Below are 56,036 nucleotides of genomic sequence, written 5' to 3'. Positions count from 1 at the left end.
CCGGCGACGGTTGACGGCACCCTGTACGCCGTTCCCGGCTTCGCCGGCAACCGTGCGGTGATCTACAACAAGACCATGTGGGCTGAAGCCGGTGTCACCGAGGCACCCACCAGCTGGGACGAGTTGACCAGCGCTCTGGACAAGGTCCAGGCCGCCAACGCCGCCAGCGACTTCTCGGCCCTCTACCTGCCGGGCCAGCACTTCTACGTCGGACTGCAGTTCGTCTGGGACCATGGCGGGGAGATCGCCACGCAGAACGACGACGGCACATGGACGTCGACCGCGAGCGACAACATCGAGGCGCTGGCAGAGTGGCAGAAGTTCCAGGACGCCTACTCGGTGGCCGCCGCAGACACAGTATTCACGGACAGCCCTGAGCAGGAGCAGATCCTGGCTGACGGCAAGGCTGGCGCGATCATCGCCACCAACGGCGCGATGGCAACGGTCCTTGCTGCCAACCCAGACCTCACCGAGGACGACCTCGGCACCTTCGCACTGCCGAGCCAGACCGGCACGGGCACACAGCCCGTCATGCTCGGCGGCTCGGACTGGGGCATCGCAGCCAAGAGCGACAACCAGCTGCTCGCCCTGATCTGGATTCAGATCGCGACCAGCGACGTGATCCAGAAGGACCACGTCTTCGGCGACCAGGGCCTGATGCCCAACTCTGTCGAGGTCGGCGAGCAGATCCTCGCTGATGTCCCCGAGGTCAAGAGCGGATTCTTCTCCGCAGCGCTGACCTCGCGCGCCACACCGGCCTCGCCCGGATGGACCGACGTCGAGAGCTCGGGAGTCCTGAAGGACATGTTCTCCACGATCGCCTCTGGTGCCGCGACACCGGAGGAGGCCGCGGCCACGTACGACGAGAAGGCCAACGCGTACCTGCAGTGACATATCGGGGTGGGCGCCAGAACGGCGCCCGCCCCGTTCGGCTGCACTCGACCCGGAGAACGAAGTGACCCAGAAGACACCAAGATCGGCCCGTGCTTTCGCGGACCGTCGACTGCCAGCATTCCTGCTGATGACGCCAGCGGGCCTCCTGCTGCTGGCGGTGACGATCATCCCGCTTGGCGTGATGATCTGGATGGCCTTCACCGACTACAACAGGAAATCGCTGTTCACCGGTGCATACTCGATCGTCGGGTTCGATAACTTCCTCGACATTCTCACGAACGACGAATTCTGGTGGTCGTTCATCCGCACGATCCTCTTCACCGCCGCCCTCGTCGTCGGCAGCCTCCTCATCGGCGTCGCGATCGCCCATCTCATGACGCGCCTGGGATCGAAGATGCGCGTCCTCGTCACGATCGTGCTCGTGTTCACCTGGGCGATGCCCAACGTCGCCGCCTCCCTGGTGTGGAACTGGCTGTTCCAGCCCGGTTACGGAGTGTTCAACTGGATGCTCACGCAGCTGCGTGTGTTCGGCGACATGACCAATACGGACTGGGGCTCGGACACCGGTCTCGCATTCACCTCCATCTGGTTGCTGGTTGTCTGGCAGGCTGTGCCCTTCCTCGCGATGACCGTCTACGCCGCTGAGACTCAGGTCTCGCCGGAGTATAAGGAGGCTGCGCGACTGGATGGCGCCTCCGAACGGCGGATCTACTTCAACGTGACCCTGCCCTTCCTGCAGCCCACGATCCTGCTTGTCACGATCCTCTCCGTGATCTGGGACTTCAACGTGTTCAACCAGATCTGGCTGGTCTCCCAGGGCGGCCCGGACGGCACCACCGCGACGCTCGGCGTCTTCACCTACATCACTGCCTTCGTCTCCTTCGACCTCGGCACCGGAGCGGCGCTCGCACTCATCACGGCCATCCTGCTTGCCGCGCTGACGAGCGTCTACATCCGCCATCTCATCCACTCCGGGGAGGACGACCTGTGAGCACCATCACTTCGACCAGGAGCCGACGCGCGGGGAAACTGAACCGCACGTCGCCGACGGCAAACGTCATCGCGTTCGTCTTCTGCGTGCTCTGGGCCTTCCCGATCTATTGGATGGTCAAAACCGCGTTCACGAAGCGTTCCGATGCGCTCAGCTCCACGCCGCAGTTCTTCCCCACCGACCCGACGCTCGCCAACTTCCACACCGCACTGTTTCAAGCAGGCTTCTTCGAGAACCTGCGCAGCTCGGTGATCGTGGTGGTCGGCGCCGTCGTGTTCGCGATCGTGGCCGGACTGTTCGCTTCTGCCGCACTGTCGCGTTTCCGCTTCAGTGGCCGCCGCACCATCTTGGTGACCATCCTGCTGATCCAGATGATCCCCGGGGGAGCGACGCTGATCCCGCAGTACTTCGTCTTCAACGCGACGGGGCTGCTGGGAACATACTTCGGGCTCATCCTCGCCTACGTGTCGGCAACGCTCCCGTTCTCGATCTGGATGATGCGCAGCTTCTTCCTCGCGCTGCCCAAGGAGCTCGAAGAGGCCGCGCAGCTGGACGGCGCGACGACGTGGCAGGTACTCACCCGCATCCTTTTCCCCCTCGTGTTGCCGGGCGTGCTCGCCACGAGCGTGTTCACCTTCATGAACGCTTGGAACGACTACCTCATCGCCTACACCTTCATGAAGGATCAGTCGATGTACACGCTCCCGGTGTGGCTGGCCTCATTCAGCTCTCCCATTACCGGAACAGACGTCAGTGGGCAGATGGCGGCATCCGTGCTGTTCTCGCTGCCTGTGGTCGTGCTGTTCGTCTTCCTGCAACGAAAACTCGTCACCGGCATGACCGGCGGGGCGGTGAAGGGCTGATGATGAAGCACACTGTGATTCCGCGTCCACGTCAGTTTGTCGAGGGCGTCGGAGAGTTCGTCATCACCGAGTCGGTCGAGGTGCTCAGGGTTCCGGATGCCGCGGATGCTGTCGCCCTGCTGACTGAGCGGCTGTGGGCCGGAGCGTGCATCCGCGTCGATAACGCTGAATTCGATTCGGCCGGGATCTGCTTCGTCGATGATGCCGCGCTGCAACCGGAGGCCTACCGGCTGGAGGTCGCACCACTGGTCATCACGATTCACGCGTCGGATGCGGCTGGCTTCCACCACGGCGTCATGACGCTGCTGCAGCTGATGGGCGAGCACGTCTGGCGCGCAGCATCCACTCATCCGCGCACCGTAACGATCCCCGCCTGCCGGGTCGAAGACGAGCCGGCGTTCGCCTGGCGCGGCATCATGATCGACGTCGCTCGGCACTTCCTGCCGGTGCGCGAGGTGCTGCGCATCGTCGATCTCATGGCGATGCACAAGTTCAACCGACTGCACCTGCACCTCACCGATGATCAGGGGTGGCGCATTGAGATCCGTGCCTTCCCACGGTTGACCGAGATCGGCGCCTGGCGAGACCGCACGCAGGAGGGGGCCGACGACGCGAACGCTCCCGAGGTGATTCGCCCGCACGGCGGCTTCTACACGCAGCAGGACATCCGCGAGATCGTGGCCTACTCCGCCGCCCGCGGCATCACCGTCGTTCCTGAGATCGACCTGCCCGGTCATTCCCAGGCGGCGATCTCCGCCTACCCAGAGCTGGGAGTTCCCGGCCCCGATGGCGCGCAGCCGCAGGTCGAGGTCTACCCGCGCTGGGGTGTGAGCGTGTATCCGCTGAACGCGGAGAACGCGACAGTGGACTTCTTCCGAACCGTGCTCGACGAGGTGCTTGAACTTTTCCCCGCTGTCGACATCGGGCTGGGCGGAGACGAGGTTCCTGCCGGCCCATGGGAGGCAGACCCGCGCTCGCAGCAGCTGGCCCGGGAACGCGGACTCGCCGGTCCTCGCGAACTGCAGTTCTGGTTCCTCGAGCAGCTGCGCGCGCATATCGAGCAGAGCGGTCGGCGCATGCTCGCCTGGGACGAAGTGCTCGAGCATGACGTCACCGCGGATGTGACGGTGCTCGGCTGGCGAGGGGATGCCGGCATCGGTGAAGCTCTGCGTCGCGGCATCCCGGTCATCGCGTGCCCCGACAATCAGCTCTACTTCGACTACCGGCAATCCGATGATCCCCGCGAGCCGATCCCGGTCGGCGTTGTGGTCGGGCTGCGAGAAGTTTACGACTTCGACCCGATCCCGGCATGGGCGAGCGAGCATCAGGCCACCTTCCTGCGCGGTGCCCAGGCGAACCTGTGGGCGGAGCACCTGGATTCCGGACGCGTCCGCGACTACATGCTGTGGCCGCGCGCTTGCGCGCTCGCTGAGGTGCTGTGGAGCGGGCCCGGTGGCGACTTCGACGAGTTCTCAGCACGGCTCGATACGCACCTCGGACGACTCGACGAGCGTGGCGTGGAGTACCGGCGCGGCTCGGGGCCGCTACCGTGGCAGGAACGACCCGGAGTCAGCGGGCGAATTCAGAATCAGGCGGAACGTCAGCAGCAGATCGACGAGCTGACCTCGATGATCGTGCGGTGACGGAGCCAGGAAAGCAGGACGACGTGGTGGTGGCACGAGAGCCCAACGACGCCGATGCGCGTGGCATCCTGTCGCTGACTCCCGATGAACTCAAGGCGCTTCGTCGCTCACGAAAGCACTCCGGCGGTGAGGCGATTCACGTCACGCGGCAACACAACCTGTCGGTGATCCGACGGCTGCTGTACGCGAACGGCCCGCAGACCAGGCCGGAGCTTGCTCGGCTGAGCGGGCTGTCGTTGCCGACGGTAGGCGGGCTCGTCTCCGAGCTCGTGGGGGCCGGCACCGTGCATGACCTGGGCGTGGTGGCCGAGGCGCGCGTCGGTAAGCCCGCTTCTCGTGTGGCGATCGACGCCGAAGGCAACTGCACCATTGTGCTCGATCTCACCCACGACGACACTTTCACCGGAGCGATCATCGACCTCGACGGCACCGTCGTAGATCGGGCACAGATCAGTATCGGCGGCGCGCACGGCGAGCCGGCGCTGGATTATGCCGTCGACCTGGCGAGACTGCTGATCAAGCGCGCCTCCAGTCAGGTGATCGGCATCGGCGTCGCATCCCCGGGGCTCGTGGACGACACCGGTCTCGTGCATGTTGCCGACCGGCTGCGCTGGCGAGACGTGCCGCTGGCAGACACGATCCAAACCCGCACCGGTCTTCCGACCGTCGTCGGCAACGACGTCAACCTGCTCGCGCTCGGCCTCAGCCGTTTCCGCAACCGATCCGGCCGCGACGCGATCGTCGTCGACATGGCGAACGGCGTCGGCGCGGCCGTGCTCGAGGGCGGTGAGCCGGTGCTGGGCGAGCAGTTCGCGGCGGGTGAGATCGCACACCTCACCGTCGACCCCGGCGGCGAGCTGTGCCCATGCGGTCGGCGTGGATGCCTCGACATGGTCGTGGGCGCACCACACCTTCAGCGACGGGTCGCAGCCGTTGGCGCGGAGGTGCTGGAGCCGGCCGGTCGCACGCTCGGCGAAGTGCTCGCACCGATCGTGATCATGCTGAACATCAACGTCGTCGTTGTGGTGGGCCCGGGAGGCCTTGTCGAAGGGGCGTTCGCGGACGGTGTGGTCGACGGCATCCATTCACGGCTGCGCCCGGCGATCATCGAGGGGCTGAAGATCGAAGTCGGCGCGAACGACCCGGACCTCGTGCTGCTCGGCGCCGCGGCCGCAGTCATGGAGTCTCAGCTCGGTGTGCGCTGAGCGCCCGCCACCCACCGCGCGTACCACCCACTGCGCGCGCTAACGGCCGATTATTGGGTCTCCGGCAGCGTCCTTGCGTGGAGGATGCCGGACGCCGCGCCGAGCGTCGCGCCGACCACGGTGTCGATGATGCGCTCGAGTGCCACGTCCATCGATCCGATCTGGCCCGTGGCGGCTCCTGTCAGCAGTAAAACGAGCGGTGTGATGATCATGAGCGCGAGGGCGTAGTGACGAACCACCACGAGTTCGACCGAGAACTGCATGATGCCCAGCAGGAGCGCAATCCACAGGCCGGACGGATGCAGCAGCGCCAGCAGCGCATAGACTCCGACGCCCAGCACCGTGCCCAGCATCCGGTGCAAGCCGCGCTGCAAGGCGGCCTTGCGCGCGGCGGCTGACCCGATCACCGCGATGGCGGCTCCGACGATCCAGTAGCTGCGACCGGGGTCGACGAAAGAACCGATCACGACCCCGAGTACGGAAACGATGGCCACGCGCAGAAGGAGTATCTTCGCATCGGCGTCCAGCGCCGGCCCGGGCAGCAGCTCGCTCAGCCGGCGCGCGCGTCGGGCGCGCACGCGGGAGATGAGCAGTGGAGATACGGCGACCAGATACGCGAACAGGCACCCGACGGCAACAGCAGCGGTGTACGCGAGCGGCGTGACCTGAGCGTGAGCCACGACCTGGGCTGACAGCCCGAACATCAGCACGAAGAAGAGTGGGCCGGGAGGACCCAGGCTGAATCCGAACGCGAGCCCGGCGCTGATAAGCGCGATGGCAACGACGCCGATGCTGACCAGCCATGGACCTGCGGCGGCGTACGCACCGGCCGTGGCGCTCAGGGTGAGCCCGATGCCGACCAGCGGCAGCACTTTGGCGCGCTCGACCACGGGGGAGGCGCCGGCGAACAGCACAGTGAACGCGCCGGATGCGGCGACATAACCCAGCGTCGGCATACCCAGCAACGTCATCACGACGATCGGCACGGTGAGTCCGATCGCTGCCTGCAGTCCCAGCTGCCATCGAGGGCCACGGGAGGGGGCGAAGGCGAACAGGCTCACGACTCCATTGTCCTCCTGGTGCGTAACGCCGAAGCCCCGCCGCTGGCGTTCCGGTCGCAGTTTATGTCGTCTGGAGGCCGTCATAACGACAGCAATTGCGACCGGAATCATGGCGGTGCACCGGATAGTCTGGCTCGATGACTGCAGTGACAGCGCGGCCGGGCATCGCTGACCGGCTCTCTCGGATGATTCAGCTGCCGACGGTGTCGGCCGAACTGGAGCAGCGCGGCGCGCAGCCGTTCGAGGATTTCGTCACGCTGATCGCAGAACTGTACCCGCTGACGCATGCACAGCTCGCGCTCGAGCGGCACACCGAGTTCGGATTGCTGTTTCATTGGGAAGGCCGCGCCGAGGCATCCGATGGTCCACTCGTGCTCATGGCGCACTACGACGTCGTCCCCGTCGATGAGAGTGACGATTGGACTTACCCGCCCTTCGACGGCGTCATCGCCGACGGTTTTGTATACGGGCGCGGAGCCCTCGACGACAAGGGGCCGCTGATCGTCGTGCTCGAGGCCGTTGAGAACCTCCTTGCCGCAGGCTTCGTGCCCGCGCGTGATGTCTACCTTTCCTTCGGCGGCAACGAAGAGACCTTCGGCGCGGCAGCCGTCGAAATCGCCCGGGTCCTGAAAGACCGCAGAGTCGTGCCATGGCTTGTGCTCGACGAGGGCGGAGCCGTCGTCGACGCCCCTCTCTCATTCGTGCAGGGCCGCGCCGCGATGGTCGGAGTCGGCGAGAAGGGCGTCCTCACCCTGAACCTCAGTACCCGGGGCGAGGGTGGCCATGCTTCTGCACCGCCCACGCTCACCGCGGTCCGGCGCATCGCCCGGGCAGTGAACAGGCTCGGTCCCGGTACCTTCCGCCCCCGCACTCCGAAAGCCATCTCTCGGATGCTGGCGCAATTCGCCGAGCAGGCTACTGGGCCCTCGAGACTGCTGCTGAAAGTGCTGAGTCGGGTGCCGTTTCTCACCGCCCGAGTCTTCGCGGCGCTCGGTGGCGAGCCCGCTGCGATGGTGCGCACCACGGTCGCTGCGACCATGCAGTCCGGCGGAACTGCGGCCAACGTCATCCCGTCGCAGGCATCCGCGACCGTCAATCTGCGCATTGCGCTGGGGGAGAGCGTCGCGGGCGCCGTCGCGCGCGTGCGCAAACGCATCAATGACCCGCTCGTGACCGTGGAGGTTCTCGAGGGCAGCGAACCGTCTCCGGAATCTCCCACGGACAATGCTCAGTTTGCACTGCTCAGCACAGCTCTGGAAGCGTCATTCCCCGGAGTGCGGCCCATTCCGTACGTGATGATGGCGGCGACAGACTCGCGGCACTTTCACCGATACTCGCCCGCCGTTTACCGCTTTGCGCCGCTGGAGATGTCTAACGCCCAGCGTGCGTCGATCCACGGTGTCGATGAGAGCGTCGAGATCGCAACGTTGGAGCGCGGCGAGATCTTCCACCGCGCACTGCTTCAGAACCTGAACTGAACGGACCGCAGATGTCTCGTACTGTCACCCTGGGCGCGCTCGCCTCGATCGTCGGGTTCCTCGCGTTCGTCGAGTTCACCAGCGGCGTCCTGCAGGGCTATTACACGCCGATGCTCACCGACATCGCGCGCCACCTCGGAATTCACGACGCCGACGTGAACTGGTTCGAAGGCACGCAGCTCATGCTTTCCGCGCTCGTCGTGCCGGCCTTCGCGAAACTGGGCGACATGGTCGGGCACAAACGGATGCTGTTGATCTCGACGGCTCTCACAGCAGCTGCCGCGCTGGCACTGCCCTTCACGGAATCGTTCTGGGTGTTCCTTGTCGCATGGACGCTGATGGGCTTCTACGTCGTCTGGCTGCCGCTGGAGATCGCACTCATCTGGTCGCGGGCGCGCCGCAGGGAGGGGCGGTCGATCATCACGGCGCGTGCAGCCGGACTGCTCGTGGCCGCGCTCGAAACCGGAGCCATCACCGGAGCGCTCATCGGCGGTGCGCTCATCGACGTGCTGCCCCTGACGATCGTGCTGCTGATTCCCGCCCTGCTCGTCGTGGTCTGCTTCTTCGTGATCCTGTTCGGGGTGAAGGAATCACCGGAATCCACCGGCGGGGTGCTCGACACCGTCGGGCTCGTGCTGATCTCGATTGCCCTGATCTGCTTCACCGGCGGGCTCAGCCTGCTGCGCCTCGATGGCGGTCTCGTCAACGTCTGGTCGTGGGCCGTAGTCGTGCTCGGGCTGCTGCTCATCGTGCCGTTCGTGCTGTGGGAACTGCGCCACGATGACCCGCTGATCGATGTGCGGATGTTCCGCTCGCCCGCGCTCGGTCCGGTATTCCTCACCGCCGGTCTGTTCGGCGTCAGCGTGCTCGGAGCGCAGGCACCGCTGTCGACCTTTGCGCGGACCGATCCCACTGTCTACGGCTACGGACTGGGAACGTCGGGCTTTGCGACCTCGCTCATCATTGGCATCTACCTGATCGGCATGATCGCCGGTGCGTTGCTGTTCCCTGTGGTTGCGCGGCTTGCGACACCGCGCAACGCTCTCATCGGAGCATCCGTTCTGGTGGGCATCGGGTTCATGTTGTTCCTGCCGTTCCACGACACCTATGCGCAGGTGATCACGAACATGGTGATTGTCGGCCTCGGCTCCGGAGCGCTCGTGGCGGCGTTGCCGGCGGCTGCGGCATCCGCTGCACCGGCGACGCAGACCGGCGTCGCCACGGGGCTGACCAATTCGGTCAAAACCGTGGGCGGGGCGATCGCCTCGTGCGTGTTCGGTATCGCGTTGCTCGGCGGAGTCGCTGGGACGGCTGCAGGAGCCGAAGGTACGGCGGGCTCGCTGGTTGGCTACTTCACGGTGTGGGCAGTGTGCGGTGCCACCGCACTCGCCGCGGCGGTGCTGCTGCTATTCGTGCCCAAGCAGGCCTTCACCGACCGTGTCGTAGAGGCTGCATCGCCCGCGCCCTGAGGCGGGTTCCCTTCCGCCGGCTCACGGGCCCGCAGCGTCAGGCCTGCAGCGTCAGTGCGGAGCGTGATACTCCGGCTCGTCACGCTTCCAATAGCCCTTCACAACAGCCTGCTTCGGGTCGACGCCCCAGCGCCCGAGCAGAGCGCGTCCGGGCTTCACGATTTGCTGCTCGGCGGCGATGAAGACGAACGGGTTTTCGCCCGGAGCATCCATCACACCATCGATGAAGGAGATGAGCGAAGACCCGGCCGGCGCATCTCCACGATGCACCCACTCGACCGTGACGGGAGCATCGAGCGGGATCTCGTCCTCTGAGCCGCGCACCTCGATGACGATGCGTGCCGGCTGATTCTCGATCAGCGCCGCGAATCGGCGGATTGCCGGGATCGCCGTCTCGTCGCCGGCGAGGAACCATGAGCCGGGTGTGCCGGTGATGACCGCTGATCCGCGGGGGCCGCCCACGCCGATCTTCGAGCCGATGGGGGCATTGGCTGCCCAGACCGAGGCCACGCCTTCGCCTCCGTGAACGGCGAATTCGACTTCGAGCCAGTTCTCGGCCCACACCAGCGGGGTGTATTCGCGGCTGGGGGCAGCGCGCAGCTCCTCGACGGTGTCCGGCATTTCATCCGGGAAGAACAGGCGCATGTGATCATCGCTGCCGGGGGAGGCAAAGCCATACAGATCATCGCCCTCCAACCGCACGCGTACGTAGTTCGGCGCGACCTCTTCCCGTGCCGTGAGCGTGACGACCCGGAAGTGCAGATCGAGCGGATGACGCTCCAGAGAAAAGGAAGATTTCGATTCGGCCATAAAGTTAGGCTAGCCTACATAACGAGCAGTTGAGGTAAGCCTTACCTAGCCGTCAGATCCCTCTCTTCCATACAAGGAGCTTCATGTCTTCACGCCCGCTGGCCGCAGCGTCCCTCGTCCTCGTGTCCGCACTCACACTCGCAGCCTGTGCAGCGAGCCCTGCCGCAGAAGCCGAAGCGCCCAGCTCCGCAGACGAGCCGACCACGGTGACGGTTGAAGACAACAACGGTGAGCACACGATCGACCTTCCGCTCGCGTCGATCGTCGCAACCGACAACCGCACCTTCGAGACGCTCGAATCATGGGGCGTCGAACTGACCGCGGCTGCCGTCTCGCTCATGCCGAACACGAACTCCTACACGGAGGACGAGACGATCATCGACCTCGGCAGCCACCGCGAGCCGAACCTCGAAGCGGTCGTCGCGGTCGAGCCCGACCTCATCATCAATGGCCAGCGCTTCGCGCAGTTCCACGACGACTTCGTCTCGTACGCGCCGGATGCCGTCGTGCTCGAACTCGACCCGCGCGAGGGCGAGCCGTTCGAGGAAGAGCTCAAGCGTCAGACCACCATCCTGGGCGAAGTGTTCGGCAAGCAGGCCGAAGCGAAGGCCCTCAACGACGCCCTGGACGCGGCCATCGAGCGGGTCGCGGCGGCATACGACGACGCGGAAACCGTCATGGCCGTCACAACCTCGGGCGGAGAGATCGGCTACATCGCCCCGCATGTCGGACGCGCGCTCGGCCCGGTCTTCGATTTCGCCGGACTCACTCCTGCGCTTGAGGTTGCTGAAGCCACTGACGACCACCAGGGTGACGACATCGCCGTCGAGGCGATCGCCGATTCCAACCCGGACTGGATCCTCGTGATGGACCGGGATGCCGCAGTCGGCGCTGACGACCCGAACTTCTCGCCCGCCGCTGACGTCCTCGAGAACTCGGAGGCACTGGCCAAGGTCACCGCCGTCGTCGAGGGAAACATCATCTACATGCCCGCTGACACCTACACGAACGAGGGCATCCAGACCTACACCGAGTTCCTGGAATCCTTCGCGGACGCACTCGAAGGAAACTGATCTCAGCGCAAGTGTGGGGCCGGTGCGTGCACGACCGCCCCCACACCTGCGAGACAATAAGAGAAACACCATGATGCGAACGACTCTGAGCCCGACGCCGCGAACGCGCGGTCGGCTCTTCGACCCCAAGCTCGTGATCGGGATCGTCGTTGTCGCTCTGCTGCTGGTCGTGTCGTTGTTCGTCGGGGTCTACGACATCTTCGGCGCGGATGACGGCGCCGAGATGTTCGCCATCACTCGCATCCCGCGCACCGCGGCCCTCATGCTCGCCGGAGCGGCGATGGCCATGTCCGGTCTGGTGATGCAGCTACTGACGCAGAACCGTTTCGTCGAACCGACCACCACCGGCACCACCGAATGGGCGGGCCTCGGACTGCTCGCCGTGATGATCATCTTCCCGACGGCCGGCATCGTGCCCAAGATGACCGGCGCGATCATCGCCGCATTCATCGGCACGATGGTCTTCTTCCTGTTCCTGCGGCGGGTGTCGCTGCGCTCGTCTCTGATCGTGCCGATCGTAGGGATCATGCTCGGCGCGGTCGTCGGCTCGATATCCACCTTCATCGCCCTGCAGACCGACATGCTGCAGAGTCTCGGCGTCTGGTTCGCCGGCAGCTTCACCTCGGTGCTGCGCGGACAATACGAGGCATTGTGGATCGTGGCCATCGTCGGCGTCGTCATCTTCATCGTCGCCGACCGCTTCACTGTCGCTGGCCTGGGCGAGGAGATCTCCACCAACGTCGGCCTCAATTACAACCGCGTCGTGCTGCTGGGCACCGCCCTGATCGCGGTTGCCACCGGTGTCGTCACCGTCATCGTAGGCAACCTTCCGTTCCTCGGACTGATCGTGCCGAACATCATCTCGATGATCCGCGGAGACGATCTGCGCAGCAACCTGCCCTGGGTCTGCCTGCTCGGCATCGCCATCGTCACAGTGTGCGACATCATCGGTCGCACGATCATCATGCCGTTCGAGGTCCCTGTCTCACTGATCCTCGGTGTCGTCGGATCGCTCGTGTTCATCGCCCTTCTGCTGAAACAGCGCCGTCGTGCTTAGGGCCGTCGATTCCGCACGCGCCCCGCGGCTGGCCGAGCGCCGTTCAGGCCCGCTGCCGAGCGGACGCGCCAGGCGCAGATACTTCACGATCCTCGGCATCCTGATCGCGCTCGCGGCATTCTTCGCCATCGGGATCCTGGTGTGGGACAACCCGGTGCCCTTCGGCACCGACGGATTCTGGCGCATCACGCAGATGCGCACCACGAGCATCATCGTGATGCTGGTCGTCGCGTTCTGCCAGGCGATCGCGACGGTCAGCTTCCAAACTGCCACCGAGAACCGCATCATCACCCCGTCGATCATGGGATTCGAGGCGCTGTACGTCGCCGTGCAGACAGCCGCGGTCTACTTCCTCGGGGTCACCGGACTCGTGATGCTGCAGGGTAACGCCCAGTTCGTGTTGCAGATCGTGGTGATGGTCGCGCTGTCAGTGCTGCTCTACGGGTGGTTGCTCTCGGGTCGCTACGCCAACCTGCAGGTGATGCTGCTGATCGGCATCATCATCGGCGGCGGGCTCGGATCGGTGTCGGCGTTCATGCAGCGCCTGCTCACACCCAGCGAGTTCGACGTGCTCACCGCCCAGATGTTCGGCAGCATCTCCAACGCCGACCCTGAGCAGTTGCCCATTGCGATCCCGCTGTGCCTGGTGGCCGGCATCCTGCTCTGGATGAACGCCAAGCGACTCAACCTGCTCGCGCTCGGCAAGGACATCACGACAAACCTCGGGCTGAACCATCGGCGTGAGCTCATTCGCGTGCTGCTGCTGGTGTCGATTCTGATGGCGGTGTCGACGGCGCTGGTGGGACCGATGACGTTCCTCGGATTCCTCGTGGCGACGTTGGCTTACCAGTTCGCCGACACATACGACCACCGGTATATCTTCCCGATCTCCGTGCTGACCGGCTTCGTCGTGCTCGCCGGAGCATCGTTCGTGATGAAGCACCTCTTCTACGCGCAGGGCGTCGTCTCGATCATCATCGAGCTCGTCGGGGGCGCGCTCTTCCTCATCGTGATCCTCAGAAAGGGTCGACTGTGATCACTCTTACCGACGTCCGCAAGCAGTACAGCGACACCGTCTCGATCGGTCCCGTCGACCTGCAGATTCCGGCCGGGGGAGTCACTGCCCTGGTCGGGCCGAACGGCGCCGGCAAGTCGACACTGCTGACCATGATCGGTCGATTGCTGGGCCTGGACGAGGGGACGATCGAGATCGGCGGGTACGACGTCGTCAGCACGCCCTCGAAGGATCTCGCCAAGATCGTGTCGGTGCTGCGCCAGGAGAACCACTTCATCACCCGACTCACGGTTCGCCAGCTCGTCGGTTTCGGCAGATTCCCACACTCGAAGGGGCGGCTCAACGTCGAGGACGAGCGGGTGATCAGCGAGGCGATCGAGTTCCTCGGTTTATCTGATCTTGAGACCCGGTACCTCGACGAACTCTCCGGCGGACAGCGCCAGCGAGCGTATGTCGCGATGGTGCTCGCCCAGGACACTGATTACGTGCTGCTGGATGAGCCGCTGAACAACCTCGACATGCGCCACTCGGTGCAGATGATGCAGCACCTGCGGCGCGCGGCTGCTGAGCTCGGACGCACGATCGTGATCGTGCTGCACGACATCAATTTCGCGGGACACTATGCCGATCACATCTGTGCGGTCAAGGACGGCAAGGTCGTGCAGTTCGGTGCACCGGACGAGATCATGACGGATGCTGTGCTCAGCGACGTCTTCGACACCCCAGTACAGGTGATCGACGGTCCGCGCGGGCGGCTTGCGGTCTACTACTGAGGGCTGCGCTTAGAGTTCGATGCCGCGAGACTCGTCGTTCACGCCGCTGTTTCCGCCCTTGCGGGACTCCGCGGCGATCAGCCAGATCAGCGACACGATCAGCGCGAGCAGCAGCCCGAGCCAGACGTTCTGCAGGACCAGCCCGATCACCAACCCGAGGATGAACAGCGCGATGGTGCCGCCGAGCCAGGTCCAGCGTTGCTTCTTCGTTGCCGCCATGGCCCCAGCATAGGGGGAAGCGCGTTTCCGTGCCGTGGTGCGGCGTGGCGTTGGCGCGAGGGATTCGTCTAGCGCCGGCGATGGTCCTCGGGTGCGAGGCGCGGTCCACGGCGTGCTTCGCGTACGCCGCTGGCGAGGATGAGGCGGATGACCCGGTGGCGGTGGCCTGCCCACGGCTCAAGGAGCGCCAGCATCCCGTCATCGTCGGCGCGTGCGCCGGTCAGTGCGAAGCCGACCTCGTGGGCGAGGTGGTAGTCACCGACGCTCACGGCGTCCGGATCGCCGAGGGCGCGCACGCGGGTTTCGGATGCGGTCCAGGGGCCGATTCCCGGCAGGCTGGTGAGAACACGGTCGCGATCGGCGCCGGTGGGAGCTGCGAGCACGGCATCGGCGATGCGCTGCCCTCGTTCGGCCGCGCGCACCAGCGCACGTGACTGCGGCGGCTCGACGCCGGCTTGATGCCAGTCCCATGACGGGATGCCGTGCCAGCCGGCGACGGTCGGCGGTGCGAACATCGCGCGCGGCGTCGGGCCGGGGGCCTGCTCACCGAAGCGGGTGACGAGCACACGCCAGGCTCCGAACGCCTGGAACGACGTCACCTTCTGCTCGATGACGGCGCTCGCGAAGGCGTCGAAGACGAGGTCGGTGCGGGTGAGGCGGAGCCCGGCGTGACGGCGCGCAGCCTCGGCGATGAGCGGATGCAGCGATGCGTCGAAGCCGGCCGGATCGTCGTCGGCACCGCACAGCGCCGGAAGCTGTGTCAGGGCCCACTCAGCACCAGGACCCCAGGCGGTGGCATGCACGCCCTCCGTGCTCTGCCGCAGTGCCAACGTCGCGATGCCCTGCGGGGTGCGCGAGGCACGCCACAGCGTGGTGCCGTGGACGAGCATCGTCGGATCTTTCGGTCCGCGCATGAGAGCGCGGACCGTGCGGAACATGTTCAGCGGGTGCGGGGGCCGATACTCCGCCGTCAACGGCGGGGCCGACGCGGCAGCGGGGGCCGTGGCATCCGCTGTCGTGGTCATGCAGATACCCTACGTCCGGTCTCTGACAGTGCTCGTTGCCGTCGCACCGTCTCCGGTTGCCGTGGCCCCGGTGCACAACTCCTGAACTTTGGGCTGGAACGGTCCGGATCCGGCCGGTTTTCGCTCCGAGCGGCCCAATCTTCAGGAGTTATGGTCGAGGAGGCGGGCTGGCCGATCAGGCCGACTGCCGGGTCGAACTGCCCGCCGACAGCCTCAGAAGCGGTCGGGCGAAGGCGTGCCGTGTCCGTAGCGGATGGCAACATCGGCGTGACGGTCGAACCGGTAGCCGACACCGCGGACGGTGCGCACGATGTCCTCGTAACGGCCGAGCTTCGCGCGCAGGCGCCGCACGTGCACGTCGATGGTGCGCTCGCCAGGGGTCTCGTCATCCGGCGACTGCCAGAGCGCAGAAACCAGCTCCGTGCGCTCGATCGTGCGGCCTTCGCGCAGAACGAGATACTGCAGCAGCTCGAACTCTTTGTAGGTGAACGCAGCGGAATCGCCGTCGATCAGAACGCGCTTGCGGGAGATGTCGACGGTAACGCCGTAGTTCTCGTCCTGCTCCTCATCCTCGGCCGCCTTGGAACGGGCGATCGCGCCCGGTTCCTGCAGGGCGAGGCGGACGACATCGAGGTCGCGTCCACCGGCACCGTGCGGTGCGAGGGCGACGGTGGCGTGCGTCTCAGCTCCAGGAGCGAGCTCGGCGAGCGTGCGGCGCAGTGCGTCGACAAGCACCGGCAGGCTCACACCGGCTTCGGCGGCCTTGATCTCGTCGAGACCGACGTAGAGGGCGAAGCCGCGCGGCGAACGGGTGGCGGGAAGATCAGCGGCAGTCGGCGCAACGGCGGCAGGCACTGCCGGCGGCTGGACGACACGAAGGTGCGCGGCGGAAGTAACGGGACGCTCGAGGAGTGCAGTATTCGACATGATGATGAAGTCCTTGTGAGGGTGAGCTGATACAGCTCTGATGTGTTGCATGAATGACCGGAAAGGCCGGGAACGAGCACAAGGGGTGGATGCTCGGGGGCTCAGAATTCGCAGATGGCGATTCCGTCGAGCCAGACGGGTTGGCTGGGGTCAGCTACACATTCGGCAACACATGCCAACGCAGCCGGGCATCATCATCCCGGCAGTCCTGTTCGCCTCCTGGGCGGACAAAGGGCGCGCGTTGGTGGTCATGGGGGGATTATTACTGACGATGTCGTCTCGTGTCAAAACGAGTCCCTGCGTGTCGGTGTGGCCTACCGTGTAGAGATGAGTGAATCCACGATGATTGACGGTTTCCTTCTCACCGACGAAAAGGATGCTTCGCGCTACACGCTCACCCGAGACGGAGTGCTCGTCAGCGCTCTTGATTATCGCGACGACGGGGCGACGATCGCGCTCACCAGAGCCTTCACCATCCCGACTTTCCGCGGAAATGGGCATGCTGCCCGTGTGGTCGCCGGTGCCGTCGCCGATATCGAGAACCGCGGCGATCGCAAGGTCGACCCGGTCTGTTGGTACGTCGCCGAGTGGTTCGAACAGCACCCCGCACACGCCGGGCTGCTGCGCCGGCGCTGAGCGCTCAGGTGTGTGACCTTCTATTACGCATCGTGTGGCGTCTGCAAAGATGAGGGCATGAAACTCGCTGAGGCACTGACGGCCAGAGCAGACCTGCAGCGCCGCTTCGAACAGCTGCGCGCACGCATCACCGCGAACGCCCGCTACCAGGAGGGCGAGGAGCCTGCAGAGGATGCCGCAGCACTGCTGGGTGAAGCCGAAGCCGACCTCGGTCAGTTGCGCGATCTCATCCGGCGGATCAACGCGACCAACTCCCGGCTCTCCCTCGGCGCGGACGGGACAATGACCGATGCGCTCGCCGCGCGCGATGTGCTGCGCCTGCAGCATTCTTTATTGGCGGATGCTGCGGCCGCAGCATCCGGAACCAACTCCGTCGGCATGCGCCAGATGCGATCAGAACTGCGGCAGATCGCAGCGCTCCCTGTCTCAGAAGTGCGCGCGGCGGCCGACGGCGTCGCGCAGGAACTGCGCGAGCTGGACAATCGGATTCAGCAGGCCAACTGGACGCACGACCTGGAGGAATAGAGCGGAAGTCGGTAGCCACGACGAAGCGGGCACAAGCCCTGCCGGAGGGTCAATTCCGGCTCCTGTAGGGCGGAGGGCAGTCCAGATCTCGCATCGCGCAGCCCCGCACGCCGCACAGGTGAAAGTGCAACGCGCACACTGTATGACCACGTGTCGATCGTCGCGGTGAGGGTGGGTCAGGGGACCTTCCGGCTCGAATCCACAGCTTGGCCTCAGATACAATGGAACTCTGCTCAGCACCGTTAGCTGAGGCGGTCAGCCTCTGAACGGAAGCTGGTCCGAGGCTTGAAACCTCCGGCATCCTCACCAGACACCGGAGGTATTTTCATGTCTCAGACCCTGCGCGCCCGCCCCAAAGCCAAATGGTGGGCCCTGTTCGTCATCTCGTTGACCCAGCTCGTCGTCGTCCTCGATGGCACCATCGTCAACATCGCTCTGCCGCAGGCGCAGATCGCTTTGAACATGGATGATCATCTGCGGCAGTGGGTCGTCACCGCCTACGCCCTCGCCTTTGGGGCGCTGCTGCTGCTCGGCGGACGCATCGCCGACTACTGGGGCCGCAAGCGCACGTTCATGGTCGGCATGATCGGCTTCGGCCTGGCGTCGCTGTATGCAGGCTTGGCGACCGCCGGGTGGGAACTCATCCTCGGTCGCGGGCTGCAGGGCGTCTTCGCCGCGATGCTGGCGCCGGCCGCGCTCGCACTGCTGACCACGCTGTTCCCCTCCGGCAAGGAGCGCAACGTCGCCTTCGCCGTGTTCGGAACGGTCGCCGGCACCGGCGCGGCCGTCGGCATGGTGCTCGGTGGATTCCTCACCGAGTTCTTCGACTGGCGCTGGTGTCTGCTGGTGAACCTGTTCTTCTGCGCTGTCGGTATCATCGGCGGCGCGCTGTTCCTCACCGAGAGTAAAGCGGCGGGCGACAAGCGCTACGACCTGTGGGGTGCGCTGCTGGTCACGGCTGGCCTGGCATCCTTCGCGTACGGTTTCAGCCTCGCGGAAACGGGCTGGACCAACCCGTTCACGATCGGCTTCATCGTGCTGGGGCTCATCATCCTCGCGGCGTTCGTGTGGGTTCAGGCGAAGGTCTCGAACCCGCTGCTGCCGCTGCGCGTTGTCGCCAATAAGGTGCGCGGCGGGGCGTTTCTCATTCAGGCCGTCGCCGGCAGCGTCATGATCGGCGCGACGCTGTACCTGACCTTCCACCTGCAGATCGTGCTCGGTATGGGAGCGCTCGAGGCCGGAGTGGCCAGCTTGCCGCTGCCACTGGGAACGATGGTGCTGGCTGGATTCGCGACGAAGATGCTCGGTCAGGTCGGCCCGCGTCCGATGCTCATCGGCGGTCCTCTCGTCGTCGCGGCGGCGCTCGTCTACCTGTCGTTCATCACTGCCGACGGCAACTACTTCGTGCAGGTCGCCCCGGCGCTGCTGGTCATGGGCCTCGGAATGGCGTTCGTCTTCATCCCGTTGCAGAATGTCGCCCTCACAGGGGTAGCGCCGCACGATGCGGGTGTCGCATCCGCCGTCACCAACTCGGCCATGCAGATCGGCGGCTCGGTAGGCCTGTCGATCTTCACGGCGGTCTACGCCGCGATCATCGGCGGTCACGCCCAGGGTGAGGTGGGCCGAGACGTCCTCACGAACGGCTACGGCGGAGTTTTCCTCGCCGCCGCGGTCGGTATGGTGCTGGCATCCGTCGTCGCGTTCACCATGGTGCGCGGGCGCAAGGAGGATCTCCTGCCGCGCGAGCCGATGACGCAGGACGAATCCGTCTCCGAGGACGGTCCCGTTTCCGAGGACACCGGCACCCTCGCACTGGCCAACTGATCGGGATGCCACGGCACGCCTCTGAGGGAATGTCCGCGGCCCTCCGTACGGTGTGAATATGCGAATCCTGCACACCTCCGACTGGCACATCGGCCGCACGTTCCATGGCAACTCGACCATGGATGCGCTGGCTGATGTGCTGTCGGCGCTGGTGCGGCAGGTGGCTGAGCTCTCGACCTCTGAAAACCCAGTGGATGTCGTGATCATCGCCGGCGACGTTTTCGACTCCGCGACTCCGGCAGGCCCCGCGTACACACTGCTCGGGAACACGCTCGTCGCGCTGCATGAGACGGGCGCTCGCGTCATCGTCACCAGCGGGAACCACGATTCTGCTGCACGGCTGGGATTCCAGGCGCAGCTGCTGCGTGACGGCATCCATGTGATGACCGATCCGCTCGCGATCGGTCGGCCGGTGACGATCGACGATGCAGATGGTCCCGTGCACTTCTACGGCATCCCGTACCTCGAGCCAGCGATCGTGCGACAGCACTGGCCCGAGGCCACCCTGCGCACGCAGGCGCAGACCATGGCGCACGCCATGGGTCTGGTGCGAGCCGATTTGGCGTCGCGTGCGGGGCGTTCGGTCGCGATCGCACACTGCTTCGCGGCTGGCGTCGAGGCGACAGACGGCCTCGAACGCGAGGTTCGTCAGGGCGGGCTCGACGTTGTACCGCTGAACGTGTTCGACGGACCTGACTATGTCGCACTCGGCCACATCCACGGGCGACAGACCCTCAGCGAACGCGTGCGATATGCCGGGGCTCCGCTGCACTACAGCTTCGGCGAGCAGCATAAGGAGCGCGGTTCCTGGCTCGTCGACATCGACCGCGTGGGGGCTGTGTCCGCGCAGTGGCTCGCTCTGCCAGTACCGCGCAGGCTCGTGACGCTGACCGGAGCGCTCGACGAAATCCTCTCCGCCGAGAACGTCGCAGCCCACGCCGACGACTGGGTCTGCGCCGTCTACACCGACACTCTCCCACAGGCCGAACCGATGCGGCGCCTGAAAGAGCGATTCCCTTACTGTGCCATGGTGCAGCACGCGCCCGTCGGGGCAGCTGAAACCGAAGAGCGCTCGTACTCGGACCGGCTGAAGACGGCCGTCACCGATACCGAGCGCATCGAGGCCTTCCTCGAGCACGTACGCGCAGGTCACGGGGCCAGCGAGCGCGAAAGCGAGCTGATCGACGAGATCCTCGATGAACGCGTTGCCGCAGAGGCGCTCGTCTAGTGCGTCTGCATCGGCTGGAGATCGAGGGGTTCGGGCCGTTCCTCGACCGGCAGATCGTCGACTTCGACCGCTTCGCTGACGATGGCATCTTCCTCATCGCGGGGCGCACGGGCGCGGGTAAGTCCAGCATTCTGGATGCTGTCTGCTTCGGCCTGTACGGGGGCGTTCCGCGGTACGAAAGCGGTGACAAGCGCCTGCGCAGCGACCACTGCGCTCCGGACGACATCAGCGAGGTCGTCATCGAATTCAGCACCACTGCCGGACGATTCCGGGTGACGCGCTCGCCGGAGTATCTGCGTCCGGCCAAACGCGGTGGCGGCATGACCAAGCAGGTGTCGGCCGTCGCCCTCGAAGAGTGGGTCGACGAGACCTGGGTCGGTATCGCGGCGCGGGCTGTGGACGTGGCAGGCGAGCTCGACATGATCTTGCAGCTCAGTCGCGAACAGTTCCTGCAGGTCATCCTGCTCGCACAGAACCGTTTCGCACGGTTCCTGCTCGCCGACAGTAAGGAGCGCCAGTCGCTGCTGCGCCGGTTGTTCGCGACGGAACGCTTCGAAGACGTGCAGGCGCGATTCGACGAGCGGCGCCGCTCAGCCGAGTATCTCCTGGAGGGGCGTCTGGCGGCTGTCAACGCTGGCCTCCAACAGGCCGAGCGCATGGTGACCAGCACTCAGCTGTGGGGCGAGCATGAGCTCGATCAGGTTTCCAGCGGAACCACCGAGGAGCGCCTCGAGAAGCTTCGGGCTGCGCTCGAGCGCGCCCAGTACCATCTCGAACGCCGAGATGCCGAAGGTGCAGAAGCCGAGACGCGACTCACCGCGGCCGACGCGGCACTGACAACCGCGCGCGAGGAGCAGAACGCGCAACAGAACAGGGACGCGGCCAGGGTTGCGATGCAGCAGCTGGACGCCCAACAGCCCGAGATCGCGGCGGCCCGCACCACCCTGCAGCGTGCCCGGGCAGCAGAAGCGCTGCGCGGCACGATCAGCGCCGCCGATCGTGCCGCGAGCGACCGTGAGAAGGCTGAGGTCGCCGCATGCGCGGCCCGCGAGGCGTGGGCTGCGGCAGAGGTCGAACTCGAGGAGGTCACCGCAGAGACGCTGGAAGTATGGGCGGAACAGCGGACCAGTCAGAGCGGCGAGTGGAAGCGCGCAGCCGAGCTCGAGCAGAACGCCCCGAACCTCGCTGCGCAGAAGACGGATGCTGAGACGCAGGCGGTAGCGGCATCCGAGCTCGTCGATGCGCGCGACGCGGAACGGGCAGAGCTTCCGGCCCGGATCGCCGAGCTGACCGCACAGCGAGACACCGCGAGGCGCAGCGCCGACAGAGCCGACGACCTGGACAGGGCGATGAGCGCCGCGGTGGCACGCCGAGACGCAGCGGTAAAAGCCGAGCGGCTTCGGGCAGATCTCAAGCAGGCGGAGCGGTCGCTCGTGGACGCGAGCAGTGCCCTCGATGATGCACAGCTTGCGCTCACACAGCTGCGCCGCCGCCGTCTGGACGGCTTCGCTGGAGAGCTCGCGACCGCACTGGTGCCGGGGGAAGCATGCTCCGTGTGCGGGGCGACGGAGCATCCCGCGCCGGCCGAGCACAGCGATCCCATTTCGTTGGACGACGTCGCCACCGCCGAAGCCGCGCGTGATGTCGCCGCCAAGGGCGATCGTGAGGCGCTCGATCGCGCAACAGATCTTAAGCGCGAGCTGGCCGTCGTAGACGCGGTGACGGAAGGCCGCACCGCCGTCATCGCCGAAGATGAGCTCACCGCTGCGGCAGCGCTGTGTGCCGAGGCACAGGCAGCCGTCGGCGCACTCGCTGACGCCGAGAAGGCGCTGCGTGAGACGACAGCACGATCGGCGCAGCTTGAGAAGGACCGTGCCGAAGCGGCAGCAGCGTTGTCGCAGGCGCGCGAGGCACTTGCCCTGATCGCGCAGCGCAGCACTGAGGCTGAGGCAGCTGTCGCCGACGCACGCGGCCCCTTCGGATCGGTCGCTGAGCGCATCGCCGCGGTCACCGCGCACGTCGGAACCGCTCGTGCTCTTGCCGATGCGCTGGAGGAAAGCGCCCGGCGGACGACGACACACGCCGAGGCTGTGGCCGAGCAGGAGCTGGCGCTCGATGCATCCGACTTCGACGACGTCACGGCCGCACGTCAGGCGCTGCTACCGGCGGCCGAGCAGCAGGAGCTCGACTCGCGCATCACATCGCACACCGTGCAGCGCGAGAAGCAGCGAGAGCTGCTGCTGGCATTGGAGATGCGCGCGCTTCCCGAGGAACCGATCGACCTCGGCGGGCCCGAGGACGCAGCACGTGCGGCGCGCACGGCATGGACGGCCGCGCTCGACGCCGCAGCGAGAGCGAAGACCACCGTCGAACAGCTCGGCGAACTCATCGAATCAGCCGCAGTGGAATATGCCGCCAGCGCCGAGCAGCAGGCCGATTTCGCGGTGCTCAAGAGCCTCGCTGACACGATCGCCGGGCGCTCCGGAAACACGCACAAGATGACGCTTGAGACGTTCGTCCTCGCCGCGGAACTCGAAGAGATTGTGGCGGCTGCCAACCGACGGCTCAGTGACATGTCGACCGGTCGGTATCAGCTGCAACATTCCGATGCACTCGCAGCCCGTGGCGCGGCATCCGGTCTCGGAATCGTCGTCTTCGATGCCTTCACCGGCCAGACCCGGCCCGCGCAGTCACTGTCCGGCGGCGAGACATTCCTCAGCTCGCTTGCGCTCGCACTCGGACTGGCCGAGGTTGTGACCGCGCGCGCCGGGGGCATCCAACTCGACACGCTCTTCATCGACGAGGGCTTCGGGTCACTGGACGGCGACACTCTCGACGTGGCCATGCGCACGCTCGACGAACTACGCTCCGGGGGACGCACTGTCGGCATCATCAGCCATGTCGAGTCGATGCAAGAGCAGATTCCCGCTCAGCTTCTCGTCGAGCAGACCGACAGCGGCGCCAGCCGGATCAGAGTCTGAGTCTGAGTCTGAGTCTGCAGGATCGCACTCCGGCTGTCTCAGACGTTCGCCGGGCTCCACTCCGATACCGAATCCACCGCACCCAGTTCATCTGCGGTCAGCTCAAGCGCGGTGCTGGCCAGCAGATCTGCCACCTGCTCCACACGTGACGCGCTGGCGATGGGAGCGGCAACCGTCGGCTGTTCGCGCAACCACGCGAGAGCGACGGCGGCAACTGACGCGCCGTGCGCCGCAGCCACGTTCTCCAACTCGGCGATCACCCGCAGTCCGTGCTCCGTCGCGTATTTCGATGCTCCGCCGGCGCGCGGTGAGTTCACGCTCGTAGCATCCGTCGAACGGTACTTGCCGGTGAGGAAACCGCTGGCCAAGGCGTAGTAGGGCACCAGGCTCAGCCCGAACTCCTCGGCGACCGGGATGATGTGCTCCTCGACGTCGTTTCGGTGCACGATGTTGTAATGCGGCTGCACGGCGACCGGTAGCGCGATGCCGGCATCCTGCGCGATCTCGATCCACGAGCGGATGCGGTCGGCCGAATAGTTTGACACGGCGATGTGACGGACGAGGCCATCGTCGACGAGCTGACCGAATGCGGCGACCGTGTCCTCGAGAGGGGTCGCGGCATCGTCGAAGTGCGCGTAGTAGAGATCGATCGACTCGACGCCCAGACGATTCAGCGATGCCTCCGCGGCCGCGCGGATGTTCTTCGCTGACAGACCCCTGAATTCCGGATGGCTGCTGACCTTCGTCGCGATCGTCAATCCGCGGGGCTTGCGGGAAGCGAGCCACTCGCCGATGATCGTCTCACTCTCGCCGCCGCTGTTGCCCGGTACCCAGGCGCTGTACCCATCGGCGGTGTCGATGAAATTCCCGCCACCGGCGACGAAAGCATCGAGGATCTCGAAGGAGGCGTCGCGGTCGGCGGTCCAGCCGAACACATTGCCGCCTAGCGCGAGGGGCAGCACATCGAGGTCGCTGTGGCCGAGAACAGTCATGAGGAGCTCACCTTCTTCGCCGCTGGTGAGGCAACCAGCGCCGTACGCCACCCTATTGCCGGCTTCGCGGGATCGCGTCATTGCTTCGTAACAACCAACGACGATACTGGAGACATGACGCTTCAGAAGGAGATCGCACAGGCCCTCGGCGTGCAGGCAGACATCGACCCGCGCCAAGAGATCGAGCGCCGGGTTCAGTTCCTCGTTGACTACCTCACGACAACAGGCGCTGCCGGGTACGTGCTCGGCATCTCCGGTGGTCAGGACTCGACCCTCGCCGGGCGCCTCGCGCAGTTGGCGGTCGAACGTGTGCGTGAGTCGGGCCGTACAGCATCATTCATCGGCGTGCGTCTGCCCTACCGGGTCCAATATGACGCGGATGATGCCATCGCGGCTGTCGCGTTCGTCGCTGCCGACCGCGCCGTGGATGTCAATATCCAGCACGGCGTCGACGGTGTCGAAAGAGATATCGAGCAGGCGGCCGGCGCAGAACTGACGGACTTCAATCGCGGGAACATCAAGGCACGCATCCGAATGGTGACGCAGTATGCGTTGGCCGGACACGACGGGCATCTGGTGCTCGGTACCGATCACGCGGCCGAAGCGGTGACAGGTTTCTACACGAAGTTCGGTGACGGCGCAGCCGACATCCTGCCCCTTGCCGGGCTCACCAAACGGCAGGGCAAGGCGCTGCTTCGTGAGCTGGGTGCCCCGGACCGCCTCTGGATGAAGGTGCCCACCGCCGACCTGCTCGACGGGCAGCCGGGACGAGCCGACGAGGACGAACTCGGGCTGACCTACGAGCAGATCGATGACTACCTCGAGGGCAAGCCAGTGGATGCTGCCACCGCCGCGCTAGTGGAAGCCAAGTATCTGGGCAGCCGGCACAAGAGACACCTTCCGGTCACCCCAGACGACACCTGGTGGCGCAGCGCTCGTTGAGCCGCGCGCCCGCGGTGATGTCGGATGCCGCGGCTAGTGTCGAAGCATGCGAATCGACACCCACGCTCAGCGCGTTATCTGGAGCGCCAGCGACCTGAAGGCCGCCGCCGAGTGCGAGTTCGCCTGGGCACGCGCAATCGATGCGAAGCTCGGCCGTGTGCCCCGGGTGGAAGAGCCCGAAGACGCTACGCTCGCCCGGGCCGCTCGGCTCGGAGACGTGCACGAACTGAATGTGCTCGAGGCATATCGCCAGCGTTTCGGCGTCGACTCCGTGTACGAGGTTTCCCCGGTCTCATCGGCCGAACCAACGGCGCTCGCGGCGGCTGTGGCACAGAGTACGGTGGCGCTTCGCTCCGATGCGCGGGTGGTGTTCCAAGCCGCCTTCTCCACCGACGAGTTCGTCGGCTTCGCGGACTTTCTGCTGAAGGATGACGACGGCCGCTGGCGGGTGCAAGACTCCAAACTCGCCCGCACTGCGCGAGTCACTGCCCTCATGCAGCTTGCGGCATATGTCGACCAACTCGATCGCCTCGGCATCCCGCGTGCCGACGAAGTCGACCTCATTCTCGGCGACGGCACCATCAGCACGCACGCCGTCGATGATCTGTTGCCGCTGTTCCACGTCCGTCGAACACGTCTGCGCGCAATCATCACCGATCGTCGAGTTTCTGACGGTCCAGCGGGTGAGGCACTGGCCTGGGGCGATGGGCGCGATGAGCTCGATATCACCGCGTGCGGGCGCTGCGCCACCTGCACCGAGCAGGTCGATGCCGCCAGAGACCTGCTGATGGTGGCGCGCATGCGTCCGGCACAGCGTGCACGACTGCGTGCCGCCGGCATCCACACGATCGATGAGCTCGCCGCCGCGGTACAGGCCCCGACGGGCATGAACGTCGATTCTTTCGAGTCTCTCCGTGATCAGGCGCGACTGCAATTGCGGGCAGACGCCGATGACGCGCCGGTGTTCGATGTCTACCATCCGCAGGCCATCAACACGCTTCCGCGTCCGAGCCGCGGTGACATCTTCTTCGATTTCGAAGGAGATCCGCTCTATACCGAGCCTGCACCTGACGGGCACACCCAGTGGGGGATCGACTACCTCTTCGGCTGGGTCGATAACGACGACCAGTACACGCCGCTGTGGGCGCATACCTTCGCCGATGAGAAGCGTGCGCTCGAGCAGTTCCTCGATTTTGTGAACGCTCGCCGCGCCGCCCACCCCGACATGCACATTTACCACTACGCGCCGTACGAGACGTCGCACCTGGTGGCGATGGCTGCGCGTCACGGGACCGGTGAAGCGGCCGTCGACAAGCTCCTGCGTGACGGAGTGTTCGTCGACCTGTACCCGCTGGTGCTGCGCACGGTACGTGTCGGTTCGCGTTCCTACTCCATCAAGAAGCTCGAACCGCTTTATATGGGCGAGGACGTGCGCACGAGCGACGTGCAGAAGGGGGATGACTCGATCGTGCAGTACGTCGCCGCACGGGAGCTCTCCGCTGCTGGCGAGGCTGCGCAGGCGCAGGCGGTGTTCGACGACCTGGCCGATTACAACCGTTACGACTGCGTCTCCACCCGCCGGCTGCGTAACTGGTTGATCGAGATCGCCAAGCAGAAGGGGGTCAACCCGGCCCCGCCTGATATCCCCGAAGAGCTCGTCTATGAGCCATCGCACCGCTCCGTCGCGCTGCTGGCCGACGCCGCTCGTGACGTCGAAGCCGGGGGAGACGGCGAAGCGCACCGGGTCGCTGCGGCAGCGATCGACTATTTCCCGCGCGAGGCCAAGAGCTTCTGGGTCGGCCACTTCCAACGTCTGCGTGAGCCGGTATCGATGTGGGACCAGACCCGCGACGTCGTTCGGGTCGATGCTGCGCAGAGCACACTCCGGCGCGATTGGAGTGTCGAAGAGGGACGACGCGTCTCCTCGCGTGAAATAGAGATCCGCGGCGAGGTCTCACCAGGCACGACACTGGGCGAAGGGTCGAACCCGTTCGCTCTGTACCCGTATCCGGCTCCCTTCGATGCGGAAGCACCGTCGCGCGCGGTACATGTTGCCCGCACTCTTACAGTGCTCGAAGTGCTGGACGACGGCTACGTGGTCGTTGAGACGGCAATCGGCGGTCAGACCTGGGATGAGTTGCCTCTCGCTCTCACCCCGGCGTCCCCGCCACGTGTCGCATCTCTCCAGGGCGCGATCGATGAGTGGGCGGATGCGGTGCATGCCGAGGCACCCGCGTTCCCGCAGGACGCCGCGACCGACATCCTGCGTCGCATCCCGCCGCGTACTGTTTCCGGAAATGCGTTGCCGGCAGCGGACGACGACCGAATCGATGCGATCGTCCGGGGCATTCTTGATCTGGACCGCAGCTATCTCGCCGTACAGGGCCCGCCCGGCACCGGGAAGACCTACACCGGCTCGAAGGTGATCGCCCGCCTCGTGAACGAGCACGGGTTCCGGGTCGGAGTCGTGGCGCAGTCGCACGCGATCGTGGAAACGCTGCTCGAACGAGTCATCGTCGATGGTGTGCCACCGGGCCAGGTCGCAAAGGCCCCGAAGGACAAGCACAGCAACCCGACGTACACCCCGATCCCGAAGCCCGGGATGGCAGCGTTCCTCGCTGAACGTGGTGAACAGGGTGTGGTCGTCGGGGGCACCGCTTGGGACTTCAGCCACACCGGCCGTGTCGAACGTCACGGGCTCGACCTGCTGGTCATCGATGAAGCCGGACAGTTCTCCATCGCCTCGACGATCGCGGTGGCGGCCGGTGCGAAGCGGCTGCTCCTCCTCGGCGACCCGCAACAACTGCCGCAGGTCAGTCAAGGAGCGCACCCGGAGCCCGTGAACACCTCGGCGCTGGGATGGGTGATGGACGGCGACGCCGTCGTCCGAGCAGAGTACGGGTATTTCCTCGACCGCAGCTGGCGGATGCATCCGGCAGTCGCCGCTCCCGTCTCCCGGCTCTCCTATGCCGGCAAGCTCGCTTCCGCGCCCGGCACCGAACGACGCTCCATCGCCAGTATTGAACCCGGCGTGCACATCGTCCCGGTGCGTCACCGGGGCAACGCCACGCAGTCTCCACAAGAGGCCGCCGAGGTCGTGCGAATCATCGGTGAATTGCTCGGCCGCGAGTTCACCGATATGGATCAGGACTCTTCTCCTAGGCCCCTGGGCGAGTCCGACTTCATCGTCGTGGCACCGTACAACGCGCAGAAGCAGCTGGTCTCCGACGCTCTTGCCGCTGCCGGGTATCCCGGGGTCCCGGTGGGCACCGTCGATAACTTCCAAGGCAAGGAAGCGGCTGTCTCGATCGTCACGCTCGCGGCATCCAGCGGCCGTGATGCGCCGCGTGGTCCCGAGTTCCTGCTGCTGCAGAACCGGCTGAATGTCGCAATCTCACGAGCGCAGGTGGCTTCGTTCGTCATCCACTCGCCCGCCCTCCTCGATGACCTGCCGTACACGCCGGAGGGTGTGGCGCGGCTGAGCGCATTCGCGCGGTTGGTGGGTGCAGACCGCGACGAGAGTGCGAAGGATGACCGCGCGGACTCGATGTCGCCGGCCGGTGCTAGCGTCGCGCCATGACAAGAAGTGGGCGGTCTGCTCGTCGCATCCGAGTCTCGGGCGAGCGGCGGACCGTTCGTGCTCTTGTATTCAGACGACCTCGATGCCACGGCGCGCGCGATCGCTCAGGCGGGCGGTCGCATCGTGCAAGAACCGTACGAGTTCCCCGGCGGGCGACGGCTGCACTTCGCTGACCCGAGCGGCAATGAACTCGGAGTATGGGCGCTGCGCTGATCGCCGGAGCGCTGTCGCCCGGTCGTGCTTAGGTCGTGCTTAGGTCGCGCTTAGGTCGTGTTCCCGGTCGCGCTCAGGCCGTGCCGTACAGGCGGTCGCCGGCGTCGCCGAGGCCCGGCACGATGTAGCCCTTTTCGTTGAGGCCCTCGTCGAGTGCTCCCAGCACGAGCGTCACGTCGCGGTCGCCGACGATCTTCTCGATCGCGGCAACGCCCTCGGGCGTGCCCAGCAGGCAGATCGCCGTGACATCCTGCGCACCGCGCTGGAAGAGGAACTCAATGGCGGCCCCCAGCGAACCGCCGGTGGCGAGCATCGGATCGATAGCGAAGCACTGCCGATCGCTGAGGTCATCGGGAAGGCGCTCGGTGTAGGTCGTCGGCTCGAACGTCGTCTCGTCGCGGATCATCCCGAGGAAGCCGACCTCCGCGGTGGGCAGCAGCTTCACTAGGCCCTCCAGCATCCCGAGCCCGGCGCGCAGAATCGGCACGACGATCGGGCGCGGCTCCGAGATCTTCACACCCATCGTGGTGGTGACGGGCGTGGTGATCTCGACAGGACTCACCTTGACATTGCGCGTCGCCTCATAGGCGAGCAACGTCACAAGCTCCTCCGTCAGCTGCCGAAAAACAGGCGACGGGGTGCGCACATCGCGCAGCACCGAGATCTTGTGGGTGATGAGAGGGTGGTCGGCGACGTGAACACGCATGGTTACAGGGTAATGCGCTGTACGCCTGCGACACGACTCTGAATGCACAGATCAGGCTTTGGACGCTGCACGAGCGGCGATACGGGCCTTACGGCGCTCACGCCACATAGCGTTTGTCTTCTTAGCGTTCAGAGTGGTGATCACGGCGACGAGCAGCGGACCGGCGGAGATGGTGGCGATGTATGCGAAGTTTTCCATGTCTTCAATCTTGCCGACGCCAGCGGATGAGCGGATCAGCCCGGTGGCTGATCTTCGGCATCCGCCCTGAGGGGGATGCCGACACGACCGAGAACTAAACTCGACGCATGACCCGCTCCGATGACCGTGCGATGCAGCGTGCCCTCGCGCTCGCCGCTGAGGCTGCTGCAGCCGGCGAAGTCCCGGTTGGTGCGGTGGTGTTGAATGCCGAAGGTCAGGTGGTTGGTGAAGGGCGCAACAACCGCGAAGAAACGCACGACCCCACCGGGCACGCTGAGATCGTGGCGCTGCGGCAGGCCGCGGCATCCACCGGATCATGGAACCTCGAAGCGCACACCCTCGTCGTCACGCTGGAGCCGTGTGTGATGTGTGCTGGCGCGATCCTGCAGTCCCGGATCGGGCGGGTGGTGTTCGGGGCGTGGGACGACAAAGCAGGGGCCGCCGGGTCGATGTACGACGTTCTGCGTGATCGCCGCCTGCCCTACCGTGCGGAGGTTGTCGCCGGTATGCAGACGGATGCCGCAACCGCACTGCTGCGCGAATTCTTCGAGCAGCGCCGCTGAGTCTGTCGTCGCGGGCGTCGTGCTCGACGCGCTCGTCGCGGACGTCAGTCCGCGGACTTCAGAACGAACACGTCTGTCGACGGCTCGGGGTCGATCGCTGGACGGTAGATGTCGGGCTGGATGTAGATGGCGCGTGCCGTGGGAACGGTGTCGCGGATCTGCTGCTCGATCACTTCGATGTGATCGGCCAACTCCCGCACGGTCTTCTCCGCCGGGAAAGCGATCTTCGCGGCGACAAGCAACTCACCGGGCGCAACGATGAATGTCTTCAGGCTGATGAGCTTCTCGATGTCGGGGCATCCGATGATGGCATCGATGATCAGGTCCACGTCGTGTTTGCTCGCAGATGCACTCATGACGGTGATTCTAGTTCCCGCCGCTCAGGATGCCCAGGACCTGGCGGCGGATGCCGCTAATAGGATGGCCGCATGGCTGAATCGCTCCCGTCTCTCGCGTTCCTCGGTGCCGGATCGATGGGAGGCGCCATCCTGCACGGCGTCGTCGCCTCCGGCCTCGGTGTCGACGGCGGGATCATCGCCACCAACCGCACGGCTGAGAAGGCCGCGGCTCTCGCCGAGCTCGAGAATGTCACGGCGGTCGCGTTGGAGGAGCACCCGACCGGCAACGTGGATGCCGTGGCGTCGGCCCGCATCATCCTTGTGGGTGTGAAGCCTGCGATGGTGCCCGATCTGCTGCGCGAGATCGCGCCGGCTCTGCGCGAGGATGCCATTGTCGTGAGCCTTGCCGCCGGCGTCACCCTGGCGACCTTCGCCGAGTACCTCGGGCCGGACGTCAGCGTGATCCGGTCGATGCCGAACACGCCCTCGACCGTGGGCAAGGGTGTGACCGGCCTCGCGGCCAGCGCGGCTGCATCCGCTGATGATCTCGCGGTGGTGCGCCGCCTGTTCGAGCTTGTGGGCGCGGTCATCGAGGTGCCAGAAGAGCGCATCGATGCGCTCTCCACGATCTCCGGTTCTGGGCCGGCGTATGTGTTCCTCCTGATCGAAGAGCTGACGAAGGCAGCGATCGGAAAGGGCTTCGAAGAGGCAGATGCGCGTCTGATGGCCGAGCAGACATTCATCGGAGCGACCGCGCTGCTGGCGGCATCCGGTGAGAACCCCGCCGAGCTGCGGCGTCGTGTGACTAGCCCGAAGGGCACCACGGAGCGGGCCATCGCCGTGCTTCAGGACGCGCACCTCGACGAGCTTTTCGCCAGCGCGACCGATGCTGCGCTGGCCCGTGCGCGGGAGATGGCCGCCGGGAACTGAGCGCGCTCAGCCGCGGGGATGCCGCATGACGCGCAGCAGCGCCGCGCGGAAATTCTCTGGACGCTCGAGGTGCGGAGAGTGTCCGACACCTTCCCAGACGACCTCATCGACCTCGCCGCCCGCGGCGGCGTAGGCGTCGAGCACCGCTCTCGTCTGCGACACCATCTGCTGGGCGGGAGCAACATCTGCTCCGGGCCAGCCCGGGATCGCGCCGATGGCGCCGAGGTGGTTCAGATCGAACAATGACGCATCCGACACGATGGCGTCAGCGGTTCCGTGCACCCAGAGGATCGGCGGCTTCTCGGCCAGCTCGATCAGGCGCGAGACGTTGAAGTTCCCTGGCGCCATCGTGTTCAGCACACCGGTGCCGCCCGCGCCGAAACCGGGCCAACTCGTGCTTGTGACGCTGTTGCCTGGGTAGTTTCCGGGTTCCGTCGAGGTCGAATTCATTGCGGCCACCCAGATGTCCTCGTGTTCGGCGATGTGCCCGGGGGCGACGTAGCTAGCGCGGAACACGTTGCGCGGCGATGTTGGCGCATCAGCAGAGGTGTCGCCAGCGCGCAGACGGTCGATGAAGTCCGGATTGCCGCCGCCACCTCCGCAACCGGCATCATCATCAGTCAGTCGCGATCCATCCAGGCGCGTTCCGCCGAAGCCATAGGGCGAGACCGGAGCCTGAAGCGTCAGACTGAGCACCGGGTAGTCGAGTGCGTACTGCATCACGACGCCGCCGCCCATCGACCATCCGACCAGGTGTGCCGAGGGCACGCCGATCTCCTGCAACGTGGCATACACGTCATCGCTGAAATCGCTGAGGCCGCGCGTCGCATCCACCGGCAGCGCCTCGCTGCCACCGAAACCGCGCAGATCCACGGCGATCGACCGCACATCCGCAGGAAGGCTCAGCATCGTCTCCTGCCAGAACAGGGCCGATGAAACGTTTCCGTGCACGAAGACGACCGTGCGCAGCGGGGGAGTGGAGGGGGCATCGGCCGTGCGCTCGAGGATGTTCACGCGCAGTCGTGACGTCTCGATCACCCGCGCGGAGATACCGTCAAGAAGGAGATTTTTGGTGGTCGACATGGCCAGTTGCTCAGCGGTCGAGAGCGGCGAAGCGTTCGATATCGCTGTTGGTGCCGGAAACGATGATGAGGTCGTGGTTGGTGACCACGGTCGTCGCCTCCGCGTAGCGGAAAGGCTTGCCCGGGCTCTTGACTCCGACGACGGTGACGCGGTACTTGGACCGGACGCCGGACTCGTTCAGTCCCACGCCGCGGATGAACTTCGGCGGGTACATCTTGGCGAGCACGAAGTCATCGTCGAAGCGGATGAAGTCCAGCATCCGTCCGCTGACCAGGTGCGCCACGCGTTCGCCGGCCTCGCGTTCCGGGTAGATGACGTGGTTGGCGCCGACACGGGCGAGGATCTTGCCGTGCGACTGCGAGACGGCCTTGGCCCAGATCTGCGGCACCTTGAGATCGACAAGGTTGGCTGTGATGAGGACGGATGCCTCGATGAGCGAACCGACCGCGACGACGGCGACCTGGAAGTCCTGGGCGCCGATCTGCTTGAGCGCATCGAGGTTGCGGGCATCGCCCTGCACCGTGTGCGTGACTCGGTCGGACCATTTCTGAACGAGCTCGAGGCTTTCGTCCATCGCTAGCACGTCGCGGTCCAGACGGTCGAGCTCGCCAGCACATGCGGCGCCGAACCGACCGAGGCCGATCACGAGTACGGGGGCGTCGCCCCGGAGGACTTCAACCAACGATCGGCCTTTCCACGGGCAGCGAATAAAGCTGCGAACGCGATGTCGCGGCGACTGCCGCGGCGAGAGTCACTGTACCAATGCGCCCCATGAAGATCGTGGCTGCCATGACGTATGACGCCGAATCCGGCAGCTGTGCGGTCAGCCCCGTGGAGAGCCCGACGGTTCCGAACGCAGAGATCACATCGAAGAGCACCTCGGCGATGGGTGCTTTGGTTATCTGGGCGATCACGATCGTCGACAGGGCGACGATCGTGGCGCCCCACGCGACGACGCTGAGTGCGACACGCTGCACATCGCTCGGGATGCGGCGGCCGAATGCCTCGACGGACTGGCGTCCGCGCGCCTCTGACCACACCGCAATGGCGAGGACTGCGAGCGTGGTCACCTTGATGCCGCCTGCGGTGGATGCTGAGCCGCCGCCGACGAACATCAACATGGATCCCGCAACCAGTGAAGAGCCGTTGAGATCGCCGATGTCGATGACGCTGAAGCCGCCAGAACGGGTCATAGCCGAGAGGAAGAACGCCTGGAATGTGGTGTTTCCGGCATCCATTGATCCGAATGTCAGCGCGTTGTCGTATTCCAGCACGAGGAAGACCCCGGCGCCCGCGACGAACAGGATTGTGGTGGTGATGAGGGTGAGTTTCGCGTGCAGTGACCAGCGCTTGACGTGCCAGTGGTGCTTGGCGAGCGTGTAGATCACAGGGAAGCCGATGCTGCCGAGGAAGACGCTCACCATGAGCACGGAGAGCACGAAGTAGTCGTCGGCAAACTCCAGCACGCCGCCCGTATTTGGGGTGAAACCGGTGTTTGTGAACGACATCGCCGCGTAGTAGGGGGCCTCCCACAGCGCCGCGAGCGGGGGGATTCCGGCCATCACCAGCCCGGGGTAGAGCAGAACAGCCACGACGAGCTCGATGATGAGCAGCGACAAGGCGACTGTCTTCAGTAGCTGTCCGACTTCACCGAGGCGCACAGTCTGGCCCTCATTGACCGGACCACCATGTGCACGTAGCGGGTTGCTGTCACCTGCGGCGAGAAGCTTGGCCCGCAGGCCGAGCTTCTTGGAGATCACCAAGCCCAGCACGGAAGCCAGCGTGAGCACACCCATTCCGCCGATGTTCACGCCCAGGAAGACCAGCACGTGTCCGAATGGTGACCAGTGTGTCGCCATGTCGACTGTCGCGAGTCCGGTGACGCAGATCGTGGATACCGCGGTGAACAGAGCATCGCTGAGCGGCGTGACCGTTCCGGATGCCGAAGCGATCGGCAGTGAGAACAGTGCGGTGAACACGAGGATCAGCGTGGCGAAGATGGCGATCGCGAAACGCGAAGGGGATGACGTCACGATTCGTCGCATGAAGTGCCACGCGTCGCGGATCTTCCCCTGCGACGACGGAGATGCCCAGGCGCTCGACATCGGTGTCCCTCCCTGCGCTTCATCTCAGGCTTCTACGAGGATCGCTGAAGCGCCTTCGACATGGTACTCCGGGCCCGGGACGGCTAGCCTGATCTCATGACCGACATCTTCGACGTGATCGCAGACGGCACAAGGCGCGACATCCTTCAGCTGCTTCTGCGTCGCTCGACCGAGGAAGATGCCGGCACGAGCGTCTCGCAGATCGTTAGCGAGCTGGGCATCAGTCAGCCGACCGTGTCGAAGCACCTCAAGGTGCTGCGCGAGGCGCAGCTGGTGAGTGTCCGCGAAGACGGGCAGCGTCGGTTCTACAGCATCGATGTCGGTCCGCTCGAAGTCGTCGACGACTGGCTCGTGCCCTTTTTGATGGATGCCTTCGGCGATGACGCGCCAGACATCGATTTTTCGTTCACTCCGCTTCCGGACGGCGCATCGCACGCGGCCGAGGTTGTCGGCCGCGCCGCAGCATCAGCGAGGCACGTGGTGACCACGGCGTTGAAGCGGCTCGGGGCCTGATCACTCCGGCAGTCCCGAACGGGGCCTGCATCCACGACGGTGCGTCCTCGGTGATTGCACAGTGGTCACATAGGTCACAATCACCACATGGGTTTACATGCGTCCCGCATTCCCCATAGGATCGGGGCAGAGAAAGGGGTAATGGGGATGCCCGAAGTTCCAGATGTCCGATTCTTGACCGTCGCAGAGGTCGCAGAGCTCATGCGTGTGTCGAAGATGACCGTCTATCGACTGGTGCACTCCGGCGAGTTGCCGGCGATTCGATTTGGTCGCAGCTATCGCGTGCCCGAATCGGCTGTTGCCGACGCTCTCCAGCGCCCGATCTCTGAGGTTGGCTGACCGCTTCGGATCAAGTCTCGACAATGTGCACTTTGCACCGGTCGTGGTTTGCTAGAATGATCCGAGGCATTTACCGTGCCCGTACTCGGGCGTCCGAATTTTTTGACGCCCAGCCACTGACTTAGTGAGGTTTCCGTGGGTTCTGTCATCAAGAAGCGCCGCAAGCGCATGGCGAAGAAGAAGCACCGCAAGCTGCTTCGTAAGACTCGCCACCAGCGCCGCAACAAGAAGTAAACGCGGCAAGACACGAGCGCCTGTCTTCGGACGGGCGTTTTGTGTATGCAACCGCGTTCTGAGGAGAGTCATGAAATCGATCACCATCGCCGAACTTGCTGCACGCGAGAACACTCCGCTTATCGATGTGCGCGAGGAAGATGAGTTCGCGGCCGGGCACGTGCCCGGAGCGGTGAACATCCCGATGTCGCAGATTGGCGACCGGCTCGACGAGCTGCCTGCCGAGGCGTTCGACGTCATCTGCCAGGCCGGTGGTCGCTCCGGTCGCGTGGTGGAAGCGCTCGAGCCACGCGGTTACGACGCCACCAACGTCGATGGCGGCACCGGTGAGTGGATTGCTGCCGGCCACCCGGTCGAAGTACCCTCGGCGTGACCACCGTCACCATCATCGGCAGGCCCGGCTGTCATCTGTGCCCCACAGCACGAGAGATCGTTGAGACCGTCGTGGCGGATCTTCCCGATGAAGTCGGCGACCGCATCGAGATCGTCGAGAAATCAATCGATGAGGATGCTGCGCTGTATGAGCTGTGGTGGGAAAAGATCCCCGTCGTTCTCATCAACGATGAATTTCATGCGCAGTGGCGGGTCTCGCCCGAGCTGCTGCGCCAAAGACTGGAGACGCAATGATTCGCCACGTGGTCACTTGGAAGCTTGCCAGCGAGGATGCTGCTGAGCGCGGTGCTCAGGCAGCCGAAGTCGCGCGGCGGCTGAACGCTCTGGGCGGCGTCGTTCCGCAGTTGCGGTCGATTTCGGCTGGAGCGAACTCGATCTATCCAGAAGCGAACTGGGACGTCACCCTGGTTGCAGATTTCGATTCTGTTGAGGCGCTGGAGCAGTACGTTGTGCACCCGGCCCACGAAGAGGCCGCGGTTTACATTCGCTCGGTCGTCTCCTCTCGCGTGGCCGTCGATTTCGAGGTTTGAGCAGCCGACACCGCCCGCGTGTGCAGGAGTGCAACGCAAACGTAACCGTCTGAACGGGATTTCTTCGTCGCTGCGTGTCAGGATGATCTGCATACCCGTCCGAGGGCATCGTTGCCCCGTCACTCTGGAGCGGTAATGTCCCGACGCCGTAATCTCATCTTCGGTCTCGCCCTCGCGGCGACCGCCACTCTTGCCCTTTCTGGGTGCGCCGGTGGTTCCGACACCCCGGGAGGAGAAGCGGCTCCCGAATCCAGCGGAGACGACTACGGCCTCATCTCTGCCGGCGAGCTCACTGTCTGCTCAGACATCCCGTACCCGCCGTTCGAGTTCGAGGACTCCAGCACTGAGACGGGCTACTCGGGCTTTGACATCGATCTGCTCGGCGCTGTCGCTGAGAAGCTCGACCTGAAGCTGGCCGTCCAGGATGTCGGCTTCGACGCGTTGCAGTCGGGTACGACCCTCGCCGCCGGACAGTGTGACGTCGGCGCATCGGCAATGACGATCACCGAGGAACGCAAGGCGAACATTGATTTCGCGGACCCGTACTATGACTCACTGCAGTCGTTGCTGGTGCGCGCTGACTCCAGTATTAAGAGCATCGCTGATCTGGACGGCAAGACCGTCGGTGTCCAGCAGGGCACCACAGGTGAGGCCTACACGAACGAGAACGCCACCGGAGCCGAAGTCGTCTCCTACCCCTCCGACGGTGAGCTGTGGCCGGCGTTGCAGGCCGGCAATATCGACGCGATTCTGCAGGACCAGCCGGTGAACATCGAGCATGAGAAGGCCGACTCGACGTACACGATCGTCGAAGAGTATGACACTCAGGAGCAGTACGGCTGGGCGTTCGCCAAGGGGGAGCGCGACGCATTGATCGAGGCCGTCAACACTGCGTTGCAGGAGTTGAAGGACGACGGAACCTACCAGACGATCTACGACTCTTACTTCGCGGCGAACTGACCCGCGGCGCCCGCGAACAATGGCAATGAGGCGCACGACTCGCGCGAAGCTTTATCGGTTCACGATGTACGCGATTTTCATCGCGGCCGTCGTCGCTGTCGCCTTGGCGACCGACTGGGTGAAGATCGGCACGGTCTTCTTTAACGTCGAAGTCGCGATCAAGCAGTTCCCGAACATCATCGTGATCGCCCTGCGAAACACGGTGCTGTTCACCCTGATCGCATTCGTCGGAGGAACTCTTCTCGGCGTGGCTTTCGCCGTGATGAAGCTGTCGAGCGTCGCCCCCTATCGCTGGTTCGCTACGGCGTGGATTGAGCTCTTCCGCGGGATGCCAGCGATCCTGACGCTGTTCATCATCGCCTACGGCCTGCCGATCGGTCTGGGATTCAAAATGCCAGGAGGCGCGATCGTCTCGGGTCTTCTGGGCCTGATTCTGGTGTCGTCCGCGTATATCGCAGAGGTCGTGCGCGCGGGGATCCAGGCAGTTCCGAAGGGCCAGATGGAGGCCTCGCGGTCGCTGGGAATGTCACCGCTGAAGACGATGTTCTGGATCATCCTTCCGCAGGGCTTCCGCATCATCATCCCGCCGATGACGAACGAGTTCGTGCTGTTGCTGAAAGACACGTCTCTCCTGTTCGTCGTGGGCTCGACCCTAGCGACGAGGGAACTCACCACGTTCGCTCGTGACGGGCTGTCCTCGGAGGCGAACTCAACGCCGTTGATCATGGCAGCGCTGTTGTACCTGGCGGTGACCATTCCGCTGACCCGGGCGGTTGCGTGGCTCGAGCGAAGGATGGCGAAGCAGCGATGAGCACAGATTTGATTGATATTCACGCGCCGGCGATCGAAGTGCAGCAGCTGCGCAAGAGTTTTGGTGACAACGAGGTTCTCAAAGGCATCGACCTGACGGTCTCTGCTGGGGAGGTTGTCTGTGTGATCGGGCCCTCGGGGTCGGGTAAATCAACGCTGCTGCGCTCGGTGAACCTTCTCGAAGAGCCCACGGAGGGGAAGATCTTCATCGAGGGCATCGATATCATCGACCCCGAAACTGACATCGATCGGGTGCGCACGCGCATCGGCATGGTGTTTCAGAGCTTCAACCTGTTCCCGCACCTGAGCGTGCTCGGAAATCTCACCATCACCCAGCGGCGCGTTCTTCGGCGATCTAAGGTCGAGGCTGAGAAAGTCGCTCACGCGATGCTCGAACGGGTGGGACTGTCTGAGAAGGCGGACGCATACCCTGGCCATCTCTCGGGCGGTCAGCAGCAACGCGTCGCGATTGCGCGGGCGCTGTGCATGAACCCCGACATGATGCTCTTCGACGAGCCGACCTCGGCACTTGATCCTGAACTCGTCGGCGAGGTGCTGCAGGTGATGCGCACGCTGGCTGATGAGGGGATGACGATGCTCGTCGTCACTCATGAGATGGGCTTTGCACGAGAAGTCGGCTCACGCCTGATCTTCATGGACGGCGGAGTGATCCTCGAAGAGGGCGATCCGCACGAGGTGCTCGCGAATCCGCAGCATCCGCGCACACAGGACTTCCTGTCGCGGGTTCTGTAAGTCTTTCAGCGAGCGACGGTGTACAAGTCGCTCAGTGAGTGACGGGGTACTTGAAGCCGATGTGCGAGCCGGCGTATCCGAGCCGCTCATAGAACCGGTGCGCATCGGTCCGGGCAGCGTCCGAGGTGAGTTGAACCATCGCAGCCCCCAGGGCAGGGGCGGCGGCATCCGATACCCAGCGCATGACGGCGGATCCGATGCCCGATGAGCGAAGCGTGCTGCGCACCCGCACAGCCTCGACCAGCAGCCGGCGCGATCCGCGGCGTGTCATCCCGGGAATCGACGTGAGCTGCAGTGTGCCGACCACGCTCCCGTCCACGTCGACGACGAGAAGGTCATTCGAGGGGTCCGCGAGGATCTCCGCGAGCGCGCTCGTATAGGCGAGGCGGTCAGCGTCGGATGCGACATCTCCACGCGAAGCGCTGATCGCATCGTCTGCGAGCAACTCGATCAGAGCGTCGGCGTCCTGCGGCGATGCGCGTCGCAGAGTCGCCCGGCCTGCGGCGCAGTCGAATGCGTGCGGTAGGGGAAGAGCATCGAGCATGCCGCCAGTCTGCCACCACCCGTGCGTCGCCGCGTGCGGCAGCACGTGCGTGCGGACGTATTCTGATCTGATGGAGATCGGTGAGCTGCTCGGGCTGGAACAGCTCACCTGGGGGATGCTGGTGTTCGTCGTCTTCGCGGCGTTCGCGGCCGGCTGGATCGATGCGGTGGTCGGCGGTGGCGGGCTGCTGCAACTGCCCGCGTTGCTACTCATCCCCGGCATCGCGCCGGTGCAGGCGCTTGCGACGAACAAGCTCGCGTCTGTCTTCGGCACCGCCACCAGCAGTGTTACGTATTATCGGCGTGCGAAACCAGACATCCGCACCGCTCTGCCCATGGCCGGGATTGCGCTGGCGGGCTCACTCGGGGGAGCGGCGGTGGCCACCGTGCTGCCACCAGCCGCATTCAAACCGATCATCATCGTCGCCCTGCTCGCCGTGGTGATCTTCACGGTGTTCCGGCCCGAGTTGGGAGCGGCGACCAAGCTGCGCTTCTCCGGTCGCAAGCACCACATCATGGCGGGGACCGCCGGGCTGGTGATCGGGTTCTACGACGGGATGATCGGTCCCGGAACCGGCACGTTCCTCGTCATCACGCTCGTGGCGCTCATGGGATACGACTTCTTGCAGTCCAGCGCTAAAGCGAAGATCGTCAACCTCGCAACGAACGCTGGGGCACTGCTGCTGTTCATCCCGCACGGGGCAGTGCTGTGGCTGCTGGGCGGCATCCTCGCCGTCGCGAACGTCGCCGGCAGCTACCTGGGCTCGCGGATGGCGATCGCGCGCGGGACGACCTTCATCCGCGTGGTCTTCCTCATCGTCGTAGTCGTGCTCATCGGGAAGCTCGGTTTCGACGTGTGGAACGAGAACATCGTCCCCGCGCTCGCGCTACTCGCGCCCTGAGCCGTGCATACGGCGAAACCCCGTCATATGCACGCTTGGGGTCAAGCGCGATTACGACGGGGTCTCGACGAAGAGCGAAGAGGCGAGGCTCAGGCCTCGGTGTCCTCCGCGACAAAGTCCACGCCGGCCTCGGCGCGCTGCGCGTCGGTGATCGGAGCGGGGGCACTCGTCAGCGGATCGAAGCCGTTGCCGGTCTTCGGGAACGCGATGACCTCGCGGATCGAATCGGTCTTGGTCAGGTGCTGCAGCACGCGGTCCATGCCCAGCGCGATGCCTCCGTGCGGCGGGGCGCCGAACTTGAATGCATCCAGCAGGAATCCGAACTGCTCCTGGGCAACCTCATCCGAGATGCCCATCACCTCGAAGACACGCTTCTGCACGTCCTCGCGGTGGATGCGGATCGAGCCACCACCGAGCTCGGTTCCGTTGCAGACGATGTCGTACGCGTAGGCGAGCGCGGACCCTGGATCGGTGTCGAACGTGTCGGCAAACTCCGGCTTCGGGCCGGTGAAGGCGTGGTGCACGGCCGTCCACGCACCAGCACCGACGGCGACGTCACCGGATGCCACGGCATCCGCCGCAGGCTCGAACATCGGGGCATCGACCACCCACGTGAACGCGAAGACATCAGGATCGAGCAGCCCCAGTCGGCGCCCGATCTCGACGCGTGCAGCGCCCAGCAGTGCACGCGAGTCCTTGGCAGAACCGGCCGCGAAGAACACGCAGTCACCTGCCGCAGCGCCCACGAGGTCGGCGAGACCGGCCTGTTCCTTTTCGGACAGGTTCTTGGCGACGGGGCCGCCGAGCGTGCCGTCCTCGTTGAAGAGGACATAGGCGAGGCCTCGTGCGCCGCGCTGCTTGGCCCAGTCCTGCCAGGCATCCAGCTGCTTGCGTGGCTGTGAAGCGCCACCGGGCATGAGGACCGCACCGACGTAATCGGACTGGAAGACCCGGAACGTGGTCTCGGAGAAGTACTCGGTCGCATCGACGAGTTCAAGACCGAAGCGCAGGTCGGGCTTGTCCGAGCCATACTTGGCCATCGCGTCGGCATAGGTGATGCGCGGCAGCGGTGTCTGCACGTCGACGTCGATCGTCTTCCACATCGCGACGATGAGGGACTCCATCATCTCGATGACGTCTTCCTGGTCGACGAAGCTCATCTCGATGTCGAGCTGCGTGAACTCCGGCTGGCGGTCGGCACGGAAGTCTTCATCGCGGTAGCAGCGGGCCATCTGGTAGTACTTCTCGACACCGCCGACCATGAGCAGCTGCTTGAACAGCTGCGGGCTCTGCGGCAGTGCGTACCAGCTGCCCGGGTGCAGACGAGCGGGCACGACGAAGTCGCGGGCGCCCTCGGGGGTCGAGCGCGTCAGCGTCGGGGTCTCGACCTCGATGAACTCGCGCTTTTCGAGTTCGTTGCGGACCGCCCTGTAGACGTTCGATCGCAGACGAAGAGCGGATGCTGCGGACGGGCGTCGCAGGTCAAGATAGCGGTGCTTGAACCGTACATCTTCGCCCGCCGTCTCGGAGTCGCCAAGGCCGGTGGAGACCTGGAACGGCAGCGGAGCGGACTCGTTGAGAACCTCGACCGCAGTTGCGATGACCTCGATCTGGCCGGTGGGCAGGTTCGGGTTCTCGTTGCCGTCCGGGCGGCGGGAGACCTCGCCGGTGACCTTCAGGACGAACTCACTGCGCAGCGGGTGCGCAGTCTCTTCGTCGCGGATGACCACCTGGGCGATGCCCGAGGCATCGCGGAGATCAATGAACGCGACTCCTCCGTGATCACGACGACGATCGACCCAACCCGTGAGGGTGACGGTCTGACCGATGTTCTCGGCTCGCAGGGAGCCGGTCGTGTGAGTGCGAAGCACGGAAGATTCCTCCAGTTCAGTAAAGGGAACTCGCCCATTCTACGTGGGCGTGCCACCCTTCGAAGAGACAACCTCCTCGGGTGGGTAGACTCCGTCGCAAGAGGCGGACAGCGCCTTTCCCACAAAGGAGTGAACCCGTGGATTCAAATCTGGTCACCGAACAGCTGTTCTCGACGAGTTCGGTGCTGTTGGGCATCGTGGTCTACGTGATCTATGCGATCACAATGTGGAAGGTGTTCGCCAAGGCGGATTATCCGGGCATCCTCGCTCTGATTCCGATCGTCAACTGGATCATTCTCGTGAAGATCGCCGGGATGAGTGGCTGGTTCGTGCTGCTGTATCTCATCCCGATCGTGAACATCGTCTTCGCGATCGTTGTGGCGTTCAAGGAGGGCGCCAATTTCGGCAAGGGCGGTGTCTTTTCGTTCTTCCTGCTGTGGATGTTCCCCTTCATCGGGCACTTGATCATCGGGTTCGGCTCCGCGAAGTACCGTCGCGTCTGAGCGACGACACGGTGTCTGGGGGATCCCTAGACTGAGCGGTATGCCTGCCGAACGCCTCCATCTCGTCCGCCACGGTGAAGTGCACAATCCGGGGCGCGTGCTGTACGGCCGCCTCCCGCATTACCGTCTGAGTGAAGACGGCAAGCTGATGGCGCGCGCCGCAGCCGAGCACATCGCCGATCTTGGGCGACCGGTCACCTCGTTGCGCTGCTCGCCGTTGCAGCGTGCTCAGGAATCCGCCGAGCCGTTCACCCAGGTCTTCGGGCTGGAAGCGGCAATCGACGAGCGCGTCATCGAGCCGACGAACGTGTTCGAAGGCACGCAGATGCGGCGATCGCTGCGCGACCCGCGCAACTGGTGGCATCTGCGTCGTCCCTCTGTGCCCAGCTGGGGCGAGCCATACTCGTCGATCGCCGAACGCATGCAGCAGGCGATGAACAGTATCTGGGATGACACGGTCGAGGGTGACGCGGTGATCGTCTCTCACCAGGCGCCGATCTGGATCACGCACCTGCGCGTCGCTGGTCTCCGGTTGCCGCACGACCCCCGAACCCGGCGCTGTGCCCTGTCGAGTGTGACGTCGTTCGAGCGCGTCGGCGACGTCTGGCGAGAGGTCAGCTACGCCGAGCCCGCTTCGGGGGGAATCGACCTCGGCGCGGTCTGAGCCCGTCAGGCGCTCAGCTCTTGGACGACGAACGACGCCGCCAGCTGTCCTGCGGCAGCGGCTTGAATGACGGATGCCATCGGCCCCGGCATGCTCGCCCGGTGCGCAAGATCGCCCGCGGCGAAGACTCCCGCAACCGACGTGCGGCCGAAATCATCGATCTCGATGCAGCCGCTTTCGAGCATCCGCAGCCCGAGCTGCGCGGCGAACGGGGTGCGCTGGTGGAAGCCGCCTGCGGCGAGGAACAGTCCCGCCACGGTGTGGCTCTCGTCGCCTGTGACGACCGTGACTCCGCCGTCGTCTGCGGCCTGCACGCGGTCGACGACTGCCGCTGAAACACGGGCACCGGCTGCCTCCAGTGCGGAGATCTCTTCGGTTGCGGGTGGGGTGTCGATCGGGAATACAGTGATGCTCTGGGCGATGCGCCCGAGCATGCCGAGCAGGTGCTGCGCGCGCGGACCGGCACCGATGATCCCGATGGTGGCATCGTGAAGTTCATGGCCGTCGCAGAACGGGCAGACGAATGCGCGTCGTCCCCACAGCTCGCCGAGTCCGGCAATGTCGGGTAGGTCATCGACGAGTCCGGTGGCGAGGATGATGCGACGGGCGCGTTCGCTGCAACCATCGGGGAAATGGACGGTGAAGTCGTCGGCGCTTCCGGTGATGGCCGATACGGCACCGCGGGCCACGGTGACATCGCGATACGCCGCAAGCTGTTCGCGAGAGCGTGCGCGGTAGTCCGCGGGGGCCGTTCCATCATCGCCCACCACATTGTGCATGTGCGCGACGGTGCCGTTGCGGTACTCGCCGGAATCGACGACCATCGTGCGGCGGTGCATCCTTCCCAGCGTGAGTGCCGCCTGCAGGCCTGCGGGGCCGGCGCCGATGATGATCGCGTCGTACATGAGATCTCCTTCTGATCTTGTTTTCTCGACCAGTGTGTGACTTCATGTCAACATGAAGTCAAGTTCGAAGCATCCGTGGTCTGTCGGCGAAGTCGCCGAACGGTTCGACCTGCCCACCAACGTGCTCCGGCACTGGGAAGCCGTCGGACTCCTGACGCCCGCGCGCGACACCGCGGGGCGGCGACGCTACGGTCAAGACGAGATCGTGCGGATCGCGGTGATCCAGCGCAGCAAAGCGGCCGGGATGAGTCTGGAGCAGATTGCGGTGCTGCTCGATGACGGCAGAAGCGGTCGGCACGAGGTGCTCTTCGCGCATCTGGCCGACCTTGACCGTCGGATGCTTGAGATGCAGCTGTCGAGGGCGATGACCGAACATGCCATCAGATGCAGCGCGCACGACATCACCACCTGTCCGCAGTTCCGCGCCGGAGTCGAGGATGTGCTCGCGAGATTCTAAGAACCAATGTGCGCGCAGTGCCGACAGGGGAGTGGCCAGAGCATCCAGAACACCCATAGGATCTCGCGCCTAAACTGGGGTCGTGCCTCTCGCCTCGACGAATCGTGACGGCCGCCTCTCCCGCCCTCGACGTTCGCGTCGGATGATCGGAGCCGCGTTCGCCGTGCTGTCCGCTGTCGCCCTGAGCGCGTGCACGCAGGACTCCGTCGCCGAGCAATACCTCGAAGGCAGTGACAAGGGGTACATCTCCGCCGATCTGACCGTCGTGGAGATCGCGCCGGATGACCGCGGCGAACCCGTCGAATTCGGTGGAGTCACCGAGAACGGCGACGAGTTCACCAGCTCCGAGATCGCCGGAGACGTCACCGTCGTCAACTTCTGGTACGCGGCCTGCGGCCCGTGCCGAGTCGAGGCGAAAGACCTCGAGGCCGTCTGGCAGCAGTACGAAGACGACGCCGTGTCCTTCGTCGGTGTCAACACCTACGACCAGCCCGACACCGCCCGCGCATTCGCTGACGAGTACGGCATCACCTACCCGAGCCTCATCGACGTCGACTCGGGTGATGCGAAGCTCGCCTTCGCGGAAGTCACCCCCATCCAGGCGACACCCACCACGCTCGTGCTCGACAAGCAGGGACGCGTCGCCGCTCGGATCATCGGCCAGCTCGACGGGCCGAGCATCCTTTCCACGCTCGTGAGAGACGCGCTCGCGGAGAGCGCGTGAACACTCAGGAGTTAATCGGCTCCGGGGCCCTCTGGCTGGCGATTCCGGTCGCCATGCTTGCCGGGCTCGTGTCGTTCCTCTCGCCCTGCGTGCTGCCGCTCGTGCCGGGATACCTCGGTTTCCTCGGGGGGACAGGGGCAACGACCCGAGGCACACGTGGACGCCTGGTGCTCGGCGTGCTGCTGTTCATCCTGGGCTTCAGCGTGGTCTTCATCGCGTTCACGGTCATCGGCGGCACGGCATCAGTGTTTTTCCTGCAATGGGGCGACATGATCACCCGCATTCTGGGCATCGTGATCATTGCCATGGGCCTGGTCTTCGTCGGATTGTTCGGATTCATGCAGCGTGAAGTTCGGCTGCAGGTCAACTCCAAGACCGGTCTCATCGGTGCGCCGCTGCTGGGCTTCGCCCTCGGTATCGGGTGGGCTCCGTGCATCGGACCGACCCTTGCCGCCATCACCGCCGTCTCCTGGACCCTCGGTGACCCCGTGCGCGCCGGCTTCCTCGGGCTGGCCTACAGCCTCGGCCTCGGCATCCCGTTTCTGCTCGTCGCCCTCGGTTTCGGCTGGGCAACGAAGGCGATCGGGTTCCTGCGCCGTCACATCCGCATCGTGAACATCGCCGGCGGCGTGCTGCTCGTCCTGCTCGGCGTGCTCATGGTCACCGGCCTGTGGACGGACATCATGTCGCGCCTCGGGGCGGTGATGGGCAGTGTCATCCTCCCGCTCTGATTTCCCCGCTCGCTCCCAGAACAAGAACAAGGATGCCGTGAACAACGACGCCTCGGATCCGCTGCGCCCCTCCGACCACATCGACGGCGATGGTGGCAGTATCAACCAGCCCAAACTGGGCTTCGTCGGCTGGTTGCGGTGGGGATGGCGTCAGCTGACCTCGATGCGCACAGCGATCATCCTGCTGCTGGTACTGGCAATCGCTGCCATCCCCGGCTCGATCTTCCCGCAGCGGATGGCCGACCCGAACGGCGTCACCCAGTGGCAGACCGACAACCCCGATCTGTTCCCTGTGCTCGATGCCATGAGCCTGTTCGACGTCTACCTGTCGCCATGGTTCTCGGCAATCTACCTGCTGCTGTTCATCTCGCTCGTCGGCTGCGTCATCCCGCGCATCAAGCATCATCTGAAGGCGCTGCGCTCGCGTCCGCCACGCACACCTGTTCGGCTGCAGCGACTCGAGGACTACCGCGAGGTCACCCGACCCATCCCGGCTGGACAGTCGACGGGCTCCGACTCCGAGGCAGAAGCATCCCGCTCGGTCGATGTCGCGCAGAAGCAGCTGCGTGCGCTCGGGTACCGCGTCGAACGCTACGACAAGGGGCGCTCCTGCTCAGTGTCGGCAGAGCGCGGATACTGGCGTGAAACCGGCAACCTCGTCTTCCACCTCGCTCTGGTCGGCGTACTCATCACCGTCGGCGTCGGCGGCAGCTTCGCATACACCGGCCAGCGTGTGATCGTCGAGGGGCAGACCTTCGTCAACACGCTGCTGGATTATGAATCGATGAACCGCGGGCGATTCGTCAGTGACGATGCGCTCCAGCCCTACGCGATGACCCTCGATTCCTTTGATGTGACGTACCAGGAGTACGGGTCGGCAGCATCCGGTCAGGCGGGCAATTTCTCGGCCAACGTGACCGTGCGCGAAGACGGCGAAAGTCGCGAGGAATCAGTGCGGGTGAACCACCCACTCGGCCTCGCCGGAGACAACGTCTACCTGCTCGGCAACGGCTACGCGCCCACGATTACGGTGCGAAACGCCGACGGCGACGTCGTCTACAGCAACTCGGTTCCGTTCCTCCCGCAGGACAACAACATGACCTCGCTCGGTGTCATCAAGGTCACCGATGGGATGCCGCAGCAGCTCGGCATCGCGGCATTCTTCTACCCGAGTGCTGCGCGTCTGGACACCGGTGCTTTCACGTCTGCGCACGGTGATCTCCTGTCGCCTTTGCTCACCCTCGACGTCTACGAGGGCGACCTCGGGATCAACGAGGGAACGCCGCGATCGGTGTACGTGCTCGATACCGGGGAGCTCACCAAGCTCACAGGCCGCACCACCGATGTGGATTCGATCGAACTCCTTCCCGGTGAGACTGCCGACTTACCGGGTGGCCGGGGCACGATCACCTTCGAGGATGAAGCTCCCGCCGGTGCGACCACATACGAAGACTCGGTGAAACGCTTCGTGTCGCTGCAGATCCACCATGACGCCTCGGCCGTATGGGTGCTCGTGTTTGCATTGCTCGCATTGGCCGGACTCATGATCGCGCTGTTCGTACCGCGCCGGCGGATGTGGGTGAAGGCGACCGCAAACGGCGACGAAGTGCAGCTCGAATACGCCGGGCTCGCTCGCGGCGAAGACCCGACCCTGGCCGCTGCCGTCGATGACCTCGTCGCCGGTCACACCCGGCTGCTCGATACCGACTCCACTCCGCAAAACCCACGAAAGTAGAATGGGATCATGCCCGACTTCGACTCTCTCTCGATCCTGTTCATCTGGACAGCGATCGCGATCTACGCCGCAGCATTCATCGCCTATGCGTTCGATCTTGCGCGTCGCTCCGAGGTCACCTCTGACGCACGCCTCGCGCGCGAAGCGGCACTGGTCGGTGCTGGCGGAGTTTCGGTCGACACGGCGGATACAGCATCCGCCCCGCCTGCCAAACCCCGCTACGTAATGGCGCGGATCGGAACCACGCTCACCGCGCTCGGCTTCGTCCTGCACCTCGCCGCCACGGTGCTGCGCGGCATCGCCGCCGAACGGGTGCCGTGGGCGAACCTGTACGAGTTCGCGATGATCGGCACATTGCTGGTCGTCTTCGTGTATCTGCTCGTGCTCACGCGCGTGGACCTGCGTTATCTCGGCACCTTCATCACCGGGCTGGTCGTCGTGCTGATGGGCGCGGCTGCGATCAGCTTCTACGTCGGCGTCGTGCCGCTGATGGATCCGCTCAAGAGCGTCTGGCTCGTGATCCACGTGTTCGTCGCTTCACTGTCGACAGCATTCTTCGCGCTGGCCTGCGGGCTCTCGGTGCTGCAGCTGATGCAGTCGCGCCGCGAGCGCCGTCTCCTCGAGAACGTGGACAATCCAGGGCCGCGGTTCCTCAGCACGCTGCCGAACGCCGACCGGCTGGAAGGAACGGCGTTCCGCTTCGCGATCATCGGCTTCATCTTCTGGACCTTCACCCTCATCGCCGGCTCCATCTGGGCGCAGGATGCCTGGGGCCGCTACTGGGGCTTCGACGTCAAGGAGACCTGGACGTTCATCGTGTGGGTGCTGTACGCCGGGTACATTCACGCTCGCGCCACTCGCGGCTGGCGCGGCAACCGTTCAGCGTGGCTGTCCATCGTCGGATTCACCGCGGTGATCTTCAACTTCACGATCGTGAACGTGTTCTTCAAGGGGCTGCACGCGTACTCCGGCCTGAGTTGAGTCGTGGGGGCCGTGTGCCTCGTTCCGGGTGCCAGACGCCACGGCGTCGCTGCGGCGTGTCAGGGCAGGATTCTGTTGTGACACGCCGCCCGTGACACGTCCCGTCTGGGATTCGGCCCGGTGGCCGAACGTGTTCTTCGCGGGGCTGCACGCGTACTCCGGCCTGAGTTGAGTCGCGGGGGCCGTGTGCCTCGTGCCAGGTGCCAGACGCCACGGCGTCGCTGCGGCGTGTCAGGGCAGGATTCTGCTGTGACACGCCGCCCGTGACACTTCCCGTCTGGGATTCGGGCCTGGTGGTCGACGACCAGCGGATGCTACGCCGAGGCGAGCACCGCCTTCGTCGACGTCGTGCGACGCAGCGCCACCGCGATCGTGGTGCCCACGATCGACAGCACCCCCCACACGATCAGTGCGGCAATGGCTCCACCGTTCGCACTGATCAGACCGGTGAACGCCGGGGCTGTGGGAAGCGCAGCGCCGAGGGAGGCGAGCCACCCCGGCACAGTCGAGATGAGTCCGGTCGCCACCGCGATGACCCCGACCAGTGCGCTGATCCAGCGACCCACGCCGCCGAATACTGCGACGAGCGCCTGGTTCACCGCGGCGAAGGCGACCCCGGCGAGCACCGCGGTACCCGCGAACGCCCACCAGGTGCCGGCTTCATACTGCGCCACGATCTGCACGATCAGAGCGACGAGCACGCCCTGTCCTGCCCCGATCAACGCGGCGGGCAGGAACGCCCGCAGCGTGAGTGCAGCAGACGAACGCCGCGAGGTCAGAGTGCGTGCCGTGTGCGCGCGCATCACGATGAAGGACGCCAGCCCACCGAACCACAGCACGACGGCAGCGAGCAGCGGGATCGCGGTTGGGCCGAACAGGGCGTTGCCGCCAGCATCCGATGACACCGGATCGGCGATGACCGACGCCAGTGAGCTGGATTCCTGATCGGTGAACGAGGGGAGCGAATCCGCCGCGGTGCGTAGGCCTCCGGCGAGGTCTCCGGTTCCGGTGGCAAGAGTGTCCAGTCCCGTTGCCAACTCACCGGCTCCGTCAGCGAGTGCCGAAGCGCCCGTGCCGAGGTCAGTGGCACCGGATGCGAGCTGCCCGGCACCGCTGGCCAGTTCTCCTACGCCGCCGGCGAGCTCGTTCGCCCCGGCAGTCAACGCGGCAGCGCCGCCGCTGAGATCGCCGGCACCCGTGCTGAGCGCGGTCGCGCCAGCCTGGGACTGGTCGACGCCGCCAGCGAGCTGGTTTAGCGCGTCGGCGAGTGAGCTCGCACCTGTGCCCGCGGTGCGCAGCTGCTCAGCGATCGTGGCTGTGGCCTGGCCGTCGAATGCTTCGAGGCCTCCAGCCGTTCCGGCAGATGCCTGTGCGGCCGCGTCGGCCGCGCCCTGAAGCTGCGGCATCGACTGGGACATGCCGGCCAGCCCCACGCAGACCGGGTCGGTGCTCTCGCGGCCGGCGCACGCGGCGAGCAGTGCGCTCATGCCGTCGGCGAGCTGGTCAACGCCGGACTTCACCCCGACCGTCGCCTGCTGCGCGCCGTTTGCGGCGGTGAACAGCTCATCGGGGACAAGCCCGCTTGCGTCCAGCGCGGCTGCTCCATCGGTGAGGCCGGAGCCGAGTTCGGTGGCGCCGCCCGCCGCCTGGCGGGAGCCGTCGGCGATGGAGCCCAGACCGGTGGCCAGATCGGATGCTCCGGTGCCGAGCTGTGCTGCACCATCTCCGAGCTGCGTCACCCCGCCGCCCAGCTGGGTCGCGCCCGCTCCGAGCTGTGTCGCACCGGAGCCGAGCTGCGAGATGCCGGAGCTGAGCTGAGTCGCACCGTCAGCGAGCTGGGCAGCGCCGTCGGGCAGGGCTGCTGCGCCGTCGGCAGCGGCGTGGGCGCCGTTCGCGAGCTCCAGCGCACCGGAGGCAGCTTCGCCGATCTGGTCACCGAGCGTGGTGAAGCCGACGAGCACATTCTCCAGGGTCGCCTCAGACAGCATCGTGCCGATAGACGACGCAGCAGCCGCAGCGATCTGCGATGTGATGAGATCATCGGCGATGAGTGCGTCATCCGGCGTGGCCACGACCATGGTGGCCTGTTGCGGCGTGGCATCGCCCGCGATCGCCTGACCTGCCGATGTCGCGGCCGTCGAGAACTCCGCAGGAATCGTGACGACCGCCTGGTAACTGCCATCGGCGAGCCCGTCGGCAGCGTCATCCTCGTTGGAGATCACCCAGGTGAGGTTCGAGTCCAGGTCGTCCGACCCCTCGACGAGCCCGGCGGCCAGCTGGCGTCCGAGCGGCGTGTACTGGCCGTCGATCGTGACCGGTTCATCGAGGTTGACGATCGCCGCGGTCATGCTTTCTAGCCGCTCAGTCGGGTTCTGCAGCGCTGCGACGAGCACGCCGCCGATGAGTGCGGGCAGCAGCAGCACACCCAGCAGCGTCAGCCAGGAGACAGGCCTCGACGAGCGGGCGCGTTCAATGAAGAGGGTCATGCGGTCACCTCAAAGGAATCGTTGTGAGTAGACGCCGATGGCGTCGAGATGTCGAGAATGTCGAGCGTCGGCCAAGATGCCTCCGCGAGGATGCTGCCGGCGACACCCGCATCGGCTGCCGTGGCGAACACCGCGAGTTCACGAGCGGATGCCGCATCCCGCAGCATCGCCGTCGCCTGATCGCGCTGCGCTCCAGTGAAACGATCGATGCTGTCGATGATGACGAGCGGTGAGTGCCCGCGCAGGGCCTCCTGCAGGTCGAGAAGCGCAGCATCCGCGTCGTCGACGAGCACGCAACCGACGTGACTGCGTACCCAGGCCGCACGTCCTGGCAACAGGTGCCCGGCCACGCGCAGTCGCCCGGCTGCCGGGGTGAGCCGGCCGGCGACGGCCAGGCTGAGCGCGCGTCGAGTGCGTGCGTTCAAGCCGGTCGCGACGGTGGCAGCGCCCGGTGAGATGCGCAGAGTGAGCGCGTTCGCGGAGTCGTCCGCGTCGAGAACGAGATCATCGACGGCTGCGACTGAACCGTCCCCGGGCCATGCCTGCAGATGCCGCTCACGCTCGACGGCCTCACCCTCGATGTCGACGCTGGGCAGGATCTTCTCGAGCCAGGCCGGGATCTCCCACGCGCGTTCACCGAGGATGGCCATGAGCGCCGGGATCAGCGTCATCCGCACGAGGAACGCGTCGATCGCGATGCCGGCAGCAAGGCCGAGCGCGATGGGTTTGAGCGAGGAGTCGCCCTCCGGGACGAACGCCACGAAGACGGCGAACATGATGAGTCCCGCGGCGGTGACGACCTTGGCGGAGCCGGTGAAGCCGCTGCGCACGGCGCGCTGCGCGGCTGCGCGGCGTTCGGCGCGGTTCGGCGACTTTGAGGCGGCATCGTGCACGAAGTCCTCGCGCATCCGCGACACCAGGAACACCTGGTAGTCCATCGCCAGGCCGAACAGCACGCCCATGAGGATGATCGGCATGAAGCTGATGATCGGTCCGACCTTCGCGACGTGCAGGACATCGGCGAGCCAACCCCATTCGAATACCGCGCCGACGACGCCGAACGCCGCGACGATGGAGAGCAGATAACCCAGCGCTGCGGTGACCGGCACCCAGAGTGAGCGGAACACGATAGTCAGCAGGATCAGCGACAGCCCGATCACGAAGATCCCGAACGGCAGCAGGGCGTCGCCGAGCTGATCGGAGATATCGATCGCGACGGCGGTGAAGCCGGTGATTTTCACATCGATGCCGAATTCTTCGAGCCACTGGTCGTGGTGCGAGCGCAGTTCACGAACAAGGTCGCTGGTGGCCGGGTCATCCGGCGCCGTCTCGGGAATCACCTGGACGATACCGGTGTCAGCCGTCTCGTTCGGGGTGGCGAGTGCAACCTCCTTGACACCGTCGATCTGGGCGACAGCATCCCCGAGGTCTTCCATAAGGGTGAGCGGATCGGTCGAGGTGACGATCGTTCCGGTGAGGACGAGCGGGCCGTTGAATCCCGGACCGAACTCCTCCGCTACGAGGTCGTAACTCTGGCGTGCCTCGTCGTCAGCGGCGAGCACACCGGCGTTCGGAAGGGCGAGGTTGAGGCTGAGCGCGGGAATCGCGACGGCGCCGAGGCCGACGACAATCGCGAGAGAGGTGAGCACCGGATGCTTCGTGATGCCGCCGACCCAGCGCTCGCTGAATCCGCGACGGGTCTTCGCTTCCGTGCCCTTCTTCGGGGGCTTCACCTTCTTCGGGCGTCCGACGACGCGGCCCTTGAGGAAGCCGAGCACGGCGGGGGTCAGGGTGACGGCGATCGCGACGGCGATGGCCACAGCGACGGATGCCGCGATACCCATGGTCGTCAGGAACGGGATGCCGGCGAAGCTGAGGCCGATCAGTGCAATGAGCACCGTGATGCCGGCGAACACCACTGCGGATCCGGCCGTGCCGACGGCGCGTGCGGCGGATTCCTCAGGGTCCACGCCGTCGCGCACCTGGTCCTGATGCCTGGCCATGATGAACAGTGCGTAGTCGATGCCGACGGCGAGCCCGAGCATCAGCGCGAGCAGAGGTGTTGTCGAGGACACGCTCGCGAAGGCGGTGGCGGCGAAGATGCCGCACATCGAGATGCCGACGCCGAGCATAGCTGTGAGAAGGGGGAGACCTGCGACCACGAACGAACGGAATGTGACGATGAGTACGAGCAGGGCGATCACAACGCCCACGGCCTCGGTCAGCGTCACACCGGGGATCGAGATGGCGAACAGGTCGCCGCCGAGCTTCAGCTGTGCCGCCTCCGGCAGCTCGCCAGCGAGAGTGTCGACAGAGCGGGTGAGGACATCTTTCGTCTCGTCGGAGACGTCGGTTGACTGACCGTCGAACTGCAGCTGCACGATGGCGGCCGTCTCGTTCTCATTGATCATTCCCTCGATCATCTCGTCGTAGGGCGAGGTGACCGCGAGGACGCCGTCGAGGTCCGCAAGGTCGTCGACGGCATCCTCGATCGGCACGCGATAGTTCTCGTCCGTGATCGAATCCCCATCGGCTGCGACGACGATGAACTGCGCATTCGTGCCGCTGACCTGCGGGAACGAACGGGAGAGCTGCTCGAGGCCGTCTTGCGACTCCGTGCCGGGGATCGAGAACGAGTTATCCGTGCCCTGGTTCAGGACGAGAGCACCGCCTCCCGCCGCCGCGAGGATGAGCAGCCAGGCGACGAGTACGCGCCAGGGGTGGCGGAACGACCAGCGTCCGAGCGACGACAGGAGTGTAGACACGGAATCCTCCGAGACGAGGGGTGGCAAAATGGATACAGAGATGTATCCGATACATCTGTGTATCCTACGGTGGGTTGTGCACCAGAAACTGTGCGCCGGATGTGAAGCTGGTGAAGGAGGATCAGATGGCCGTTCCGATGACCAAGCGCCGTGAGAACACCCGCTCACGACTGCTCGAAGCAGCAACGCAGGTGTTCGCTGAGGTGGGCCTCGACGGTGCCAGTGTCGAGGCGATCTGCGAGCGCGCCGGATTCACTCGTGGCGCGTTCTATTCGAACTTCGAGTCAAAGGACGAACTGTTTTTGCAGTTGGCTTCCACGATCGCCGAGAAGCGTCTGACGCTCGTGCGCTCGCGCATTGACGAGTTCGTGGAGTCCGGGCTGCTCACCAACGACGCCGACCCGACCGAGCTCGTGCAGCAGGTGATGGAATCCGGTGAGGATGACCGCCTCAGCGTGCTGATGATGAGCGAGATCCGTATCCGGGCCCTGCGCGATGACGTGTTCCGGGCCGCATATCTCGCGCAGGATCAGGCGCTGACTGCGAGCATCGAAGGCATTATTCAGGGCATCGTCGACTCCGGGCTGTTCGCGTTGCGCGTCGATGTGGCGGTTGCTGCGCAGATGCTGATGGTGCAGTGGGAAGGATGCATGGGGCGCGGCGTGCTCGCCGGTCACGACGGCGAGAAGCTGCACAGCGTCGGCGCCGAGGCGCTCGGCCACATCGTCGAACTGATCATCGCTCCCGCCGAGGGGTGACTTCGCCCGCCGGGGGATGAGCTCGCCCCGCGAGAAACGTCCTTCTGCATGAGACAGGTCGTGTGATGTCTCAGGTCTTCGGTGACGGTTCTTGTCTCAGAACATTGGTGACGGTTTCTGTCTCAGGAGATG

The 56,036-nt window shown here is 65.2% G+C and carries 56 protein-coding genes (1 of these 56 running past the window's edge); 39 read left to right on the top strand and 17 right to left on the bottom strand.

Going from position 1 to position 56,036, the window contains the following annotated elements; genetic code table 11:
• From ACW5CM_RS05395 to ACW5CM_RS05375, 5 genes are all read left to right on the top strand, one after another.
• Positions 1–891, top strand: the 3' portion of a protein-coding gene (locus ACW5CM_RS05395; protein ID WP_438255584.1) for an extracellular solute-binding protein. The gene continues 432 nt to the left of window position 1, outside the view; the window shows 891 of its 1,323 coding nt (coding positions 433–1,323); the start codon falls outside the window, past its left edge; its stop codon occupies positions 889–891.
• 64 nt (positions 892–955) lie between these two features.
• Positions 956–1,885 (top strand): carbohydrate ABC transporter permease, encoded by a 930-nt coding sequence (locus ACW5CM_RS05390; RefSeq protein ID WP_438255583.1) that lies wholly within the window; start codon positions 956–958, stop codon positions 1,883–1,885.
• Positions 1,882–2,748 carry a carbohydrate ABC transporter permease gene (locus tag ACW5CM_RS05385; protein ID WP_438255582.1) on the top strand — a complete coding sequence of 289 codons (867 nt, stop codon included), beginning with the start codon at positions 1,882–1,884 and terminating at the stop codon, positions 2,746–2,748. The genes ACW5CM_RS05390 and ACW5CM_RS05385 overlap by 4 nt, the downstream gene beginning before the upstream one ends.
• The gene (locus ACW5CM_RS05380; RefSeq protein ID WP_457124391.1) at positions 2,748–4,391 is read left to right on the top strand and encodes a beta-N-acetylhexosaminidase; all 1,644 of its coding nucleotides are present in this window, start codon (positions 2,748–2,750) and stop codon (positions 4,389–4,391) included. The genes ACW5CM_RS05385 and ACW5CM_RS05380 overlap by 1 nt, the downstream gene beginning before the upstream one ends.
• Positions 4,388–5,596: an ROK family protein gene (locus tag ACW5CM_RS05375; RefSeq protein ID WP_457124390.1), complete on the top strand. Its 1,209-nt coding sequence runs from the start codon at positions 4,388–4,390 to the stop codon at positions 5,594–5,596. Before ACW5CM_RS05380 ends, ACW5CM_RS05375 begins: the two co-directional genes overlap by 4 nt.
• Positions 5,597–5,646: 50 nt before the next feature.
• On the opposite strand, the gene ACW5CM_RS05370 is transcribed toward ACW5CM_RS05375, so the two are convergent.
• Positions 5,647–6,657, bottom strand: coding sequence for an FUSC family protein (locus tag ACW5CM_RS05370; protein ID WP_457124389.1), 1,011 nt, complete (start codon positions 6,655–6,657; stop codon positions 5,647–5,649).
• Positions 6,658–6,794: 137 nt separating this feature from the next.
• Between ACW5CM_RS05370 and ACW5CM_RS05365 the strand changes: the two genes are divergently transcribed.
• Positions 6,795–8,135, top strand: a complete 1,341-nt coding sequence (locus ACW5CM_RS05365) for a M20/M25/M40 family metallo-hydrolase (RefSeq protein WP_457124388.1) — start codon at positions 6,795–6,797, stop codon at positions 8,133–8,135.
• An 11-nt stretch (positions 8,136–8,146) separates the two neighbouring features.
• Positions 8,147–9,604 (top strand): MFS transporter, encoded by a 1,458-nt coding sequence (locus tag ACW5CM_RS05360; protein WP_457124387.1) that lies wholly within the window; start codon positions 8,147–8,149, stop codon positions 9,602–9,604.
• Positions 9,605–9,655: 51 nt separating this feature from the next.
• Here the strand turns inward: ACW5CM_RS05360 and ACW5CM_RS05355 are convergent, their stop codons facing one another.
• On the bottom strand, positions 9,656–10,414 hold the full coding sequence (locus tag ACW5CM_RS05355; protein ID WP_457124386.1) for a siderophore-interacting protein: 759 nt from the start codon (positions 10,412–10,414) through the stop codon (positions 9,656–9,658).
• Between the two features lie 83 nt (positions 10,415–10,497).
• Between ACW5CM_RS05355 and ACW5CM_RS05350 the strand changes: the two genes are divergently transcribed.
• The 4 genes from ACW5CM_RS05350 (at position 10,498) to ACW5CM_RS05335 (ending at position 14,332) form a co-directional block, all read left to right on the top strand.
• Complete coding sequence (locus ACW5CM_RS05350) at positions 10,498–11,487, top strand: siderophore ABC transporter substrate-binding protein (protein WP_457124385.1); 990 nt, start codon at positions 10,498–10,500, stop codon at positions 11,485–11,487.
• 70 nt (positions 11,488–11,557) lie between these two features.
• Positions 11,558–12,544 (top strand): ABC transporter permease, encoded by a 987-nt coding sequence (locus tag ACW5CM_RS05345; RefSeq protein ID WP_438255577.1) that lies wholly within the window; start codon positions 11,558–11,560, stop codon positions 12,542–12,544.
• Positions 12,537–13,580, top strand: coding sequence for an iron chelate uptake ABC transporter family permease subunit (locus tag ACW5CM_RS05340; protein ID WP_438255576.1), 1,044 nt, complete (start codon positions 12,537–12,539; stop codon positions 13,578–13,580). Before ACW5CM_RS05345 ends, ACW5CM_RS05340 begins: the two co-directional genes overlap by 8 nt.
• Complete coding sequence (locus ACW5CM_RS05335; RefSeq protein ID WP_457124384.1) at positions 13,577–14,332, top strand: iron ABC transporter ATP-binding protein; 756 nt, start codon at positions 13,577–13,579, stop codon at positions 14,330–14,332. The genes ACW5CM_RS05340 and ACW5CM_RS05335 overlap by 4 nt, the downstream gene beginning before the upstream one ends.
• A 9-nt stretch (positions 14,333–14,341) precedes the next feature.
• On the opposite strand, the gene ACW5CM_RS05330 is transcribed toward ACW5CM_RS05335, so the two are convergent.
• From ACW5CM_RS05330 to ACW5CM_RS05320, 3 genes are all read right to left on the bottom strand, one after another.
• Complete coding sequence (locus ACW5CM_RS05330) at positions 14,342–14,551, bottom strand: hypothetical protein (protein ID WP_438255574.1); 210 nt, start codon at positions 14,549–14,551, stop codon at positions 14,342–14,344.
• A 68-nt stretch (positions 14,552–14,619) separates the two neighbouring features.
• Positions 14,620–15,576 carry a DNA-3-methyladenine glycosylase family protein gene (locus ACW5CM_RS05325; RefSeq protein ID WP_457124383.1) on the bottom strand — a complete coding sequence of 319 codons (957 nt, stop codon included), beginning with the start codon at positions 15,574–15,576 and terminating at the stop codon, positions 14,620–14,622.
• Between the two features lie 213 nt (positions 15,577–15,789).
• Positions 15,790–16,503, bottom strand: coding sequence for a winged helix family transcriptional regulator (locus ACW5CM_RS05320; protein WP_457124382.1), 714 nt, complete (start codon positions 16,501–16,503; stop codon positions 15,790–15,792).
• A 327-nt stretch (positions 16,504–16,830) separates the two neighbouring features.
• Between ACW5CM_RS05320 and ACW5CM_RS05315 the strand changes: the two genes are divergently transcribed.
• The 5 genes from ACW5CM_RS05315 to ACW5CM_RS05295 all read left to right on the top strand — a co-directional run bounded on the left by ACW5CM_RS05315 (position 16,831) and on the right by ACW5CM_RS05295 (position 23,697).
• Positions 16,831–17,139, top strand: a complete 309-nt coding sequence (locus tag ACW5CM_RS05315; protein WP_438255571.1) for a GNAT family N-acetyltransferase — start codon at positions 16,831–16,833, stop codon at positions 17,137–17,139.
• A 57-nt stretch (positions 17,140–17,196) separates the two neighbouring features.
• The gene (locus tag ACW5CM_RS05310; RefSeq protein ID WP_439256196.1) at positions 17,197–17,664 is read left to right on the top strand and encodes a DIP1984 family protein; all 468 of its coding nucleotides are present in this window, start codon (positions 17,197–17,199) and stop codon (positions 17,662–17,664) included.
• Positions 17,665–17,991: 327 nt separating this feature from the next.
• Positions 17,992–19,488: an MFS transporter gene (locus tag ACW5CM_RS05305; protein ID WP_438255569.1), complete on the top strand. Its 1,497-nt coding sequence runs from the start codon at positions 17,992–17,994 to the stop codon at positions 19,486–19,488.
• Between the two features lie 58 nt (positions 19,489–19,546).
• Positions 19,547–20,716, top strand: a complete 1,170-nt coding sequence (locus tag ACW5CM_RS05300) for an exonuclease SbcCD subunit D (RefSeq protein WP_457124381.1) — start codon at positions 19,547–19,549, stop codon at positions 20,714–20,716.
• A complete protein-coding gene (locus ACW5CM_RS05295) occupies positions 20,716–23,697 on the top strand; it encodes an AAA family ATPase (protein ID WP_457124380.1) in 2,982 nt (993 codons plus the stop codon). Before ACW5CM_RS05300 ends, ACW5CM_RS05295 begins: the two co-directional genes overlap by 1 nt.
• Positions 23,698–23,735: 38 nt before the next feature.
• Here the strand turns inward: ACW5CM_RS05295 and ACW5CM_RS05290 are convergent, their stop codons facing one another.
• On the bottom strand, positions 23,736–24,689 hold the full coding sequence (locus ACW5CM_RS05290; RefSeq protein WP_457124379.1) for an aldo/keto reductase: 954 nt from the start codon (positions 24,687–24,689) through the stop codon (positions 23,736–23,738).
• A 114-nt stretch (positions 24,690–24,803) separates the two neighbouring features.
• Here ACW5CM_RS05290 and nadE point away from each other — a divergent pair, with 114 nt between their 5' ends.
• Genes nadE through ACW5CM_RS05275 form a run of 3 tightly spaced genes read left to right on the top strand, consistent with a single transcriptional unit; the run spans position 24,804 to position 29,424 of the window.
• Positions 24,804–25,631: an NAD(+) synthase gene (gene nadE, locus ACW5CM_RS05285; protein ID WP_457124378.1), complete on the top strand. Its 828-nt coding sequence runs from the start codon at positions 24,804–24,806 to the stop codon at positions 25,629–25,631.
• 46 nt (positions 25,632–25,677) lie between these two features.
• Positions 25,678–29,211, top strand: coding sequence for a TM0106 family RecB-like putative nuclease (locus ACW5CM_RS05280; protein WP_457124377.1), 3,534 nt, complete (start codon positions 25,678–25,680; stop codon positions 29,209–29,211).
• A gap of 6 nt (positions 29,212–29,217) precedes the next feature.
• Positions 29,218–29,424 carry a VOC family protein gene (locus tag ACW5CM_RS05275; RefSeq protein ID WP_438255563.1) on the top strand — a complete coding sequence of 69 codons (207 nt, stop codon included), beginning with the start codon at positions 29,218–29,220 and terminating at the stop codon, positions 29,422–29,424.
• Positions 29,425–29,497: 73 nt separating this feature from the next.
• Here the strand turns inward: ACW5CM_RS05275 and upp are convergent, their stop codons facing one another.
• On the bottom strand, positions 29,498–30,130 hold the full coding sequence (gene upp / locus ACW5CM_RS05270) for a uracil phosphoribosyltransferase (RefSeq protein ID WP_438255562.1): 633 nt from the start codon (positions 30,128–30,130) through the stop codon (positions 29,498–29,500).
• A gap of 51 nt (positions 30,131–30,181) precedes the next feature.
• On the bottom strand, positions 30,182–30,328 hold the full coding sequence (locus tag ACW5CM_RS05265; protein ID WP_457124376.1) for a hypothetical protein: 147 nt from the start codon (positions 30,326–30,328) through the stop codon (positions 30,182–30,184).
• A 107-nt stretch (positions 30,329–30,435) separates the two neighbouring features.
• Here ACW5CM_RS05265 and tadA point away from each other — a divergent pair, with 107 nt between their 5' ends.
• Entirely contained in the window at positions 30,436–30,891 is a 456-nt protein-coding gene (tadA, locus tag ACW5CM_RS05260) for a tRNA adenosine(34) deaminase TadA (protein WP_457124375.1), read from the top strand.
• A 44-nt stretch (positions 30,892–30,935) separates the two neighbouring features.
• Here tadA and ACW5CM_RS05255 read toward each other — a convergent pair whose 3' ends face one another.
• Complete coding sequence (locus ACW5CM_RS05255; protein ID WP_438255559.1) at positions 30,936–31,247, bottom strand: cation diffusion facilitator family transporter; 312 nt, start codon at positions 31,245–31,247, stop codon at positions 30,936–30,938.
• Between the two features lie 72 nt (positions 31,248–31,319).
• Between ACW5CM_RS05255 and proC the strand changes: the two genes are divergently transcribed.
• Positions 31,320–32,159 (top strand): pyrroline-5-carboxylate reductase, encoded by an 840-nt coding sequence (gene proC / locus ACW5CM_RS05250; protein WP_457124374.1) that lies wholly within the window; start codon positions 31,320–31,322, stop codon positions 32,157–32,159.
• A gap of 6 nt (positions 32,160–32,165) precedes the next feature.
• On the opposite strand, the gene ACW5CM_RS05245 is transcribed toward proC, so the two are convergent.
• From ACW5CM_RS05245 to ACW5CM_RS05235, 3 genes are read right to left on the bottom strand one after another with little or no spacing between them, the layout of a single operon-like run.
• Positions 32,166–33,242, bottom strand: a complete 1,077-nt coding sequence (locus tag ACW5CM_RS05245; RefSeq protein ID WP_457124373.1) for an alpha/beta hydrolase — start codon at positions 33,240–33,242, stop codon at positions 32,166–32,168.
• A 10-nt stretch (positions 33,243–33,252) separates the two neighbouring features.
• Positions 33,253–33,924, bottom strand: coding sequence for a potassium channel family protein (locus tag ACW5CM_RS05240; RefSeq protein ID WP_457124372.1), 672 nt, complete (start codon positions 33,922–33,924; stop codon positions 33,253–33,255).
• Positions 33,917–35,347 carry a TrkH family potassium uptake protein gene (locus ACW5CM_RS05235; RefSeq protein WP_438255555.1) on the bottom strand — a complete coding sequence of 477 codons (1,431 nt, stop codon included), beginning with the start codon at positions 35,345–35,347 and terminating at the stop codon, positions 33,917–33,919. Before ACW5CM_RS05235 ends, ACW5CM_RS05240 begins: the two co-directional genes overlap by 8 nt.
• 96 nt (positions 35,348–35,443) lie before the next feature.
• Here ACW5CM_RS05235 and ACW5CM_RS05230 point away from each other — a divergent pair, with 96 nt between their 5' ends.
• From ACW5CM_RS05230 to ACW5CM_RS05190, 9 genes are all read left to right on the top strand, one after another.
• Complete coding sequence (locus tag ACW5CM_RS05230) at positions 35,444–35,860, top strand: ArsR/SmtB family transcription factor (protein ID WP_438255554.1); 417 nt, start codon at positions 35,444–35,446, stop codon at positions 35,858–35,860.
• A 147-nt stretch (positions 35,861–36,007) separates the two neighbouring features.
• Entirely contained in the window at positions 36,008–36,199 is a 192-nt protein-coding gene (locus tag ACW5CM_RS05225) for a helix-turn-helix domain-containing protein (RefSeq protein ID WP_438255553.1), read from the top strand.
• A gap of 135 nt (positions 36,200–36,334) precedes the next feature.
• Complete coding sequence (locus tag ACW5CM_RS05220) at positions 36,335–36,433, top strand: 30S ribosomal protein bS22 (protein WP_003792170.1); 99 nt, start codon at positions 36,335–36,337, stop codon at positions 36,431–36,433.
• Between the two features lie 70 nt (positions 36,434–36,503).
• Positions 36,504–36,806: a rhodanese-like domain-containing protein gene (locus ACW5CM_RS05215; RefSeq protein ID WP_457124371.1), complete on the top strand. Its 303-nt coding sequence runs from the start codon at positions 36,504–36,506 to the stop codon at positions 36,804–36,806.
• The gene (locus ACW5CM_RS05210) at positions 36,803–37,060 is read left to right on the top strand and encodes a glutaredoxin family protein (protein ID WP_457124370.1); all 258 of its coding nucleotides are present in this window, start codon (positions 36,803–36,805) and stop codon (positions 37,058–37,060) included. The genes ACW5CM_RS05215 and ACW5CM_RS05210 overlap by 4 nt, the downstream gene beginning before the upstream one ends.
• A gap of 8 nt (positions 37,061–37,068) precedes the next feature.
• Positions 37,069–37,356: a Dabb family protein gene (locus ACW5CM_RS05205; protein WP_457124369.1), complete on the top strand. Its 288-nt coding sequence runs from the start codon at positions 37,069–37,071 to the stop codon at positions 37,354–37,356.
• Between the two features lie 135 nt (positions 37,357–37,491).
• Positions 37,492–38,316: a basic amino acid ABC transporter substrate-binding protein gene (locus ACW5CM_RS05200; protein WP_438255549.1), complete on the top strand. Its 825-nt coding sequence runs from the start codon at positions 37,492–37,494 to the stop codon at positions 38,314–38,316.
• Between the two features lie 25 nt (positions 38,317–38,341).
• Positions 38,342–39,127 carry an amino acid ABC transporter permease gene (locus ACW5CM_RS05195; protein WP_438255548.1) on the top strand — a complete coding sequence of 262 codons (786 nt, stop codon included), beginning with the start codon at positions 38,342–38,344 and terminating at the stop codon, positions 39,125–39,127.
• A complete protein-coding gene (locus tag ACW5CM_RS05190; RefSeq protein WP_439256181.1) occupies positions 39,124–39,879 on the top strand; it encodes an amino acid ABC transporter ATP-binding protein in 756 nt (251 codons plus the stop codon). The genes ACW5CM_RS05195 and ACW5CM_RS05190 overlap by 4 nt, the downstream gene beginning before the upstream one ends.
• 31 nt (positions 39,880–39,910) lie before the next feature.
• Here the strand turns inward: ACW5CM_RS05190 and ACW5CM_RS05185 are convergent, their stop codons facing one another.
• Positions 39,911–40,423, bottom strand: a complete 513-nt coding sequence (locus tag ACW5CM_RS05185; protein WP_438255546.1) for a GNAT family N-acetyltransferase — start codon at positions 40,421–40,423, stop codon at positions 39,911–39,913.
• 70 nt (positions 40,424–40,493) lie between these two features.
• Between ACW5CM_RS05185 and ACW5CM_RS05180 the strand changes: the two genes are divergently transcribed.
• Entirely contained in the window at positions 40,494–41,324 is an 831-nt protein-coding gene (locus ACW5CM_RS05180) for a sulfite exporter TauE/SafE family protein (protein WP_457124368.1), read from the top strand.
• A gap of 89 nt (positions 41,325–41,413) precedes the next feature.
• Here ACW5CM_RS05180 and aspS read toward each other — a convergent pair whose 3' ends face one another.
• A complete protein-coding gene (aspS, locus tag ACW5CM_RS05175; RefSeq protein WP_438255544.1) occupies positions 41,414–43,195 on the bottom strand; it encodes an aspartate--tRNA ligase in 1,782 nt (593 codons plus the stop codon).
• Between the two features lie 137 nt (positions 43,196–43,332).
• Between aspS and ACW5CM_RS05170 the strand changes: the two genes are divergently transcribed.
• Together ACW5CM_RS05170 and ACW5CM_RS05165 are read left to right on the top strand one after the other, a co-directional pair.
• Positions 43,333–43,698 carry a DUF5684 domain-containing protein gene (locus tag ACW5CM_RS05170; protein ID WP_438255543.1) on the top strand — a complete coding sequence of 122 codons (366 nt, stop codon included), beginning with the start codon at positions 43,333–43,335 and terminating at the stop codon, positions 43,696–43,698.
• Positions 43,699–43,738: 40 nt separating this feature from the next.
• Positions 43,739–44,362, top strand: a complete 624-nt coding sequence (locus tag ACW5CM_RS05165) for a histidine phosphatase family protein (protein WP_438255542.1) — start codon at positions 43,739–43,741, stop codon at positions 44,360–44,362.
• Positions 44,363–44,367: 5 nt separating this feature from the next.
• Here ACW5CM_RS05165 and ACW5CM_RS05160 read toward each other — a convergent pair whose 3' ends face one another.
• Positions 44,368–45,267 carry an NAD(P)/FAD-dependent oxidoreductase gene (locus ACW5CM_RS05160; RefSeq protein WP_439256180.1) on the bottom strand — a complete coding sequence of 300 codons (900 nt, stop codon included), beginning with the start codon at positions 45,265–45,267 and terminating at the stop codon, positions 44,368–44,370.
• A gap of 52 nt (positions 45,268–45,319) precedes the next feature.
• On the opposite strand from ACW5CM_RS05160, the gene ACW5CM_RS05155 reads away from it, so the two are divergent.
• From ACW5CM_RS05155 to ccsB, 5 genes are all read left to right on the top strand, one after another.
• Positions 45,320–45,724 (top strand): helix-turn-helix domain-containing protein, encoded by a 405-nt coding sequence (locus ACW5CM_RS05155; protein ID WP_438255540.1) that lies wholly within the window; start codon positions 45,320–45,322, stop codon positions 45,722–45,724.
• 82 nt (positions 45,725–45,806) lie between these two features.
• Positions 45,807–46,448 carry a TlpA family protein disulfide reductase gene (locus ACW5CM_RS05150; protein WP_457124367.1) on the top strand — a complete coding sequence of 214 codons (642 nt, stop codon included), beginning with the start codon at positions 45,807–45,809 and terminating at the stop codon, positions 46,446–46,448.
• Positions 46,445–47,179 carry a cytochrome c biogenesis CcdA family protein gene (locus tag ACW5CM_RS05145; protein WP_439256177.1) on the top strand — a complete coding sequence of 245 codons (735 nt, stop codon included), beginning with the start codon at positions 46,445–46,447 and terminating at the stop codon, positions 47,177–47,179. Before ACW5CM_RS05150 ends, ACW5CM_RS05145 begins: the two co-directional genes overlap by 4 nt.
• Positions 47,160–48,914, top strand: a complete 1,755-nt coding sequence (resB, locus tag ACW5CM_RS05140) for a cytochrome c biogenesis protein ResB (protein WP_457124366.1) — start codon at positions 47,160–47,162, stop codon at positions 48,912–48,914. The genes ACW5CM_RS05145 and resB overlap by 20 nt, the downstream gene beginning before the upstream one ends.
• A 9-nt stretch (positions 48,915–48,923) precedes the next feature.
• Positions 48,924–49,895: a c-type cytochrome biogenesis protein CcsB gene (ccsB, locus tag ACW5CM_RS05135; protein WP_457124365.1), complete on the top strand. Its 972-nt coding sequence runs from the start codon at positions 48,924–48,926 to the stop codon at positions 49,893–49,895.
• 314 nt (positions 49,896–50,209) lie between these two features.
• Here the strand turns inward: ccsB and ACW5CM_RS05130 are convergent, their stop codons facing one another.
• Positions 50,210–52,381 carry a YhgE/Pip family protein gene (locus tag ACW5CM_RS05130; protein ID WP_457124364.1) on the bottom strand — a complete coding sequence of 724 codons (2,172 nt, stop codon included), beginning with the start codon at positions 52,379–52,381 and terminating at the stop codon, positions 50,210–50,212.
• Positions 52,378–55,146, bottom strand: coding sequence for an MMPL family transporter (locus ACW5CM_RS05125; RefSeq protein WP_457124363.1), 2,769 nt, complete (start codon positions 55,144–55,146; stop codon positions 52,378–52,380). The genes ACW5CM_RS05130 and ACW5CM_RS05125 overlap by 4 nt, the downstream gene beginning before the upstream one ends.
• 125 nt (positions 55,147–55,271) lie before the next feature.
• Here ACW5CM_RS05125 and ACW5CM_RS05120 point away from each other — a divergent pair, with 125 nt between their 5' ends.
• Complete coding sequence (locus tag ACW5CM_RS05120; RefSeq protein ID WP_438255533.1) at positions 55,272–55,904, top strand: TetR/AcrR family transcriptional regulator; 633 nt, start codon at positions 55,272–55,274, stop codon at positions 55,902–55,904.
• The last annotated feature ends 132 nt before the right edge of the window (positions 55,905–56,036 follow it).

The organism is Microbacterium wangyouchuni, assembly GCF_054072595.1.
Note: the sequence above shows the minus strand (reverse complement) of the source record. Positions and strands in the feature narration are given on the sequence as shown.

Coding starts and splice junctions, on each gene's coding strand:
- ACW5CM_RS05365 (WP_457124388.1), top strand. CDS start 6,795: ATGACTGCAGTGACAGCGCGGCCGGGCATCGCTGACCGGCTCTCTCGG.
- ACW5CM_RS05355 (WP_457124386.1), bottom strand. CDS start 10,414: ATGGCCGAATCGAAATCTTCCTTTTCTCTGGAGCGTCATCCGCTCGAT.
- ACW5CM_RS05225 (WP_438255553.1), top strand. CDS start 36,008: ATGCCCGAAGTTCCAGATGTCCGATTCTTGACCGTCGCAGAGGTCGCA.
- ACW5CM_RS05200 (WP_438255549.1), top strand. CDS start 37,492: ATGTCCCGACGCCGTAATCTCATCTTCGGTCTCGCCCTCGCGGCGACC.
- ACW5CM_RS05320 (WP_457124382.1), bottom strand. CDS start 16,503: ATGTCGAATACTGCACTCCTCGAGCGTCCCGTTACTTCCGCCGCGCAC.
- ACW5CM_RS05280 (WP_457124377.1), top strand. CDS start 25,678: ATGCGAATCGACACCCACGCTCAGCGCGTTATCTGGAGCGCCAGCGAC.
- ACW5CM_RS05350 (WP_457124385.1), top strand. CDS start 10,498: ATGTCTTCACGCCCGCTGGCCGCAGCGTCCCTCGTCCTCGTGTCCGCA.
- ACW5CM_RS05185 (WP_438255546.1), bottom strand. CDS start 40,423: ATGCTCGATGCTCTTCCCCTACCGCACGCATTCGACTGCGCCGCAGGC.
- ACW5CM_RS05160 (WP_439256180.1), bottom strand. CDS start 45,267: ATGTACGACGCGATCATCATCGGCGCCGGCCCCGCAGGCCTGCAGGCG.
- ACW5CM_RS05165 (WP_438255542.1), top strand. CDS start 43,739: ATGCCTGCCGAACGCCTCCATCTCGTCCGCCACGGTGAAGTGCACAAT.
- ACW5CM_RS05325 (WP_457124383.1), bottom strand. CDS start 15,576: ATGACCACGACAGCGGATGCCACGGCCCCCGCTGCCGCGTCGGCCCCG.
- ccsB (WP_457124365.1), top strand. CDS start 48,924: ATGCCCGACTTCGACTCTCTCTCGATCCTGTTCATCTGGACAGCGATC.
- ACW5CM_RS05255 (WP_438255559.1), bottom strand. CDS start 31,247: ATGAGTGCATCTGCGAGCAAACACGACGTGGACCTGATCATCGATGCC.
- ACW5CM_RS05265 (WP_457124376.1), bottom strand. CDS start 30,328: ATGGAAAACTTCGCATACATCGCCACCATCTCCGCCGGTCCGCTGCTC.
- nadE (WP_457124378.1), top strand. CDS start 24,804: ATGACGCTTCAGAAGGAGATCGCACAGGCCCTCGGCGTGCAGGCAGAC.
- ACW5CM_RS05290 (WP_457124379.1), bottom strand. CDS start 24,689: ATGACTGTTCTCGGCCACAGCGACCTCGATGTGCTGCCCCTCGCGCTA.
- ACW5CM_RS05180 (WP_457124368.1), top strand. CDS start 40,494: ATGGAGATCGGTGAGCTGCTCGGGCTGGAACAGCTCACCTGGGGGATG.
- tadA (WP_457124375.1), top strand. CDS start 30,436: ATGACCCGCTCCGATGACCGTGCGATGCAGCGTGCCCTCGCGCTCGCC.
- upp (WP_438255562.1), bottom strand. CDS start 30,130: ATGCGTGTTCACGTCGCCGACCACCCTCTCATCACCCACAAGATCTCG.
- ACW5CM_RS05120 (WP_438255533.1), top strand. CDS start 55,272: ATGGCCGTTCCGATGACCAAGCGCCGTGAGAACACCCGCTCACGACTG.
- ACW5CM_RS05155 (WP_438255540.1), top strand. CDS start 45,320: ATGAAGTCAAGTTCGAAGCATCCGTGGTCTGTCGGCGAAGTCGCCGAA.
- ACW5CM_RS05235 (WP_438255555.1), bottom strand. CDS start 35,347: ATGTCGAGCGCCTGGGCATCTCCGTCGTCGCAGGGGAAGATCCGCGAC.
- ACW5CM_RS05305 (WP_438255569.1), top strand. CDS start 17,992: ATGTCTCAGACCCTGCGCGCCCGCCCCAAAGCCAAATGGTGGGCCCTG.
- ACW5CM_RS05360 (WP_457124387.1), top strand. CDS start 8,147: ATGTCTCGTACTGTCACCCTGGGCGCGCTCGCCTCGATCGTCGGGTTC.
- ACW5CM_RS05345 (WP_438255577.1), top strand. CDS start 11,558: ATGATGCGAACGACTCTGAGCCCGACGCCGCGAACGCGCGGTCGGCTC.
- proC (WP_457124374.1), top strand. CDS start 31,320: ATGGCTGAATCGCTCCCGTCTCTCGCGTTCCTCGGTGCCGGATCGATG.
- ACW5CM_RS05380 (WP_457124391.1), top strand. CDS start 2,748: ATGATGAAGCACACTGTGATTCCGCGTCCACGTCAGTTTGTCGAGGGC.
- ACW5CM_RS05190 (WP_439256181.1), top strand. CDS start 39,124: ATGAGCACAGATTTGATTGATATTCACGCGCCGGCGATCGAAGTGCAG.
- ACW5CM_RS05300 (WP_457124381.1), top strand. CDS start 19,547: ATGCGAATCCTGCACACCTCCGACTGGCACATCGGCCGCACGTTCCAT.
- ACW5CM_RS05130 (WP_457124364.1), bottom strand. CDS start 52,381: ATGACCCTCTTCATTGAACGCGCCCGCTCGTCGAGGCCTGTCTCCTGG.
- ACW5CM_RS05315 (WP_438255571.1), top strand. CDS start 16,831: ATGAGTGAATCCACGATGATTGACGGTTTCCTTCTCACCGACGAAAAG.
- ACW5CM_RS05245 (WP_457124373.1), bottom strand. CDS start 33,242: ATGTCGACCACCAAAAATCTCCTTCTTGACGGTATCTCCGCGCGGGTG.
- ACW5CM_RS05330 (WP_438255574.1), bottom strand. CDS start 14,551: ATGGCGGCAACGAAGAAGCAACGCTGGACCTGGCTCGGCGGCACCATC.
- ACW5CM_RS05230 (WP_438255554.1), top strand. CDS start 35,444: ATGACCGACATCTTCGACGTGATCGCAGACGGCACAAGGCGCGACATC.
- ACW5CM_RS05215 (WP_457124371.1), top strand. CDS start 36,504: ATGAAATCGATCACCATCGCCGAACTTGCTGCACGCGAGAACACTCCG.
- ACW5CM_RS05310 (WP_439256196.1), top strand. CDS start 17,197: ATGAAACTCGCTGAGGCACTGACGGCCAGAGCAGACCTGCAGCGCCGC.
- ACW5CM_RS05195 (WP_438255548.1), top strand. CDS start 38,342: ATGAGGCGCACGACTCGCGCGAAGCTTTATCGGTTCACGATGTACGCG.